Below are 56451 nucleotides of genomic sequence, written 5' to 3' on the forward strand. Positions count from 1 at the left end.
CGGGCGGCGGTCTCCAGCAGCTCGCCGACCTCGGTCGCACAGGACGGACAGTCGGCCAGGTGCCGGTCGAAGGCGGCCCGTTCGAGATCGTCGACGGCGTCCAGCACGTACGCCCCGACCAGGGTGTGGATGTCGCTCACCTCGTCACCTCCACCCCGAGTACGCCGAGACAGTCCCGCAACCGGATCAGTCCGTCCCGCATCCGGGTCTTCACCGTCGGCAGCGCCGCACCGAGCAACTCCGCGACCTCCCGATAGGTGTGCCCGGCGTAGTAGGCGAGGGTGATCGCCTCGCGTTGCAGCTCGGTCAGGTCACCGAGGCAGCGACGTACCTGCTGCTGCTCCAGCCGGCGGGCGGCCTGGTCCGGTACCTCGTCGTGCGGCGTCTCGGCCGGGCTCGTGGCGACCCTGACCTGACGCTCGGCACTGGCCTGCTCGGCCCGGACCCGGTCCACCGCCCGGCGGTGCGCGATGGTGCAGATCCAGCTCGTCGCGGAGCCGCGTGCCGGGTCGAACCGGGTCGCCGTCCGCCACACCTCGACCAGCACCTCCTGGGCGACCTCCTCGGCCTGTGCCGGATCCCGCAGCACCCGGCGGACCAGCCCGTAGACCCGGGCGGCCACCAGGTCGTAGAGCCGGCCGAACGCCGCCTCGTCGCCGAGGGCCACCGCCCGCAGCAGCCCGTCCGCCTCCGCCCGCCCCGCGTCCGCCTCCGCCCGTCCCGCGTTCGGCTCCGGCCGGGGCGAGGGTACCGGGGTGAGATGGTCCGGCCGGCGCCGCGCGCCGCTGGGATCCGTCATGGCACCAGCCTTCCTTCGGTGGTCCTCCCGGACCACGAGTGGTATTCGACACGACAACCCGGCGGATTGGTAGCCACGGATCTGCCGGAGTCCGGCCCCGTCGTCGCGCGGCGGCCGTCGGCGGTGGGTTCGTCGTCGGTCGACGGTGGGTTCATCGGTGGCCGGCGGTGGGTTCGTCGTCGGTCGACGGTGAGGTCGTCGGTGGCCGCTACACGGCGACGGTGCCCAGGGCACGGCCGGCGAGGACCAGCCCGACGACGAGCACCAGCCCGGCCGTGCCGAGCGGTGCGGCCGAGCCGAGCACGGCCAGCCGGCGCCACCGCCGGGTCACCCGGTCACGCCGCCGCCGCTGGTCCCACCGCTCGCGCAACCGGACCACCAGCAGGCCCGCGGCGGTCAGCGTGGCGGCCATGCCGACGCCGTAGCCGACCACGAGCAACACCCCGAATCCGGTACGCCCGAGGCCGATCGCGCCGAGCAGGATCACCAGGGCGGACGGGCTGGGTACCAGTCCCCCGGAGACGCCGAGCCCCAGGATGCCCAGCCGACTGGGTCCGTGGTGATGATGGTGGTGGTGCTGCCCCGCCCCGTGGCCGTGCTCGTGCCCGTGCTCCTGCCCGTGCGCGTGTTCGTGCCCGTGGCCGTGGTCATGGTCGTACCCGTGATCGCCGGCCTGGTCGTGCCCCTGATCGCGCGTGGCGCCGTGCCCCTGACCGCGCGGTCCGTCGTGCCCGTGATCGTGCGGGGCGCCATGGCCGGGAGGATGCGGGTGATCGTGGGCGTGACCAGGTGAGTGGGCGTGGTTGTGGTGGTGGCCGATTCCCGGGCGGGCGCGGCGGCGGAGATCGAGCAGCATGCTCGCGCCGACCACCGCGATCAGGCCACCGCTGACCACGCCGAGCCAGCCGAGCACGGTCTCGCCGACCAGTCCGGCCACCGTGGTCAGCAGCAGGCCGAGCACCAGTACCCCGCCGGTGTGCGTCAGCGTCACCGTCGCGCCGACCGCCACGGCGTCCCTCGGCCGCCCGGCCCGACCGGCGAGGTACGCGGCCATCACCGTCTTGCCGTGCCCGGGCAGTGCGGCGTGTGCCGCGCCGAGCACCAGGGCCAGCAGCACGGCCAGCACCCCGACCAGCGGCGTCAACTGCCGGCTGCCGACCAGGTCACGCAACCGCCGCTCGGCACCCGCCGTCCAGCCCGCGACAGCCGACGACGCCTCGCCGGAGGACGCCTCGCCGGAGCTGGACGCCTCGCCCGAACTGGACGCCGATCCGTCGTCGGCCGCCGAGGCACCCGCCACCGTGCCACCGTCGTCAGTCCCCGGCACCACCTTCAGCCGCGCGGAGCGTACATCCAGTGGGGAGCTGAGCAGGTCCTCCGGGTACGCCCGCAGCCCGTCGCTCACACTCGCCACCGGCAGCGGAGAGTCGACGATCCGCACCCCGGAGCCGACGGCGGTCAACTCGCGCCAGCCCACCCGGTCGACCCGGTACCGGTTGACGATCTCGACCGTCGTCGCCGAATCGAGTACGGCCTCGGCGGTCAGCCTGCACCGTAGCCGGCTGGTGGACAGGCCGGCGGCGCCGGAGGCGTACTCGAAGGCGGTGTCGCCGACCATCCAGCCCAGCCGGCGGCCGGCGACGGTGACCTCGAAGTCCCGGGCGAACCCGGCGCAGCCGACAGTGGCGTGGGCGGCGCGTTCCGGCCCGCTCGCGCTGTCGTCACCGTCCGAGTCGACCGTGCCGGACTCCTGCAACGTCGGCAGTTCGGCGAGGTCGACCTCGGCGGCCACCTCCACCCGGTCCGGGCGGAGTTCCACCGCCGCGAGTTGGTTGACCGAGAAGTTGCCCAGCGGGTGGGCGCTGGCCGGGCTCGCCGGAGCGGCCAGTGCGGCGGCCAGCCCGAGCGAGAGTCCGACGACCAGCAGCGCGATCCGTCTCATGCTGACCCCAGTCCGTCGAGGGCGCGGGCGGCGGCCGGCGCGTCCAGTGCCGAGAAGTGCGGGTTGACGTCGAGCGCCCGCCGCAGGTCGCGCCGGGCGGCATCCCGGTCGCCGAGGGCGAGTTCGATCATTCCGAGGTGGTAGGCGTACCGGGCGTTGCGGGCACCGAGCGCCTCGGCGCGGCGGGCATAGCCGAGCGCCTCGGCGTGCCGCCCGTTGGCGTGCAGCGCCCAGCCGAGCAGGTCGGCGACCTCGGCGAACTGCCGCCGCTGCCACTCCCGGCGGGCCAGGGTCAGCGCCTCGGCCGGGCGGGACCGGGCCAGCGCGAGCGCGACCCCGGTCAGGTCGTCGGCGCCGCCGTTGGCGGTGAAGAGCTGATGCGCGGCGTACGCCAGGTCTCGCTGCGCGGCGGCCTCGGCGGGCCGGCCGGCGGCGTCGAGCAGGTCGGCGTACTCGAGGAAGTAGCCGGGGGTCGGTGACCGGGCGGTGAGGTCGGCGTAGCCGGCGAGGGCCTGGTCGAGCCGGCCCTGGGCTGCGGCCACCTTCGCCCGGCCCTGGAGCAGCGGCAGGTAGCCGGGGTCGGCGGCGGCGCCGGCCGCGTACTCCCGCTCCGCGCCGGCCAGGTCGCCGGAGTTCCAGGCCAGCTCGCCGAGCTGGTAGCGGCAGAACGCGACGTCGGCGGGATCGAGGGCGGTGTCGAGGGCCTGCCGCAGCAGGGCGGTTGCCTCGGCGGTCCGGCCGCGCTGCTCCCGGTCGTAGGCGGCCCGGGTCAGCGCGGTCAGCCCGGGGCGCAGGTCGAGCAGGCGTTGCACCGCCTCGGTCGCCGCGTCGGCCCGGCCGAGTTGGGTCTCGGCGTCGGCGAGCACCGCGTACGCCTCCGCGCTGTAGGGGTTGATCCGCGACGCCTGCCGGGCGAGCCCGGCGGCACCGGCGAAGTCGTGTCGGGCGTTCGCCAGGGCGCCGAGCCCGGCCAGCGCCGAGTCGTTGCCGTCCGGGCGTACCGCCAGGGACCGGCGCAGTGCCCCCTCGGCCTTGCCGTAATACGTCGGGTCCGCCGTGATCCGGGACTTCTCCAGGTACGCCAGGCCGAGCGCCGCCCAGCTCCGGTGGTCGCCGGGTACCCGGCGGAGCTGCTCCTGTGCCCGCTCGATCGTCGCGGCGAGCCGGTCGACCCGTGGTACGACCTCGCCGGTGACCGCAACCGGCGTCGGCGCCGGCGCCGACGCACGGAGCCCCAGCACCCCGCCGACGCCGAGCAGTAGCACCGTGGCCAGTCCCAGCACCACCACCAGGGAACGGGCCCGGACTATCGGTAGCCGCCTCATGTCGTCTCTCCTCTTCCTCTCCCCCGGTTCCCCCGGTTCCTTCGGGCTCCGGTCTCTCCGGGCTCCGGTCTCTCCGGTCTCTCCGGGCTCGGGGCTTCCCGGGCTCGGGGGCATGGCCGGCGCGCGGCCCGCCAGGCCCCCCGGGGCCAGGGCTGCTACCGCGGTTGGGTGGGTTCGGAGTCGACCGGCGCGGGACGGCGGCGCCAGCGCAGCCAGCCGACCAGCAGCAGCGTGCCGAGCGCGGCGGCCACCCCGGCCAGTCCCCAGGCGACGGTGGTCGCGACCATCGTTCCCGGGGTGTCGCCGCCGTCCCGGCTGGCCAGCCCGGCGAGGCTGCCCGGGGTGACCGACGGGTCGGCGGACTGCGGCGATGCGGCAGCCTGGTCGCCGCCGTCCGGAGCCGTCCCGGCACCGGCCCCGGCCCCGGTACCGCCGCCCTTGTTGACCGCGCCGACGTTCGGCAGGGCCAGGTACGGGAAGGAGTCGCCGAACCGGTTGTCGTTCGCGTCCACCTTGTCTCCGGCGGCGAGCGCGTTGACCAGCTTGCCGCTCTGCGCCGCCCCCTCGACGGCCTGGATCGCGATGTCGACGGCATCGTCGGTCAGCCGCCGCCCGTTCGGGAAGCCCTGGAGGTCACCGCCGAGTACGCCCAGCCGGTTCGGTGTCGCGGCGACCGGCGTCGACAGGTTCAATCGGAGCATCTCGGAGGGCCGGAACCGGGCCGGCGAGACGTCCTGGTTGTTGAGCTGCGAGTTGAGGTCGACCTTGATCGGGCCGTCCGGTGTCTTCGTGGTGATCCCGGTCAGGAAGATCTCCACGAGGTCCTGCCGGGGCGTCGCCGGAGCCGGTACGCCGTAGATCGCCTCGATCAGCTTCGGCAGTTCGGGGTTGGTCACCCGGGCCACCACCTCGGGGATGCCCGCGTCCTTCTCCGGCGGCAGCGAGTTGAACGCGTCCTTCAGCTTCGCCGGCACCACCACCTCGTTGACCAGCGGGTTGCCCAGCCGGGAGACCTGCACTCGATCGCCGCTGCGGGGCACCTCGCCGACCTTGCCGGAGATCCGTACCCGGGACCGGTCGGTGGTGGCCCAGACGCCGATCACCGGGTTGCGCTTCGCGTCCCCGCGCAGCGCCACGTCCGAGAACGGCACCTGGAGGGCGATGCTGTTGACGTTGTAGCCGGCCAGGGTGTCCTGGCCGGTCTCGCTGAGGTCCCCGCCGTAGAGCAGGTCGAAGACCCGCAGGTCCAGGAAGAACGGGTCGTCGGCCTGGCCGGCGAAGACCTTCCAGCCGCCGGGCAGCGTGGTGGTGGCGTCCCGGCGCAGCTTGGCGTAGTCCGGCATGGAGGCGTTGCCGACCCGGGACGGCGCGACCATCCCGCCGCTGACCCGGGTCTTGAACGGCTCGCCGTCGAACGAAGACTCCAGCTTGTAGGTCTGCCGGAACAGCAGGTTCTCGTCGTCCAGTGAGGTGACCGGGCCGTTGTTGTAGAGGAACGTCGAGCCGCCCCGCCGGTCGACGTTCTGGAACGTCCACCGGAACGTCGCGTCCGGCTTGGCGTCGCCGTCGTTGTCGACCTTGATGTTGTACGCCGCGTCCGTCGCGAACGGGTAGAAGTTTGGCCCCCCGGTCGGCTCCTCGAACGGTATCCAGTTGGCGATGAACGTGAGATAGCCGGGGCGCTCGGGGCTGACGAAGGCGTACAGGTCGGTGTTGTCGATCGCCGGGTCCATGGCGACCAGGGGTGCCTCCCGGTGGCTGGACGCTCCGGCGGTGTTCGGCCCGAGGCCGGCCACTGCCCCGGCGAGTACGACGCAGGTCGCGGCGGCCAGCGCCGTGCTCACCCGTCGCGCGGGCCTCGGCCGTACGACCGGCCCAGGTGTGGTGCTCATCTTCCCTCCAAGGGTGCGGACGGTGGTGTCGTCTGCCGGCCATTCGGAGGGAAACCCGTCTTTGACGGGCCGTTGTGAGATTGCCGTCAGCCACCCATCCGCACCGGCCGGTGGCTCCGAATGGGCTCCTCGACCCACCGGCCCCACCCCGGCGCACACGCGATCGGGCTACAGGTCGACGGGGTCGGCTTCCGGGGGACCGAGTTCGTCCTGCTGCCCCCGAGGCAGCCGGCCAGGGCTGACCCGGTCAACTCCCGGCGGTCTCCGGTCAGTTCCCGGCGAGACCCGGCTCGACCACCGAGGCGTCGCACCGGTAGATCCAGGCCACCGCCTCGAACGACCAGCCGGTCCCGCCGCTGGCCATCCGGGCGTCCCGGTCCCGCTGCTCCGGCCCGCCGGGTAGGCGGAACCGGATCTTGTGGTCGGCCGACGGCGCCTGCATCCGGGCGGTCCGGGGAAGCCGGGGCCGCTCCTAGCGGGACAGTGCCGCCGTGCTCACCGTTACCCGCACCGTGGGCAGGTAACGTCGGCTGGGTCCGGTCGTCGTCCCCTCCGTCGGCGACAGCTTGCGGGGCGACTCGCCGCACATCGTCTTACTGGTGCCGTCCTTGATCCGATGTACAACCACCTGGCTCTTCCTCACAGTCAGTCCATGCCGGTGATCCGGCGCAGCTCTTCGTCCGTCGGGGTCGCCGATCGCATCAGGATCGCCACCGACGGCGGCACCCATCCCGGGTCGTGGACCTCCAGCCACGTCCCGGCGAGCTGGACCCGGCCGCAGTCCGGCAACCCGCACGGCCGGCAACCGTCCACCGTGCGGGGCCAATGCGCCAGCATCACCTGCCGGGCCACGACGGTCACGAACTGGCGCCGCTTCGGGTCCGGGCCCGCCAGTCGGTCCGTGACCACCACCCACAGCGCCCACTCGGCGGTCGGGCACCAGGTGCCCCGGCAGCCGGCGCAGTGGCCTGACTCGGCGTGGTTGGTGATCGTCGCCCAGGCCCAGTCGGCGGCCAGGCCGGGCGCGCTCTCCTGGCCGTTCACCGGACCCGCTCCAGCGCCGCCCGGACATCCCCGGCCGTCACCGCCGCCGGCAGCGCCCCGCCGAGCAGCACCCGTACGGCGTGCTCCCGGCGGTGGACCTCGATGGCCCAGGACCAGAGCGGGCAGCCGTCCGGCCCGCACCGGACACACTCCCGCAGCGCGTGGGCGCCGAGGACGAGGCGAGCGACACCGGACTCGACAGGCACCGGCCATTCCACGGTCAGCCAGCGTCGCACCATCCCGATCACCATCCCGTCACCCCGGTCCGGGCGGCGAGATCGGCGGCGAGATCGGCACGCGCCTGACGGCGGCGGATGACCCGAAGCATCCGCATACAACCACCCCTGGGCGCGCACTCCGCACACCGCTGGCCGGCGAGATGCTGGGCCACGATCTGCTCGTCGGTCTGCTGCTGGGCCACGATGCTGTCCACGCCCGTCCCTCCCGGTCCGTGGCGCCCCGGAGCCCTACGTCACGGCGCGCCACTCTCCACCTGATCCGGCGCCGGCCCGGGACGCCCGGGGGGACGGGGCCCCGGACCGGCCGGGACGCAGCCCTGTTTGCCCGGACGGCTACAGGTCGTGTCGATGCGTCCCGTAACGGACCGTACGGGTTCGGGTACGCGGCACTGCCACGCTGCGGGGGACTATCCCGCTGCGTGGCAGTCGTCGGGGCTGATCAGCCGATGCCCAGGCGCTCGGCGAGGGGACGCACGACCGGCCGGGTCGTCGGAGTCTCGCGCACCAGTAGTTCCCGCAGCACGGCCCGCATCATCACGTTCAGCCGCGACTCTTCGGGGATCTCCTGGTCAGCGCGTAGCAGCATGTGACCGGCCGCCAGGTCTTCCCGCCGAATCGCGTACGCCCGGGCAAGATGCAGAAAGTGCGTGTGGCGCCGCTCCAAACTGGGCGTCTGCTCGATGTCGACGCGCTCCGCGATCCGAAGGGCCTCCGTGGCGCGGGACACCTCCAACGCCACCGCCGACCTGTGTACCCCGACGTTCGTCGGTCCGAAGAACAGGTGATGGGTGGTCGTCTCGCCGGTCACGCCCGCCGTCCGCTCGGCGACGTCCAGCGAGTCCGCCGCCGCACCGTCGCGACGCAGCCGCGCGTCCTGGACCGCCAGCATCAGATGCAGGGCACCGAGCAGCGCATGCCGACCGGCCTCGGCCACCCCGGGAACGTCCTTCAGGTCGGCGATCGCGTCCCGACACAGCGCGGCGGACTCCTCGGTGTGGCCCGTCGCGCTCAGCACGTTCGCCATGTGCCAGGCCGCGCTGGCCCGGTACAGCGGATCGTCGGCGTCGTGCGCCGCGGCCAACGCCCGGTCGGCACCGAGGATCGAGATGTCGAAGGCGCCGAGCCGCTTGCCGTAGGCGCGCACGAGCAGGTACACCTCGGCCGCCAGCCGCAGCGCGTCGCGACGGTGCTCGCCGTCGACCGTGGCCAGCGTCGCCCGGGTGGTATGGATCAGTTCGGCGAGCAGCGGCCCGGTCCGGGTGTATCGCTCCCCGGATCCGTACCAGGTGTCCCAGCCCCACGCGATCGACCGGCTCAGCGCGCCGAGGTCCGGCTCCGCCCCGTCGAGAGACGGCGCGTAGGCGAGCAGGGCGGCCCGGATCGGTGCGACGCTCTCGTGTTCGCCCGGCTCGTCCGGTAGCTGCCCGACGGGCAGGCCGGTCAGCCGGTACAGGTCGCGGACCTTGAGGATCCGGGCGATGTCGATCCAGTCGCCGATGCTGTTGACGGAGCGTTCGCCCGACTCCCACTTTCGCCAGGCGCTGACGGTGCAGCCCTTGAGCTGGGCGGCTACTTCCTGGGTGATCCCGGCGCGCTTCCGGTACAGCTTGATCCGCTGGCCCGGGGTCGTGCCGGGCTCGATGACAGGCTCCATGGTGGCCACCTCCCGCACGAGGTCATCAACTCCGACCGTACGTGCTGTCGGTCACCGCTGCTACGCCGGCGCGCACTGGGGTCGGCCGGTACGCCGGCCCGGTCCGGCTGCCCAGCTCGACGAGGCAGGTGCTACGTCTCGGCGACCGCCGACAGGATGGTGCGGACCTGCGGAGCCCGGCGCTCCCGGCTACCAGTTCGGGGCCGGGCCGGCGATGGCCGGGATGCCCGGTAGTGACGGCGGCGTCCAGGCCGCACCCGCCGGACTGTCCGGACAGTGTGCGACCCGGAGGAACTCCTGCGCCGCGATGTCGATCGGGTGCGGCTCGGCGGCGTACAACTGGTAGTGGCTGAGGTTGCTGCCCAGCGACGCCTGCCGGCCACCGTCCCGGCTGTGCAGCGAGATGGTGAGCTGCCCGATCACCCCGCCGTCGTGGCCCCAGACCTCACCGCACGGCGTCGCCGTCCGGTAGATACCCAGGCCGTAACCGCCGAACTCCGGCGCCTCCGGGTCGAACGGGACGGTGCTGAGCATCTCGGCGAGGGTCGCCGCCGAGAGCAGCCGGCCGCCGAGCAGCGCCCGGAAGAACCGGTTCAGGTCGTCCATCGTGGCGATCAGCTCGCCGGCGGTCCAGGCCCAGGTCATCCCGTACTCGCCGAAGTTCCGCACCCCCAGCGGCGCGAAGTACGCCCCGGCGTGCGGCCCCCGGATCGTCCGGTCCCCGCCCGGGAAGTAGGTATCGGCCAGCCGCAGTGGCCAGATCACCCGCCGGGTCACCTCGTCGGTCGCCGGGTTTCCGGTCACCCGCTCGATGACCAGTCCGACCAGGATGTAGTTGGTGTTGGAATAGCCGAAGACCTCGCCCGGCTCCCCGGTGCGGGGCAGCCCGAGCCCGATCGAGACCAGCTCGGCCGGCGAGTACGGCGTGCTACCCACCCGCTCGACGGCGGAGAGCGAGTCGAGCAGTACGTCGGTGTAGTTGCCGATCCCGCTGGTGTGGTTGAGCAGCATCCGTACCGTCACCCGCTGCCCGAGTACGCCGGGGACCAGATCCGGCAGCCACCGCCCGACCTGGTCGTCGAGTCCGAGCGCACCCTCGTCGACGAGCCGCAGCAGGGTGGTCGAGACGAAGGTCTTGGTGATGCTGCCGACCCGGTGCCGGGACCACGGCCGGATCGGCCGGGCCTGCGCCAGGTCGGCGATCCCGGCGGCACCGATCCAGGACTGCCGGCCGGTCCGGGCGGCGGCCACCGCCCCGGGTACCCCGGCCGCCGGCACCGCGGCGAGCGCCCGGCGCAACGCCGACCGGTCCAGTTCGGGCGCGACCTCGATCCGGTACGCCCGCCCCGCCGCAGCGGTCGGGCCGACGATGACTGCGGTGGTCAGCAACAGGCTGGCCAGCATGATCCAGCGTGTCTGGGAAAAGCGCACCATACTGACCTACCGAGCGGCCGGGTGACGGGTGACGCCATCACCGCTGTCAGATGACAACGGCTGTTCCGGACCGTTCCCGAGAGTCCGTTTTGCCGCACTGTCCCCTGGGATAGCTGCGGCGTTTCCCTCCAGACAGCGGGGTCACTCGTCGGGTCGGTGGCCCCGGCGGATCGTGCGGCGTGGGAGACTGGCGGGGTGGTAAGCGTCCTTGAACGCGAGGTGTTCTCCGAGGCGGAAGCCGCGCGGTTACTGCGCGTGGCTCAGTCGACGCTGCACTACTGGCTGGAGGGGGGCGAGCGGCGGGGCCGCAGCTACAAGCCGGTGCTGCGGACCGAGGCGCGCGGCGCCCGGTCCGTGACGTGGGCGGAGTTCGTCGAGGCCGGCCTGTTGCGGGAGTACCGCCGCACGCACCGGGTGCCGATGGTGGAGCTTCGGGCCTTCATCGACCTACTCCGGGAAAGGTTCGGCGTACCCTACCCGCTGGCGGACCGGCGTCCCTACGTCGCCGGACGCAAGCTGGTGCTGGAGGCGCAGACCGCCGCCCGACTCGACCCCGACTACTGCCTGGTGGCCGTGGTGGGCGACCAACTCCTGCTCACCCCGCCGTCGGCGGCCTTCGTCGAGCGGGTCACCTGGGACGGTGACGTGGCAGCCGGATGGCGCCCAGACCCCAACCCGCAGTCGCCGGTTCGGATCCTGCCGGATGTCCGGTTCGGCCGCCCGTCGATCAAGGGGATCAGCACCGAGGCCATCTGGGAGCAGGACGAGGTCGGGCTGGACGTCGAGGAGATCGCCGAGATATACCAGCTCGACGTTCCCGACGTACGGTGGGCCTTGGCGTACGAGAACTCCCAGCGCGCGGCGTGAGCCGGACGAAACCCGCCGAGGTCCGGTTCTACGTCGACGCCGACCTACTCGGTCTCGCCCATGTCCTCGCCGGCCTGCGCCCCGACGTCACCTATCCCGGCGATCCGGGAGCGGTCATCCACAAGCGACAGCGCCCACCGTGCCCGATCGTCAGCCCCGCAGTGAAGGACCCGGAGTGGATTCCCGAGGTGGCCCGCCGCGGCTGGCTGATCATTACCCGCGACCGCCATATCCAGGAACACCATCTGGAGATCGGGGCGGTTCGGGATCACGGCGCGCGGATGGTCGCGCTGACCGGAGAGGACGCCCGTAGCGTCTTCGCCCAACTCGAAGTGGTCATGTGCCGCTGGCGCGACATCGAACGCTGTGCCTCCGAGCCACCGCCGTTCATCCACACGGCCACCCGCACCACCATGAGAAGACTCCCGCTCGGATAACCCGCCTCTCTGAGGCATCGCGGTGGCGACGCGGATCAGGTCACCATGTGCGGTGCCGGCGACCGCAAGGCGGAGGCGTAGACCTCGTCCACACCCCCGCCTTGGGCAGTACCGCTAGGGTCCGCCTCCGGTCAGCGGGCCCGGCAGGAGGCGAGTGCTCCGACCACGCCGACGCCCGGCTTGCGCAGCGGCAGTCTGGTCGACGCTCCCGGGCACCGGGGCACCGTCAGGTCGTAGACGCCCCGGCCGAAGGTGGCGGCGGTCAGTTGCCGGGTCGACTCGTGGTAGCGCAGGTACATCACGGCCGCCTGCGGCAGGTTCGTGCCCAACGCTGCCCACTCCCCGCCGTTCCAGGCCGAGAGGTAGACCCCGACGTCGGTACCGACCACGAGCAGTCCGTCGGAGGTCGGGATGACCGAGTTCACCGGCGCGTCCGGCAGGCCCCGGCCGATGTCCGTCCAGGTACGACCGCCGTCCTGGGTCAGCATGACGTGCGGGCGGTCGCTGCCGGAGCGGAACCCGGAGAAGGTCGCGTACGCGATGTTCTTGTCCTTCGGGTGCACCGCGACCCGGGTGACCCAGGTGCCGGGGAGTTCCGCCGGGTCGACCTGCTGCCAGTTCTGCCCGAGGTCGTCGGTCCACCAGAGCCGGCCGTCGTCGGTGCCGACGTAGAGCTTGCTGCCGTCGGTCGGCGCCGCCGCGATCGTGGTGATGGTGCCCCACGGGTACCCGTTCGGGTCGTTCGGGCCGCCGCCGGTCAGGTCCGGGCTGATCGCCGTCCAGGTACGACCGTTGTCGGTGGACCGGTTGACGATGTTGCCGGCGTAGTACATGACGTTGGGGTCGCTCGGGTCGAACTGGAGCGGCGTCTGCCAGTTGCGCCGCTGCGAGACGGTCTGGTTGGTGCCGATGGTCTGTCGTGGGGTGCCGCCGCTGTTCTCCGAGCGGTAGCAGGAGCCGTACTGGCTGCACCCGAAGACGATGTTCGACGCCTCGGGGTGGATGACCACCTGGAGCCCGTCGCCGCAGCCGATCGCGTCCCACGGGCCGCCCACCCCGTTGTAGCCCCGGTTGCAGCCGTTGTCCTGCGCCCCGGCCACCTTCAGCGCCGGATCGGTCTCGGCGACGTCGACCGTGTAGAACTGCGTGTACGGCTCGTACGTCGCCTTGGTCCAGCTGCCCACACCGTTGACGTCGGAGCGGTACATTCCGCCGTCGTTGCCGAGGTAGGCCCGGTCCGGGACCTTCGGATCCCAGCGCATCACGTGCTGGTCGGCGTGCACCCCGCTGACCGAGGCGAAGGTCTGCGCCCCGTCGGTCGAGCGCACCAGGTTCACTCCGGCCAGGAAGACGTGCTCGGCGTCCTCCGGGTCCACCCAGAGCTTGCCGAACCACCAACTGAAGGTGGACTGCGACGCCTGGTTGGCGGTGACCGGGGTCTGGGTCCAGGTGTCGCCGCCGTCGTCGGAGCGGTAGAACGCCCGGAACGGACCGAGCGCGGTGCCGACGTACGCGTAGAGCCGGTCCGGGTCGCTCGGCGCGAGCGCCAGGCCCCAGCGGCCCTGGTCGGCGTCGGTCGGCAGCCCGTTCGTCATCCGCTGCCAGGTGCGACCGCCGTTGTCGGAGCGCCACAGACTGGAGCCCGGCCCGCCGTACGTCCGCTGGTGCGGCTCCCGCAGGTGGTCCCAGAGGGCGGCGTAGACCCGGTTCGGGTTGGTCGGGTCGACGAGTACCTCGGTCGCCCCGGTGGTGTTGTTCGGCGGGGTGAGCACCCGGCGCCAACTGTCGCCGCCGTTCTCGGAGAGGTAGACGCCCCGCTCACCGCCCGGCCTGAACAGGTTGCCGGCGGCGGCGGCGAAGATCCGCCGCTCGTTGCGCGGGTCGATGGCGAACCGGGCGATGGCGTGGCTGTCCTTCAGCCCCACCCGCTGCCACGTCCTGCCCCGGTTGGCCGACCGGTAGACCCCGTCGCCGCCGAAGGTGATCGAGCCACCGCCCGGCTGTGCCTCACCGGTGCCGGCGAAGAGTACTCCGCTGCGGGTCATCGCGACCGCGCCCATGCTCTGCACCCAGTTCCCGGGCCAGACGGACTCGTAGGTCATCCCGGCGTCGCTGGACCTCCAGATCCCGCCGGAGGCGGCGGCGACGAAGATCTGGTCGTCGACCTTCGGGTCTATCGCGATGTCGACGACCCGGCCGCCGATGTTGGTCGGGCCGAAGAAGCCCCACCTCTGCCGGGCCAGATCCTGGTAGGCGCCCCGGCTGCGCGCGGCGATCCCGTCCGCCTCGCCCCGGGCCTTGACGTACTTGGCGGCGGAGAGTTCCCGGCTGCCGTCGCTGAGCCGCTGCGAGGTCATCCACTCGGCGGGCAGCTCCATCGGGCCGGTCGGCATGCTTGTCGCCAGCGAGCGCTGGTCGGCGGGGTGCGGGGCCAGCGAGGCCGTCGACGACGAGGAGGCGAGGGCGCCGGCGGCGAGCAGTACCAGGGTGGCTGTCAATGCGGTGCCGCGGCGAGGGAGGCGGGGTGTGGCCTTCATGCGGTCTCTCTCCTGTCCACACGGGAGTGCGATCCGAATCCGGTCGGTGTGCGGCCAGGCTAGATTGATCACCCGATCAAGGTCAATGCGGCGCTGTCCCAATTCGACCTCCGGGTCAACCCGCGGCCCAGGTGCTATCCGCCGCCACCGCTGCGGAACCCCGGCAGGCCCGCGTCGTCGGAGTCGGGACCGACCACGGCGGTCAGCGCGGTACCGTCGGCGCAGAGCGCGGTGGCCCGCAGGTACGTCCGGCGGTCCTGGGCCCGGAGCAGCACCTCTGACTCGAAGACCTCGTCCTCGACGCTGAGCAGCTCGATGTCCGTCCGCTGCTGGTAGTGCGCGCGTACGTCCAGCGGCGTCAGCCGGATCGTCGCCTCCACAGTGGTCAACACCCCCTGCACGGCCGTACTCGTCACCCGGGCGCCCGGTGGCAGCACCAGACCGGCGACCTCGGCGAGGACCTCGGTGCCCTCGTCCATCGGCACCCGGTCACAGCTCGGCAGGTTTGCCAGCAGCGCCTGGTTCCGGTCCTGGGCCGCCGGCTCGCCCGCACCGCCACTGCCGCCACCCCCACAGCCGGCGAGCCCCGCTCCGGCGAGCCCGAGTACGGCGACGGCGACCGCGAGCACCCGGGATCTCATCGGTGCAGGATGCCACGATCAGCGCAGCACCCGCCAGCGTCGTACCGCGAGCAACTGCACGGTGATGACGGCCGCGCTGATCACCATCAGGACGATCGTCAGCAGGGCACCGTAGGCGAACCCGGAGAACTCGAAGGCGTGGTCGAAGATGTAGACCGGCAGGTACTGGGTGGCGTTCGCCGGTCGCCCGTCGGTGAGCACGTACGCCGGCACGAAGTTGACCTGGAGGGTGAGGATGGTGTCCCGGACCGCCAGCAGCACCAGTACCGGGGCGAGCAGCGGCAGGGTGAGCCGGCGCAGTTGGCCGAACGGGCCGCAGCCCTCCAGGGCCGCCGCCTCGTAGAGCCGACCGTCGAGCAGGCGGCGGGCGGCGAGGACGACGAGGAAGCCCTCCCCGATCGGGAAGAGCAGCATCAGCACCACCCCGACCCGGGCGGTGGTCGGCTCGGCCAGCCAGGTGTAGCCGGGGTGCCCGACCAGGCCGAGCAGCTGGTTGAGCGGCCCGTAGAGCGGGTTGAGCACCCAGAGGAAGAGCACCGCCAGCGCCACGTCGGGGATCACCGTCGGCAGGTAGACGGCGACCCGGAACCACCGGCCGCCCGGCCGGGGCGCGGCGAGCAGCAGGCCGAGCCCGACCGCCGCGAGCAGCCGCAGCGGCACCGAGACCGCCACGTGGAACAGCGACGCCTCCAGGCTGTCCAGGAAGAAGTCGTCGGCGACGAGCCGGCGCAGGTTGGCCAGCCCGGTGAACCGGGGGTCGCGGGTCAGCCCGGTGTGGTCGGTGAAGGCGTACCCGAGGTTGAGCAACGCCGGCAGCGCGATCAGCAGCAGCACGGCGACGCCGTACGGGGCGAGGAACATCCACGGCGTGAGCGGGCGCCGGGAGCGACTACTCATCGACGCGACCTGCCCGTCGGGGACGCCTACTCATCGACGCCCTCGGCTCGCCGCCGCCGCTGGCCGGTCTCGGTGTCGAAGCGGTGCAGCCGGTGCGGGTCGGGGCGCAGCCGCAGTCCGGCACCGGCCCGCAGCCCGTGCCGGGGGCCGGTCCGGACCGCCAGCCGGGTGCCGTCCGGGCAGCGGGTGAGCAGGATCGCCTCGCTGCCCAGCGCCTCCACCGCCTCGACCGTCGCCTCGATCGGTCCGTCGGGGTCGAGGGCGAGGTCTTCCGGGCGTACCCCGAGGGTCAGCCCGGGGGCCTCGCCGAGCACCCCGCCGCCGGGCACCAGGTTCATCGGCGGGCTGCCGAGGAACCCGGCCACCACCAGGTCGGCCGGCTCGTCGTAGACCTGCTGCGGCGGGCCGACCTGGCGGACCCGGCCGGCGTCCAGCACCGCCAGCCGGTCGCCGAGGGTCATCGCCTCGGCCTGGTCGTGCGTGACGTGCACCATCGTGGTACCGAGATCGCGGTGCACGGCGAGCAGGTCGGCCCGGGTGGCGAACCGGAGCTGCGCGTCCAGGCTGGCCAGCGGCTCGTCCAGCAGATAGACGGTCGGCTCCCGAACCAGGGCGCGGGCCAACGCCACCCGCTGGCGCTGCCCGCCGGACATCTGGTCCGGATACCGGTCCAGCAGGTCGGCGATGCCGAGCCGCTCGGCGGCGGCCCGGGCCCGCCGGTCCGCCTCGGCCCTCGGCACCCGGCGGACCCGCAACCCGAAGAGCAGATTCCCGCGTACGGTCAGGTGCGGATAGAGCGCGTAGTCCTGGAAGACCATCGCGACCGCCCGCCGGTGCGGGGGCACCTGCGCCACGTCGGTGCCGTCGACGAGGATCCGACCGGAGTCCGGCCGGTCCAGCCCGGCGACCAGTCGCAGGATCGTCGACTTGCCCGAGCCGGAGGGCCCGACCAGGGTCAGCAGCTCGCCGGCCCGTACCTCCAGGTCGACGTCGTGCAGCGCGGTCACCGACCCGTACGCCTTGGTCAGCGTCTCCAGCCGGATCGCGCCCGGGTGGGCACTCACCGGGGCGGGTCCCGGAACAGCGGCCGGATCTTCTCCTCCAGTTGGCGCAGCCCCTGCTCGCGGCCGACCCGGCCGTAGAACACCTCCTCCAGCAGGGCATCCGTCTCGCGCTCCACCCGCGACCAGCTCGCGGTGCGCGGGGTGGCCCGCAGGTGCGGCTCGGCGTCGAGATAGACCTGCGACGAGCGCGGCGGCAGGTTCGGCTTGAGGAACTCGTCGGAGCGGGCGACGTCGAGCCGGGACGGCACCGTACGCCCCGACGCGGCCAGGATCCGCTGCCCCTCGACACCCATCGCGAACTCGATGAACCGCCACGCACCACGATGGTCGGGCCGCCCCGCGCTCATGCAGTACGCGTCGCTGTGCAGGATCGACGCCGGTACGCCGCCCGGCGCGACCGGCAGCGCCGCCACGTCCCACTCGAAGTCCTTGACGGTACGCAGCGTCGGGACCGCGACCCGGCTGTTCAGGTACATGCCGAGGGTGCCGCGCAGGAACCGCGCCTCGCTCGACTCGCTCTGCTCCTCGGCGTCCGGCGGCACCACGTGGTGCACCAGTTGCAGGTCGAGGAACCAGTCGACGGCCTTCCGGGTGTTCGGCGAACCGGTCAGGGTGAGCGTGCTGGGCCGGTTCGGGTCGTCGACCAGGTCACCGCCGTTGGACCAGACGAACGGCGCCAGCCGGGGCACGCTCGGCTCGACGCCCACGCCGTACCGGCCGTCCCGGGTGAGCGCCTTCGCGCTGGCGAGGAAGTCGTCCCAGGTCCAGCCGGCCTTTGGCGGTGTCAGGCCGGACGCGCGGAACAGGTCGGCGTTGTAGTAGACGACCAGCGAGGAGAGGTTCTGCGGCAGGCAGGTCAGGGTGCTGCCGTCGAACCGGAAGGCGTCCAGCGCCCGCTTGCTGAAGTCACCCTCGTCCAGCGCCTCGCTTGAGTCCAGATAGGACTGGGCGGGCTCGATCGCGCCCTGCGCGGCGAACTGTCCGTACCGGCGGTAGTTCAGCAGGAAGACGTCGGGCGGGGCGCCGCCGGCGAACGCCGTGGTCAGCCGGGCCATCAGCTCGTCCTGGGTGGCCACCGGGGAGAGCGTGACGTCCACGTCCGGGCTGGCCTTCTCGAACGCCTCGACCATCGTCCGGTAGCCGGCGATCTCCTCGGCGTCCCCGAAGAGCACGACGGTGATCCCCGCGCTCTCCTCGGGGTCGTCCGCGCCGCAGCCGGCGAGCAGGCCGGCGACGAGCAGGCCGGCGGTCCAGCGCCGCCAGGACCGGGTCGAGCGCCGCCAGGACCGGGTCATCTGCGTCCTCCAGATCTCAGTGCCGCCAACGGATCATCGTTCAGCAGGATCCGCTGGGCCAGCAGGAAGACCAGTACGCACGGCAGGGCCGCGACGACACAGCCGGCCATCAGCAGCGGCCAGTCGGTCGGGTTCAGCAGGCGCAGGAACTGCAACCCGAGCGCGTACGTGTAGCGGTCACCGCTGTGCAGGTAGAGCAGCGGATCGATGAAGTTGGCCCAGTGGTAGGTGAAGGCGAGTACCGCCACCGCCAGGGTGGTCGGGCGTACCTGGGGCAGCGCCACCCGACGCCACACCGAGAGCCAGCGGGCGCCCTCCAGCCGGGCCGCCTCCAACTGGCTCTCCGGTACGCCGCCGAAGCTCCACGCGTAGAGCAGCACCAGGAACGGGCTGACCGCGAGCAGGGCCGGCGCCAGCAGCGGTAGGTAGGTGTCGACCACCCCGAGCAGCCGGAACAGCTCGAACCGGGTCGCCCAGACGGCGGTGACCGGGACGAGCAGCACCACCAGCAGGCCGAGTACCACCCGGCGTCGGGCGACCGGGCCGAGCAGCCGGATCCCGAACCCGGTCAGCGAGGCGGCCAGCACCGTCACCGGTACGGCGAGCGCCACGACCAGCGCCGAGTTCGCCAGATAGCGGAACAGCGGGATCAACTCGGGCAGCCGGGCGTACGCATCCAGCGTCGGCTCGGGCGGCAGGACCTCGAGGCTACGCGGCGGTGGGAGGCCGGCGGGGCGGAGCGAGCCGACCACCATGAACCACAGTGGAGCGGCGAAGAGCGCCGCGACCAGGGTCGGCACCACATACCGGCCGATCGCCCGGGTCGCCCGGCCGGAAGTCGGGCGGCGTCGGGAACTCGACGCTGTTCCAGGAGAAGTTCCCTGCCCCGGAGAAGTGCCCGTTCCGGGAGAAGTGCCCGGCACGCCGCGAACCGTCATACCGACCCGCGACCCGCCTCTCAGCACGCTTCGATGACCGATCCCGCCGCTCGGCGCCCATCCTACGCTGATGATCGATATCGTCGTACAGCCTCGGTTTCGCCTGCCCGGCGACCAGCCCCGCCGGCGTGGACAGCGGCGGCCCCGGTGCCGGAGCGGACTGCGAGGATGCCGGTGGGCGTCGGCGGCCGTTCCGGTCCCGACCGGACGACGGCAGCGCGTCGGCCCGCCAGGCCGGCACCCGCCCGGCTGGTACCGCCTGACCCGGTGGTGCGGGGCGGTGGTCAGCGCCGACGGCGGACCCGGTTCTCCTGCTCGTGCAGTTCCTCGACCACCTGGCAGGCGTTCTGCATCGGGTCGAGCCGGTCCGCGTGGATCGCCACGCGTTGCAGGAGTTCCTTGAAGGCCGACTCGTCCCGGCCGAGTACCCGGAGGATCTCGGCTTCGGCGCTGGCCAGGGCGGCCTGCCGGTCCTGCCAGAGCGCCTGCCCGGCCTCGGTGGCGACCACCCGTCGGCTGCGCCGGTCGGCCGGGTCGGGTTGCCGGGAGACCAGACCGGCGGCCTCCAGGTCGTCGATCAGGTAGGTGAGGACGGTCCGGTCGATGCCGAGCTGGGCGGCCATCGCGCCCTGGTTGGTCGCCAGGTTCTGGCTCGCCGAGGCGACGACCTGGTAGCCGCGAGGGCCGCCCGGCACGTCCTTGACGATCTCCTCCGCCGCGCGGAGGTAGCGCCGCATGATCACCCCGAGCGCCCAGCCGAAGTCGTCCTTGAGCAACTCCGCCGCGCTCCGCCCGCCACCGTCCTCTGGACGGGCGGCGGATGGCGCGGGAGCAGCGGTGTCGGACACGTGGCCAGCATACCCGTCTAGAAGATCATCGCCCTCGAGATGTTCTGTAACACCAAAGTATCAACTTCAAGATAATCTAAATCACAGTCCTGCTGTGAAGTCGCCGATCTGCGGCTAATTTGGTCGCCGTTGCAGAACTTTCTCGGAGGTAAGAAGTGAGCCTGTTCCGACTCGACGCCAGCATCCGTGGCGAGCAGTCCGTCAGCCGTGCCGTCGCCGACACCGCCGAGGCGGCGTGGGTCCGTACCCACCCGTCCGGGCTGGTCGTCCGGCGCGACCTGGCCGCCTCGCCGGTACCGGTCGACGCCTGGCCCGCTGCGGTCAGCGCCGGATTCGTCCCGGCCGACCAGCACACCGAGGCGCAGGTGCAGGCCGCCGCCCTCGCCGCGACCTACGCCGACGAACTGGTCGCGGCCGAGGCGTACCTGTTCGCCGTGCCGCTCTACAACTACGGCGTGTCGCAGCACGTCAAGTCCTGGTCCGACCTGCTGCTCACCGACCGGCGGCTGGCGCCGGGCCAGGAGTCGCCGCTGCGCGGCCGGCCGGCGGCGCTGATCGTCACCCGGGGCGGCGGCTACGGTCCGGGTACGCCCCGGGATGGCTGGGACCATGCCACGCCGTACTACCGCCGCTTCTTCGGGGACATGCTCGGGCTGGACCTGCACGTCAGCGAGGTCGAGCTGACCCTGGCCGAGATCACCCCGGCAATGGAGCCACTCCGGGACCTGGCCCGGCAGAGCCTCGAAGCCGGCCACACCTCGGCCGGCAAGCACGGCGAGCTGCTGGCCCAGCACGCCCTCGGCAAGGCGGCCTGACCGGGCGCTCCGACCGGTACGCGTCCGGGGCGGCCCGCCGGCACGCCCCGTACGCGTCCGCCGGCCCGCTGCGTAGGCTTGCTGGTCGTGCTGATCCTGCTGCCTCCGTCGGAGGGGAAGACCCCACCCCGCTCCGGCCGGCCGGTGAACCCGGACGCGCTGACCCAGGGGGCGCTGAACCCCGGGCGGGAACGCGTGCTCGACGCGCTCGTCGCGCTCTGCGCCGACCCGGACCGGGATCGGGCCCGGGAGGTGCTCGGGCTCAGCCCGGGGCAGGACGAGGAGCTGGACCGCAACGCCCGGCTGCGTACCGCCCCGGCGCAGCCGGCGGCCAAGATCTACACCGGAGTGCTCTACGACGCCCTCGACCTCGGTAACCTGCCCGGTCCGGCACGCGCCCGGGCCCGCCGCTCCGTACTCGTCTTCTCCGGGCTCTGGGGAGCGATCCGGATGGACGACCGGATCCCGGCGTACCGCTGTGCGATCGGGGTGAACCTGCCCGGGGTGGGCGGGCTGGCGGCGTACTGGCGCGGGCTGCTCGACCCGGTGCTCACCGAGACGGCCGGCGGCGGGCCCGTGCTCGACCTCCGCTCCAGCGGGTACGCGGCGATGTGGCGGCCCACCGGGCGGCTGGCCGAGCGCACCGTGACGGTCCGGGTGCTGCACGAGCAGGTGGTCGACGGGGAGGTCCGGCGATCCGTGGTGAGCCACTTCAACAAGGCCAGCAAGGGTCGACTGGTCCGCGACCTGCTGCTGGCCGGCGCGGCGCCCCGGTCGGCCGGCAAGCTGGTCGAGGCGTTGCGCGACCTGAAGTACACCGTCGAGGAGCAGCCGGTGGTCGCCGGCCGCCCCCGTCAGCTCGACCTGGTGGTCATCGAGCTGTGACGTCGGCCGGGACCGCCCGGCCGGAACGCCCGGAACGCCGCCAGCACGTCGTCGAGCGGCGGGGCGTCGAGCGGGCCCAGTTCGTCGGTGAGCCGGTCGCGCAGCCGGGTGAGCCGGCGACGCAGGCGTACCGGATTACGGGGTGTCGGCGACGCGCGGGGCGTCGGGGGGCGCTGGGCGTACGCCATGGTCTCGACGACGCCGACCCCGCACGAACCGTGCCGGGTCGGCGCCGTCGGGCCCGTTCCCCGTCCCCGAACCGTCGGGCCGGGTCATCGGACCTGCTCCTCTCGGGTCGGCCGGAGCAGGGCCGGATGCAGCAGGGTGGCGTCGCCGGCCCGGTAGAGCCGGGCCCGTGGCCCGCCCCGCTCGCCGCCCCGGCTGGTCGTCCCGCCGGTACTCTCCACGAAGCCGGGCACCGACAGCACCTTGCGGTGGAAGTTGCCGGGATGGAGCTGCTCGCCCCAGACGGCGGCGTAGACGGCGCGCAGCTCCCCGATGGTGAACTCCGGCCCGAGGAACGCCCTGCCCAGCGGGGTGTACTCCAGCTTGGCCCGGGCGCGTTCCAGGCCGTCGGCGAGCACGATGTCGTGGTCGAAGGCCAGCTCCAGGACGTCGTCGACCGGGACCCAGGCGACGGTGGCGGCGTCACCACCGGCCCGGGGGTCCGGCAGGCTCGGCGCGAACCCGAGGTATGCCACGGACATCACCCGCATCCGTGGGTCCCGCCCCGGGTCGCCGTAGGTGCGTAACTGTTCGAGGTGGACCCGGGCCAGGGCCGCCTCGCCCGGGCGCAGCCCGGTCTCCTCGGCCAACTCGCGGCGGGCCGCCTCGGCCAGCGTCTCGTCCTGGACGAAACCGCCCGGCAGGGCCAGCCGGCCCCGGTACGGATGTTCGGCCCGCTCGATCAGCAGCACGTGCAGCGCACCGTCCCGGATGGTCAGTACCACGATGTCGACGGTGACCGCGACCGGCGGAAACGCGGTCGGGTCGTACGCGGCCAGGAACGTGGACTCCGCGCGCATCAGGCCCGCCCTCCGTTGTTCTCAACTTGAGTAATACTCACTTCGAGAAGAAGTTACCGCGCGGCGGTGACCCGCTCAACCCCCGCGCCGTGCAGTACCGGGCGGAATCGCGCGCCGCCAACCGACTCGGGGCAGGGTCAGCCCGAGCGGGATCCGCCCCGGTCAGCTCCGGTGCGGCGCGAGGTCGGCCAGTATCTCCAGCATCGCGGTCACCGCCGGAGCCCGGAACTCCGGTCTGGCCGTCACCGCGTAGAGCCGGCGGGTCGGCAGCACCGGCGCGGTCGGGCGCAGCACCACGTCACGGCGCACCGCGACGGCGGCCAGGGTCGGCATCAACATCACGCCGACACCGGCCGCCACCAGAGCCTGCTTGCCGCTCCAGTCGTCGCACCAGAACCCGATCCGGGGTGCGGCACCGAGCGCCTGGGCCAGCGGGGCGACCGGCCCGAGACAGTCGGGATGCGCCCCGTCGATCCAGGTCTCGCCGCCCAGGTCGGCCAGGCGGATCCGGCGACGCCGGGCCAGCCGGTGCTGGGCCGGCAGGACGACCTGGAGTTCCTCGTCGAGCAGGGGCACCAGGTCGACACCGTCGACACTCGTCCGGGGCGGGTCGACACCGATCGGGGCGGCCCGGGCCGCCTGCGGTTCGTCGTACAGGTGCCAGTCGGTCACCAGGGCCAGGTCGATCCGCCCGTCCCGTACCGACGGCAGCAGCGCCGCCTGGTCGAGCTGCCGGAGGCTGAGCGTCACGCCCGGATGGAGCCGACCGAACCGGCGTACCGCCTCGGGCACGAAGTGCGTGTTGACGCTCGGAAAGGCCGCCAGCCGGAGTTCGCCCGACTCCAGCTCGGCGAAGGAGGCCAGCCGGGCCTCCAGGTCCCGCAGCCGGGCGAGGCTGTCCCGGGCGAGTTCGATCGCGACCGCACCGGCCGGGGTCGGCCGGACACCACGGGCGTCCCGGCTGAACAGCCGTACGCCGAGCCGCCGCTCCAGGCCGGCGATCTGGCGCGAGACGGCCGGCTGGGTCAGCGAGAGCGCGGTGGCAGCCGCCGAGAACGAACCGCGCTCGCCGACCGCGACGAGCACCTGCAACGACCAGGGATCGAGCATGCGTCGAGCTTATGGCAGACCCAACCAATCCGCAGTTGTCCGCATGGGACACCTGACCGACGCTTGACCGGTGAGTCCAATCAGCACAGTCCGGGCGTACGGCCCGGATGCCGGTACCGGCGACGTCACCGCCGCCCGGATCGCCGACCAGTTGGCCTTCCTGTCCGGATGGCTGCCCCCGGCGCCGGCCCGGATCCTCGACGCCGGCTGCGGGCGGGGCGACCTCGCCCGCGCCCTCGGCCAGGCCGGTTACGCCGTCCTGGGCGTGGACGTCGATCCGGTGGCCGTCAGCGTGGCCGCCGCACAGGGTGTCGCGGCGCTCGTGGCCGACCTGGCCGACTACCGGGACGAGTACCCCTTCGACGTGGTGCTCTGTTCGCTCTCCCTGCACCACATGGCGGACCTCGCCGGTGCGGTCCGGCGGGCCCGGTCGCTGCTGCGGCCGGGCGGGATGCTGGTGGTCGACGAGTTCGCCTGGGAGCGGGCGGACGCCGCCACCGCCGGCTGGTACCACGATTTCGCGGCAGTGCTCGGTGCCGCCGGACGATTCGGGCCGGAGCCCGGAGCCGGGCCGGTCACGGCGCCCCACCGGCACTGGGTCGAGCGGCACCGCGACGATCACCGCCTGCACCCGGGAGAGGCCATCAGCGGGGAGATCGGCACGCTCTTCGACATCCGCGAGACCGTGCGGGTGCCGTACCTGCACCGCTATCTCGCCGAGCGGCTCGGCGACGACGCCGACGGGCTGGCGGTGTTCACCACACTCCGACACATCGAGCGCCTGCGGGTGGCCGACGAGGGCCTCGCCGCGGTCGGCCTGCGGTTGCTCGCCCAGGCCCGTCCGGAAGGGAACTGAGATGCACATCGTCAACACCGCCCAGGCCGCAGCGTGGAACGGGCCGGAGGGCGCCAACTGGGCCGCGCAGAGCGAGCGGGACGACCCGGTGAACGGCGCGCTCACCGAGGCGCTGCTCAGCGCCGCCGCGATCGGGCCCGAGGACCGGGTACTCGACATCGGCTGCGGTACCGGCGAGACGACCCGGCTCGCCGCCCGGCTGGCCGTCCGGGGCCGGGTGCTCGGGGTCGACCTCTCCGCGCTGATGCTCGACCACGCCCGGGCCGCCGCGACCTCGGCCGGCCTGCGCAACGTCGAGTTCACGGCGGGCGACGTGCAGGTACACCCGTTTCCGGGCGACGAGTTCGACGTGGCGATCAGCCAGTTCGGCATCATGTTCTTCGCCGACCCGGTGGCGGCGTTCGGCAACGTCCGCCACGCGCTCCGGCCGGGCGGCCGGCTCGCCTTCGTCTGCCCCCGCGGGATGGCCGACAACGCCTGGTACGTGGCGCCGATGTCCGCGCTGCACGGCGAGCGGGACCCCGCCCGACTGCCTGACTCGGCGATGTTCTCGCTGGCCGACCCGGCGCGGCTGACCGAGGTGCTGGGCCGGGCCGGTTTCACCGACGTACGGCCCCGGCCGGTCGACGTCCCGATGGCGTTCGGGGCGGACATGGCCGAGGCGGCCGAGGGGTTCCTCGGCTCGGGGCCGGTCCTGGCGGTGCTGCAACAGGAGTGTGGGCCGAGCGTCGAGGCGGCCCGGGAGATCCTGGTCGAGGCGCTGCGCCGCTACGAGGGCCCGGACGGGGTACGCATCCCCGGGGCGCACTGGCTGGTCACCGCCCGCCGACCGTAACCGGGGTCCGGCCGCCGACCGTACCGGAACCCAGCCGCCGACCGGACCCGTGGACCGGCCCTGACCGTAGCCGGGACCGGTGCACGCGCACCGGTCGGCGGCTCGGGCTGTGCCGGTCCACGGGTCCGGGCCGAGCGCCGGCGCGGGACCGGACCGGTGCCGGGTATTCCGCTCCGGCCCGGGATGCCACATCCTGGATCCATGGGCGAGGTGCGACCGATACCGAGCGTTGGGGATCTGTTCATCGACAGCCGTGGCGGCGACCGGACGATGCGGGTCAGCTATCACGGCGACCGGGGCACCGTGGTGGTGTCGCTGTGGATCGGCACGGTGTGCCGGGGATCGTTCCGGATGGCGACCGACGACGTGAGCAGGTTGATCGCGACGCTCAACGAGATCAACCTCTCCGCCGCCCCGACCGTGCGGATCGAGACGGCCTCGCCCGGCTCGCCGCCGGACGCCACCGGCACGGCGACCGTCGGCACGGCGGCCAGCGGGACCGCCGGGGTGGACGGTCCGCCCGTCGACCAGACCGGCGACATCTCCGGCCTCGCCCGGATCGTCGCGCCGCCCACCCTCCGGGTCGCCTGAGTCCGACCGTACTTTTGGCCGGTTCGGCAGCCGCGCCGGACTCTCGTAGCCTGACCAGCGTGAACATTCGGAACCCGGTGGCCGGCCGGGGCCGGTTCGTCGCCGACGCCGGGCTCGGCATCCTGTTCGTCGCGACCCTCGTGGTCACGGCGACCGCGCTCGCCACCAGTTGGGGTGGCCGCTACTGGCTGTTCGACGGTGCCGCCGGAGCGGTGGCCGGCGGCATCGCCCTGGCGCGTCGGCGGCACCGGCTCTGGGCGGCGGTCGCCGGCCTCACCGTCGCGGCCGTCGCCATCCTGGTCGCCCGGTCCGCCGGACTGCCCGCCGAGCCCGGCCCCACCACGGCCCTCGCCCTCTCCGTGCTGGTGGGTTCCGCGGTCCGGACCCTGCCGTCACGCCCGGCCGGCGCGATCGCGGTCGGCGGGCTGGCGATCGTGCTCGGCGCCCAGTTCGCCTTCCCACCCTCCGGCACCGTTGTCGGCGGCGTCGCCGGGCTGAACGTGGTGGGCTGGCTCGCCGCGTTGACGGTGGGGCTGGGCCTGCGGCTGCTGGCCGCCCGCCGCCGGGCCGTGGCCGAGCAGGTACGCCGGGACGAGCGCCTGGAACTGGCCAGGGAGCTGCACGACGTCGTCGCCCACCACATCACCGGCATCGTGGTGCAGGCCCAGGCGGCCCAGATCGTCGCCCGGCGGTACCCGGAGCGGGCCGGTGCCGCGCTGGCCGGCATCGAGTCGGCCGGCTCGGACGCGCTGGCCGCGATGCGCCGGGTGGTGGGACTGCTGCGCGACGCCGACGACGCGGCCCCGACCAGCGCCAACCCCGAACAGCTCGGCGATCTGGTCAGGCGCTTCGAGGGCCACGGGCCGGCGGTACGGCTGCGGTTGCCGGACGGCGAGGACACCACGGCGTGGCCGCCGGAGGTGACCAGTACGGTGCACCGGGTGGTACGGGAGTCGCTGACCAACATCGCCCGGCACGCCCCGCAGGCCCGGTCGGTCACGGTGACCGTCGCCCGGGACCGGGAAGCGGTCACCGTCGAGGTGGTCGACGACGCCCCGCCGGCCGCGCCGCGCTATTCGCACCGGAGCGGCTACGGGCTGATCGGGATGCGGGAACGCCTCGAAGCGCTCGGCGGCACCCTCCGGGCCGGACCGTGTCCCGGCGCCGGCTGGGCGGTACGCGCCAGTGTGCCCGTACCGGCCGGGAGCCGCCGATGACCATCCGGGTACTGCTCGCCGACGACCAGGCGATGGTACGCAGCGGTCTGCGGCTCATCCTGGAGGACCAGCCCGACATCGACGTGGTCGCCGAGGCCGCCGACGGGGGTCAGGCGGTCGCGCTCGCCCGACGGCTGCGCCCGGACGTCTGCCTGGTGGACATCCGGATGCCCCGGCTCGACGGGATCGAGGTGACCCGCGCGCTGGCCGGACCCGACGTCCCGGATCCGCTCCGGGTGGTCGTGGTCACCACCTTCGACCTCGATGAGTACGTCTACGGCGCACTGCGCGGCGGAGCGGTCGGCTTCGTACTCAAGGACGCCGGCCCGGCGCTGCTGGTCGAGGCGGTCCGGGCCGCGCACGCCGGGGACGCCCTGGTCTCGCCCTCGGTCACCGTGCGACTGCTGCGCCACCTGCGGAGCGTCGGGGCACCCGGCAGCGGGCGCCCCGCCCGAGCGCTCTCCGAACGGGAGACCGAGGTGGTCCGGGCCATCGCCCGGGGGCGTACCAACCAGGAGATCGCGGCCGAGCTGTTCATCTCGTTGAGCACGGTCAAGAGCCACCTCTCCGGCATCCAGACCAAGCTGGGGCTACGCAACCGGGTCGAGGTGGCGGCCTGGGCCTGGGCGAACCACGTCGTCGGACTCGGGTAGCCAGCCCTCGAGAGCGCGGCCGAGCGGCTCGGCCCGGGCCGACCTCGGCTCGGGGTCACACCGCCGGCCCCGCCACCAGGGTCTCCACTCGCAGCCCAGGCGGTTGGTGGCGGTCAGCGGGGTGGTGCGGCGTACAGCGTTGCCAGGCCGGACACGGTGGCTGCCAGCCGCTGCCGCAGCGACTCCGGCTCCAGCACCTCGACCTCGGCGCCGAGCCGCAGGAACTGCCGCTCGGCGTGGCTGTCCGACTCGATCGGCACCCGGGCGAGGACCCAGCCGTCGGGCTGCCGTTCGCCCTCGGCCACCGCGTCCGCCACCGCGCTCCCCGACAGGTGCGGCAGTTGGTCGAGCACGCCCGGCGCGAACCGGGCCAGTGCCTCCGCCCGGTGCAGTCGGGTGCGGAACTCCAGGATCTGCGCCCGCCAGTACGCCGCCAGGTCGAACTCCGCCGGCCGGTCGAACCGCTCGGCGAGTACGGACAGCTGGCGGATGTGGTTGACCCGGAAGGTCCGCAGGTCCCGGTCGGCCCGGGCCACCAGATACCACTTGCCCGCCTTCAGCACCAGCCCGTACGGCTCCAGCCGGCGGTCCACGACCCGGGTCCAGTTCTCGTACCGCACCGTGACGACCCGTTGCCGCCACACGGCGTCGGCGACGGCGGCGAGATGGTCGGCGCTGTCCCCGTCGTGGTACCAGCCCGGGGCGTCGAGGTGGAAGACCTGGCGCATCCGGTCGGCCCGCTCCCGCAGCGCCGCCGGCAGCGCGGCGGCGAGCTTCAGTTGCGCGGCGGCCACCGCCTCGGCCAGCCCCAGGTCGGCCGCCGCCCCCGGCAACCCGGTCAGCGCCAGTCCCTGGGCCTCGTCGGCGGTGAGCCCGGTCAACTGGGTCTGGTAGCCGTCGACCAGCTGGTAACCGTTGGCGTCGCCGTAGACCGGGATGCCGGCGGTGCCGAGGGCCAGCACGTCCCGGTAGATCGTCCGCACCGACACCTCCAGCTCGCCCGCGAGCTGCCGGGCGGTCAGCCGGCCCCGGCTCTGCAACAGCAGGGCGATGGAGAGCAGACGGTCGGCGCGCACGGTGCCGAAGTCTGCCAGCGGGGACTGACAGAACGTGTCAGGGGTACGGCCCTAGCGTTCCCGGCATGAGGAACACGGATTTCGACTTCCTGGCCGGGCACTGGACCAGCCGGCAGCGCCGACTCGTCAAGGTGCTCTCCGGCGTCGACGAGTGGTACGAGTTCGACGCGACCCTGGACTGCCAGGTACTGCTGGACGGCTCCGGCGTCTTCGATGTGCTCAGGGCGCCGGAGCGGGACATCGAGGGGATCACCCTGCGGTTGTTCAACCCGGAGGAACGGGTGTGGCGGATCTGGTGGGCCGCGAAGACCAGCGGCGGCCAGTTGGACGTACCGGTCGTCGGGCGGTTCACCGACGGGGTCGGCGTGTTCGAGTGCGACGACACCTGGGAGGGCAGGCCGATCCGGGTTCGGTACACCTGGTCCGGGGCCGACACCGGGCAGCCCCGGTGGGAGCAGGCGTTCTCGCCGGACGGCGGGCGGACCTGGGAGGTCAACTGGGTGGCGACCTTCCGGCGCGACTAGCCCCGGTCACCGAGACCGGACCACCACCGACCCCGGAGTCGTCAATGGACGGTCCGCCCCTGCCGAGACGCGAGTGGCCGGAACTACTCAGTCCGTTCGCCCCACCATTGACTAAAGGCATATCAGATCGATGAAATTCGAGCTACCTGAATTCAGTCAACGCGCTGTCACTTAATGTGCCTGAGCCACATTCACCTCGCTCCATACTCCGTCTGGCGCGGCATCGGTCGTACCCCCGTTTCCGCGCCCCGACGGAGGAGGAGTCAATGAAACGTGCAAGGTCGGCCTGGGCCGGCACCACGGGTGTCGCGGTGACGGCGCTGGCACTCGTTCTCGCGACCGGGGTCCCGGCGCGAGCCGTCGACGACAACCTGCCGGGTGGCACCAGCATCTCGGTCACCATCGACACCCCGGCCAACGGGGCGGTGCTGCCACCCGGCCCGGTGACCGTGACCGGCACGGCGTCGGTCGGCACCGGGCAGCCGGTGGCGAACACCGCGGTCATCTACGTGCTGGACGTCTCCGGCAGCACCGACGCGGGCGGCAACAGTTGCGGACGGATCATCGAGTGTGAGATCGCCGCCGCCCGCAACCTCAACGACAAGATCGTGACGGATCCCGCCGTCGCCGGCACCGTCGGCGGCGTCGGGGCGGTGGTCTTCGGGTCGACGGCGGTGGCCGCCGACGTCGTGCCGGGCGGCACGCCCGACGACCTCATCACCGGACCGGACAGCGACCTCGGCGGTACCGGACCGGACGCGGGTGACCGGGACATCGAGGAGGTGCTCAGCTCGGCCTTCTCCAACGCCGCCGGCAACGGCGGGGTCAACGACTTCACCCACCGGGAAGTCGAGGGCGCGACCGACTTCGCCGACGCGGTGACCCGGGCCAGGGCGGTGGCCGCGGCTGCGCAGGAGGAGCGCAAGATCGTGGTCTTCCTCTCCGACGGCGTCGCCACCGACGGCGCGGTCGGCGGCGTACAGGCGGCGCTGGCGGGTACCCCGGAGGAGGTCGACATCTACACCTTCGCGGTCGGCTCCGGCTCCTCCTGCTCGAACACCGGCGGGGGGCGCGGGAGCCTGCAACAGATCACCGCCGCCACCGTGCCAGGCGGGCAGTGCGTCGAGGTACCCACCGAGGCGCTGCCGGACTTCCTGCCCGGCGTCATCACCTCCGAACTCAGCTCGCTGGCGCTGAGCACCACCGGGCCCGGTGGCCCCTACACCCCGATCGGCAACGCCGACATCCAGCCCGACCTGCCGCAGGCACCCGGCCCGAAGAACGTCACCTACAGCACCGGCACCCCGGCGCTGGCCGCCGGTACGCACCAGATCTGCGTACGGGCCTTCGGCAGTGACGGCGGCGGCGCCGGCTTCGTCACCGACTGCCGTACGGTCGTGATCAACGCCCCACCCGTGGTCGAGGCGGGCGGACCCTACTCCGGACAGGAGGGTACTCCGGTCGGCATCGCCGGCGACGTGACCGATCCGGACGGCCCGCCGGCAAGCCTGGACTGGGACGTCAGCGGTGGCGGCGAGCCGGGCGCGACCTGCGCGTTCGGCAACCAGGCCGCCCTGACCACGACGGTGACCTGCACCGACAACGGGACCTACACGCTCACCCTGACCGCCGACGACGGGGTCAACCCGCCGGTGGCGGCCACCGCCACGCTGACCCTGAGCAACGTCGCCCCGGTGGTCAGCATCTCCGCCCCGGCCAACGGGGCGCTCTTCACCCGGGGCACCCCGGTCAGCTTCACCGCACCGTTCACCGACATCGGCACCAACGACACGCACACCTGCTCGGTCGACTTCGACGACGGCAGCCCGCTCGCCGCCGGCACGGTCAACGAGTCCGCCGGGGCCGGCACCTGCGCGATCAGCCACGCGTTCACCGCGCTCGGTCCGCACAACGTGCTGGTGCGGGTGACCGACGACGACGGCGGTTCGGCCACCGCCGTGGTACGGGTGGTCGTCTACCTGCGCGGCGGTGCCTTCGCGCTCCAGGCGACCGGTCTGCTGTTGACCGTCCCGCGGACCCCCGACGTGACCTGCCCACCCGATGAGGCGCGCACCTCGGTGGCGGTCAACGCGCCGCCGCTGTTGACCACCGGGGTACTCAACGCCAGGTGCACGCTCGACCCCGACACCGGTACGACCACGGCCCGGGCGACCGTCGCCGGCGCCAACCTGCTCGGTGGTCTGGTCAACCTCTCCACCATCGAAAGCACCAGCGTGGCCGGGCCGGCCGGTATCACCCGGACCTCCCGGGTGGTCGGCACGATCAACGGCGCCGCCGTCGGCACCAGTAGCCCGGTGACGATCGGGATACCCGGGGTGGCCGTCGTCTACCTCAACGAGTCCACCACCAACCCCAACGGGCAGCTCGTGCAGACCGCCGTCCGGGTCCAGGTGCTCGGACTGCTCGGCCTGCCGAGTGAGGAGATCGTCCTGAGCCGGAGCTATCTGGGCTGACCGGCACGGCGTCGGGGTACCGGAGTGGTCGCTCCGGTACCCCGCGTCGTCCTCTCCCGGTGCGCGGGCCCTGATATTGCGGAGTTCCGCAACGGATTCGAGAACTGATCATCGTCTCGTCGGAAAACCGATATCCTCGGTGACCGCGACCCTGTACTTGGTACGTCAGGCTGCGTATTTCCGATTGCCGGCCGTTGTGTCAGCCTGTCGGAGACGCGGGGGCGGAGAGGACGATGACCAACGGGGTGGAATTTGGGCTACTCGGGCCCATCGACGTACGGGTGGCCGGCCGGTCGGTACCGGTCCGGTCGCCGAAGTGCCGGGTGCTGCTGGCGACACTGCTGCTGGAGCCGGGCCGGCTCGTCTCGGTCGGGCGACTGACCGAGGCGATCTGGGATGCCCGCCAGCCGGACAACCCACGCCGGGCGGCGCAGTTGAACGTCACCCGGCTGCGCGCGCTGCTCGACGAGGCGGGCGCGCCACCGCTGATCGCCACCGGCTCCGACGGCTACCTGATCGAGGTCGGCACCGATCTGGTGGACCTCGGGCGGTTCCGGCAATGGCTGGTGGCGGCCGACCGGGCGGCCCGGCGATCCGACCTGGACGGCGAGTCGACCGCGCTACGGGCGGCGCTGCGGCAGTGGCGCGGCGACCCGCTCAGCGACGTACCGTCCGAGCTGCTGCACCGGGAGAGCGTGCCCGGCCTGCGGGAAGAGCGAGTTCGTACGCTGGAGCGGCGGATCGACGTGGATCTGCGGCTCGGCCGGCACGCCGAACTCGTCGAGGAGCTGCGCGGGTTGACCGCCCGGGACCGGCTGCGGGAGCGGCTCTGGCTGCAACTGGTCACCGCACTGCACCGCGCCGGGCGCCGGGCGGAGGCGCTGGACGCCTACCACGAGGGCTGCCGGCACCTGGCCGAGGAACTCGGGCTCGATCCGGGCGAGGAGCTACAACGGCTGCACGCGCAGGTGCTCGGCGGCACCCCGACGGCACCCGCCGAGGCGGTGAGCCTGCCGCCGGTACCCCGGCAACTGCCGCCGGAGGTCTCCGGCTTCGCCGGCCGGGCCGCCGAGGTGGAGAGGCTGCACAGCCTGCTGGGCAGCCTGCTGGACAGCCGCGACCTCCGCCCGGCTGGCACGCCGGGCGTGCTGGTCCTGAGCGGTACGGCCGGGGTCGGCAAGACCGCGCTGGCGCTGCACTGGTCCCGGCGGGTCGCGGAGCACTTCCCCGACGGTCAGCTCTGGGTGAACCTGCGCGGCTACGACGGCCGGGCGACGGTGACCCCGGAGCACGCGCTGACGCTGTTCCTCCGCGCGCTCGGGCTGCCCGCCACGCAGATCCCCGCCGACCTCGACGGGCAGACCGGGCTGTACCGGTCCCTGATGGACGGTCGCCGGATGCTGGTCGTACTGGACAACGCGGGCGACGCCGAACAGGTCCGGCCACTGCTGCCCGGCGGGACCGGGTGCTTCGTACTGGTCACCAGTCGCAGCGAGTTGTCCGCGCTGGTGGTGACCGAGGGAGCCCGGGCGGTTCGGCTGGATCCGTTCACCGCGCCCCAGGCCCGGCAGATGCTCGGCTCGCGGCTCGGGCAGCGGCGGATCGACGCCGAGCCCGAGGCGGTGGGCCGGATCGTCGACGCGTGCGGCCGACTGCCGCTGGCACTGGCCATCGTCGCCGCCCGGGCCGCCGCCCGCCCCGCCTTCCCCCTGGCAGCGCTGGACCGGCAACTCGCCGACGCCGGGGGCGGGCTGGACAGGTTCGCCAGCCCGGACGCGGCCGTCGACGTACGCGCGGTCTTCTCGTGGTCGTACCGGACCCTCAGCGCGCCGGCCGCCCGGCTGTTCCGCCGGCTCGGCCTGCACCCCACCCCGGAGCTGTCCGCCCCGGCCGCGGCGACCCTGGTCCGGGCCGACCCGCCGCGGATCCGGGTCCTGCTCGACGAACTCGCCGCCGCGCACCTGGTCAGCGAGTACACCCCGGACCGGTTCGTGGTGCACGACCTGCTGCACGCGTACGCCGCCGAACTCACCGCCGAGCAGGACACGCCACGGCTGCGCAGCGCCAGCCAACGCCGGCTGGTCGACTGGTTGACCCGCAGCGCCCTGCGCGCCCGACCGCTGCTCCAGCCGAGCGAGTCCGAGGTGACGGTGCCGGGACCTCCCCGGGACGTCACGCCGCTGGCCTTCTCCGGCGATCGGCAGGCCCGGGAGTGGTACGAGACCGAGCGGCACAACCTGATCGCCGCCGTGGAACTGGCGCAGTCCCGCAACTTCGACAGCCTCTGCTGGCGCCTCGCCTACGCCACCTGGGTCCACCTGCACCTGACCCGCGCCTGGGGTGACCTGATCCGGACCCACCGGGCCGGACTCTGCGCGGCCGAGCGGACCGGCGACCGGGTCGGCCAGGCGCACATGCTCAGCGGGATCGGCACCGCCTACCGGTCGACCCGGCAGACCGCGCTGGCGGTGCAGACGCACCAGCAGGCGCTGGAGATCTTCCGGGAGGTGGACGACCCGGCGGGCATCGCGACGGTGCTGAGCAACCTCGGCGCCGCGTACCGGGACGCCGGTGAGCACTACCGCTCGCTGCGGTGCAGCCGGCAGGCGTACGCGCTGGAACGGGCGCACGGCGAGGCCGGGAACATGTCGATCTCGCTTTACCAGATCGCGCTGACCCTGACCGTCGCCGGCCGGCCCGCCGAGGCGCTACCGGTGATCACGGAATCCCTGGAGATCCTCCGGTCGCTCGGGCACCGCCGGGGCGAGGCCCGCGCCTTGCAGGCCGCCGCGACCGCGCACGGCCAACTGGGTCGGCACGGCGCGGCGATCGACCACTACCGGCAGGCCGCCGAGATCTACCGGGACCTCGACGACCGCTGGTACCAGGCGGGCACCCTGCACCGGCTCGGCGACGCGCTGCGGACGGCCGGGCGCCACCAGGACGGCCAGGCGGTCTGGCGGCAGGCGCTCGCGGTCTACGAGGAACTCGGCGCACCGGACGCGGCGGCCCTGCGCGCCAAGCTCCGGGAGTGACCGCACCGCCGAGGGCCTGGCGCCGAGCCGACGGCCGACGGGTGGACCGGGCCGGAGAACTGGGCCGACCCACCCGCCGACCGTCCTGATCGGACGGACGTTACGCCGCTCCGGCGGGCTTGTTCTCGCCGCCCGCCGGCTCGGCGGTGCCAGCCGCCCCCGGCGCGCCGCTGGTGGTCGACTCCGGCACCGGGCTGGTGGTCGGCTCCGGCTCGGGACTGGCAACCGGCTCAGGCTGACTGCTGGCGGCGGGCTCAGGCTCGGGGCTCGTCGCCGGCTCAGGCTGGATGCTAGAGGCCGGCTCAGGCTCGGGAGCGGCAACCGGCTCAGGCTGGGTGCTGGTGGGCGCCGGGCTGGCGGAAGCGCTCGGCTCCTCGGCGGGCTCCGCCGACTCCGTCGCCTTCGCCGGCTCGTCGCCCTGCTCTGGCTCGGGGGCCGCCGCCTCGGTAACCGTTGCCGCGATCGGGCTCGGCTCGGCGGCCTCCTCGTCCTCCTCCTCTTCGTCTTCCTCTACGTCTTCCTCTTCGTCGTCTTCCTCTTCGTCGTCTTCTTCGTCTTCTTCTTCGTCGTCCTCGTCGGCGCCGACGGGGGCGTTCGGGTCGATCCAGGAGAACTCGATCTCGACGGAGATCTCCGCGCCGTCGCGCTCGATCTCCAGTTCACATTCGACCTGCTCGGGAATGGCGACCGCGCCGGCCGCGCCGTAGAAGACCTTTCCCTCCGAATCGAGCTGGTGGGCCAACTGGCGCAGCCAGCCCGCCAGGTCCGCCCGCGACACCGACCGCTCGTCCTCGTAGATTTCCATGGCCGCCATGCTCGCACTCCACAGAGGATCAAACGCGGCTGGGTTCGGCAGGGCGGACGGCTACGGTGCGGGTTCGAGGCGGAGAAACGACATCCCGGGCATCGGCAGCGGGAAGTCGACGGTGCAGCCCCCGTCAACGACGGGTACGACCTGCTCCGGCCGGTACTCGTCCAGGGTGTCCCGGGCGCGCAGCAGCTCCCACTGTTCACCGGTCGGCCAGTCCCCGCCGTCGAGGTCCTGCCAGACCCGGCGGATGTTGGAGTGCTCCCGGTCGACCCGCCAGTGGCGTACCCGATAACTGCCGGCGGCCAGCCCACGCAGCTCGACCCGGACGTCGCGGTCCAACCGCCGGTCCCCGCCGGCCTTGGACTGGTCGAGGGTGCCGTTCCAGACCAGCACCGTCACCGTGCCGTCGTCACCCCGGGCCGCCCACGCCTCGACCAGGCTCTCCGCCCCGTCCCCGGTCAGCGTGGCCGGCAACTCGTGCTCGCCGAGCCGGTCGGCCAGGGACAGCGCCCAGAACCGGGGCTTGCGCAGGTTGCCGACGGTCAGCAGGCCGAAGCCGCCGTGGAAGAGCCGGGGCGGGCGGCCCAGTTCCTCGAAGTGGTCGGAGGCGACCCAGTAGGCGAGCGCGTCCACCCGGTTGGCGGCCGAGCGCATGCCGCGCAGCAGGAAGGTGGCGGCGAAGACGTCGTCACTGACCGGGTTGAAGTGGGTCGGCGTGACCCCCCACTCGGTCCACAGGATGCCCAGGTCCGGGCGGCCGTGCCGGGTGCAGAGCGGGCGGAAGTCCAGCGGCGGGGCGCCGTAGGTGTGCGTGGAGACGAAGTCGATCGGCGCACCGGAGGCGTCGACGTGGTCGAGCAGCTCACCCACCCAGCCGGCGGCGGCCGAGGCCGGGCCGCCGACCGTGAGCCCGGGGTCGACGTCCCGGACCGCCCGGACGGTCACCTCGTACAGCCGCAGGAACTCGGCGCGGGTACCGGACCAGAAGACCTCCAGGTTCGCCTCGTTCCACACCTCGAACGGCCAGTGCCGCACCTCGTCCCGGCCGTACCGGTCGATCAGGTGCCGGACCAGGGCGCGGATCAGGTCGGCCCAGCGCTGCCAGTCCCGGGGCGGCGAGATGATCGCCCCGTACGCGAAGACGGTCTTCGTCGGGTCGCTGGCCAGGTCCCGGGGCATAAACGACAACTCGACCACCGGACGCAGGCCGAGGCTCAGCAGCCGGTCGTAGACCTCGTCCACCCGGCTGAAGTCGTGTACCGGCGCACCGTCGACCTCCCGGTAGACGCCGAGATCGTCGCAGAGGATGGCGTGCGCCCGTACGCTGCCGACCCCCAGCTCGGTACGCATGATCCGCAGCGCCTCGGCGAGTTCCGCGCCGATCGGCCGCCCGCCGGTGGTCTCCTCGCTCAGCAGGTGACTCAGGTGCTCGGAGCCGACCATCGGGCGCCACGGCCGGTGCATCGGCCGGGTCGGGCCGGACGCCTCGACCATCACCCGTACCAGCGGATCCGCTCCGGTCCCGGCCGGGCGCTCCCCACCCGCGCGGCGAGCCGTCCCGTCGAGTGCCGCCACCCGGACCGACCCGGAGAGCGGCCCGGGCTGGTCGACGTCGCGCAGCGCCGCCACGGCGTACTCGTAGGGGTGGCCGGGCTCGCCGGTGGTGTCCGCGTACGGCGGGTGGGGCACCGCCAGCACGTCGCCGCCGTGGTGGTCCAGCGGCGCCAGCGGCGCGTCCCCGGCCGACCGGTACACCTGGTATCCGATGGCGTCCGGTACCGGCTTCCAGTCGAGGGTGACCTGTCCCCGGCCCGGCGTCGCCACCAGGGCGGTCGGAGCGTCGAGGGTGAGTGGCTCGTCGTCGGCGCCACCGGTCCGGCGCCGCCCGATCCGCCCCTGCCAGTCAGCCCGGGCCCGCTGCGCGTTCTCGGTGTTCGTCGTCTGTTCGCTCATCCTCGCGTGATCCTCCGACCTGGCTCTCTCCGCCGACCTGGCTGTTCTGCCTTCTGTCCACCGTCTCCGGCCCAGGGCCCTCCGGTGGCCGGCCGGCCACCGGAGGCCCGGTTCGGTCCGGGCTACTGCCGGGCCGGTACGGAGAACTCCTCCATCCGCATCACCGGCCGCAGCAGCCGCTCCGCCCCGCCCGGGGTGAACTGCCGGCGGAGCAGGTCGTCGCCGAGCAGGTTGCCCAGCGCGCCCAGCACCATGCCCTGGTCGAGTGCGAGATACCGCTTGGCGACGGTGCCGCTGCGCACCGCCACCGAGTCGTAGAAGCCGCCCGGACCGTAGATGTCGAAGTCCCGGCGCAGCTTCGCCAACTCGGTCTGCGCCTCGGCCGGCGCGTACTGGAGGGCCAGGAAGACCGCGTGCGGGGTGACCACCCCGTCGCCGTACGCCGCCGGTTCCGGCTGGGCGGGGCGGTCGGGGCAGCCCTCGAACCCGTAGTCGACGCTGGTCCGCTCCTGGTCACTGGTGTAACCGGGGGTGTCCAGCCCCATCGCGTCCACGCCGTACTCGCGATAGCCACCGGCCGGGTCGGAGGCGGGCGAGAAGCCCCAGTGGCCGTACTTCGCGTCGTCCAGGCCGTGCGCGATCTGGCCGCGTACGTAGACCGGGTGGTTGCGGGCCCAACTGTTCGGCCCCCAGCGGGTCTCCGGCACGAACATGTCCGGCATGAACGCCTCGAACATGTCCCCGCCCCAGGACGGTACGAACTGGAGGCCCCGGTAGCGGTAGGCGCCCTCGAAGACCCGGACCCCGGCGTACTCCCGGTATCCGCCGACCGGCTTCATCTCCTGCCAGGACCAGTCGCAGGTGTCGGGGAAGGTCCGCCACGGGCCGAAGTAGTGTGCCGGGGGCACCTGGCCGCGCGCGATCGCGACATAGCTGATCATGCGGGTCTCGCTGTTGAAGGCGCCGTAGGTGTGGCAGGTGTAGTGCACGTCCGGCCCCCGGTCGCGGTAGTTGCCGGGCAGCGAGCAGCCGGGCGGCGGCTCGACCCAGAAGCCGCCGCGCATCAGCCCGACCGGCACGTCGGCGCCGAGCGCCTGCGGGTCGTAGTAGAAACCGAAGTCCATCGCGTTCAGCAGCGGGTCGGCCTTGCCACGCAGTTGCGGCAGCGCGTTGTGCACGATCATCAGCGCGGCGGCCAGCCAGGCGTTGTCCACACTGGACGCGAACGGGTACACCGGGTTGCCGTCGACCGGCCAGGTGCGCAGCAGCTCCAGGGTGGCCGGGTCGTACCAGTTGTAGAACATGCCGGAGTCGGCGTGCCGGTCGAGTCGGGCCAGCGAGGACAGGGCGGCGTCGACCCGCCCGACCAGCTCCCGCTCCCCGATCAGCTTCAGCTCGCGGGCCACCAGCGCGGACCAGATGTACGAGCCGATGTTGGTCGGCGAGGTGTACTTCGCCCGGCTGCCGGTGGCCAGGTCGCCGTCGATGTTGTCGGCGGGCAGTCCGGTACCGGGGTCGGTCATCGCCACCATGGAGCGCCAGGTGTCGGCCGCCCAGCGCAGCGCGGTGGCCCGGTCGACGGCCCCGGCCGGGGAACCGGCCGCCAGGGCCGGTGCGACCGATGCCGCCGGTGCGGCCGTGGCGGCGCCGGCCGGCAGGGTCAGGGCGAGGGTGAGGGTCGCCGCCAGGGCGACTCGGACAGGACGGATCATGAGGTTACCTCCGGGGGTACGTCACTTCAGTCCGGTGGTCGCGATGCCGCGCACGAAGTGCCGCTGCAACACGATGAAGACGATCACCACCGGCAGCACCACCACGACCGAGCCGGCGAGCAGCAGCCCGAACTTGATCTGGTTCTGCCCGACGCTGTAGAGCGCCAGCGCGACCGGCAGGGTGTACTTGTCCTCGGTGGTGGCCACCACCAGCGGCCAGATGAAGCTGTTCCAGTGGGCGAGGAAGGTGAGGATGCCGAGCGCGGCCAGCGCCGGCCGGCAGAGCGGCAGCACGATCCGGACGAAGATCCGCAGCTCGCTCGCGCCGTCGACCCGGGCGGACTCGACCAGCTCGTCGGGGATGGAGAACATGAACTGGCGCATCAGGAACGCGCCGAGGGCCCCGGCCAGGAACGGCAGCACCAGCGCGGCGTAGGTGTTGGTCAGCCCGAGGTTGGCGATCAGCACGAAGAGCGGTACGAAGGTCACCATGCTGGGCACCATCACCGAGCCGAGTACCAGCCCGAACAGTGCCCGGCGCCCCGGAAAGCGCAGCTTGGTCAGCGCATAGCCGACGGCCGAGCAGAAGACCAGGTTGCCGAGGGTGACCAGGGTGGCCACCAGGGCCGAGTTGAAGAAGTAGGTCGGGAAGTCGAGCCGGCCGAACAGCTCCCGGTAGTTCGCCAACGTGAACTGCTCCGGCCACCAGGTCGCCGGGACGAGCCGGATCTCGGCCTCCGACTTGAACGACGACAGCAGCATCCAGAGGAACGGGCCGACCATGGCGAGCAGGCCCGCCACCAGCAGCACGTGCAGGACGACCGTGGCCACCCGGTCCCGACGACGGCGTACCGGCCGTCGGGCGGGACCGCCGGGCGAGCCCGGCGGCTTGGCCACCGGTGGGCGGGCCTTCGTCGCCGGGGTGGTCACCGCGACACCTCCTCGGAGGAGCGGAGCAGCCGGAACCAGAGGATCGACAGCAGCACGATCGCCACGAACAGCAGGTAGCTCATCGCCGAGGCGTAGCCGTAGTTGCCGAAGCCGAACTGGTTGTAGATGTGGTAGGAGACCGAGAGCGTCGAGTTGAGCGGACCGCCCCGGGTCATCACCAGCGGCTCCTCGAAGAACTGGAGATAGCCGATGGTCGCGATCACCCCGACGAAGAGCAGCGTGGGCCGTAGCGACGGCAGCGTCACGTACCGGAACTGCTGCCATCCGCTGGCCCCGTCGAGCCGGGCCGCCTCGTAGAGGTGCTGTGGGATCGCCTGCAACCCGGCGAGGAAGATCACCATCTGGTAGCCGAGATTGCGCCAGGCGGCCATCACGATCAGCGACGGTAGGGCCAGGTCGCTCCGGCCCAGCCAGTTCGGCCCGTCCAGCCCGACCAGCCGGAGCAGGCTCTCGACCAGCCCGGAGTCCGGCTGGAGCAGGAAACGCCAGACCACGGCGACCGCCACGATGCTGGTCACCACCGGCAGGTAGTAACCGACCCGGAACACCGTACGCAGCCGGGTCAGCCCCGAGTTGAGCCCGAGCGCCGCCGCCAGCCCGGCCACCATCGTCAGCGGTACGCCGAGCAGTACGAAGATCGCGGTGTTCACCGCGGCCTTCACGAAAAGCTCGTCCTCGAAGAGCCGCACGTAGTTCCGCAGCCCGACGATGTTGACGGCGAACGGGTTGCGGACGTCGGCGCTGCGCAGGTCGGTGAAGCTCATCAGCAGCGAGGCGAGCACCGGGCCGGCCAGGAAGACGACGAACAGCGCGGTGAACGGCAGGGCGAAACCCCAGCCGACCGCCGCCCGGCGCAGCCGCGGACCGCTGCGTCCGCGCCGGGTGCGCGCGCCGGGGGCGACGGCAGTCATCTCAGGCCCCGGTGCCGATCGAGGTCGCCCGCTGTTGCATCGCCTTGGCCGCGTCCTCCGGCTTCGCCCCGGCCTTGGTCATCTTCTCCACCTCGCCGTCGATCGCCGCGGCGATCTGCTCCCAGGTGGGGATCGCCGGCGGCGACTTGGCGTCCTCCAACTGCTTGCCGAAGGCGGAGAGCAGCGGGTCGCCGCTCAGCGCCGGGTCGTCCCAGCCCTTCTTGACCGCCGGCAGATCGCTGATCGTCTGGTACCACTTGGTCTGCACGTCCGGCCGGCTCAGGTAGGCGACGAACTTCCACGCACCGTCGCGGTTCTTCGCGTCCTTGAAGACCGCCAGGTCACCGCCGCCGACGAAGGAGGTGGCCGACTGCCGGCCCGGCATCTGCCACAACTGGAACTTGTCCGCGCCGCCCTGCTCCTTGAGTACCCCGATGTGCCAGGGGCCGGAGGGGAACGCCCCGATCTCGCCCTTGAGGAACGCCGGTTCGAGCGTGGCCTGGGCGAGGTCCTTCGGCGCGAGCCCCTCGTCGAAGAACGACTTGTAGAACGCGTACGCCTCGACGGCCTGCGGGCTGTCGAGGGTGAACCCGCCGCCCGTGGCCACGTCGCCGCCGTTGGACCAGACGAACGGCATGATGCTCTGCCAGGAGCCGATGGCGGAACCCGGCGGTAGCAGGTTGACGCCCCACTTGGCCCCGCCCTTGGTCTTGAGCGCGACGATCGCGGACTTGAACTCCTCCCAGGTCTTCGGCGGGGCGGTGATCCCGGCCCGGGCGGCGACGGCCGAGTTCACGTAGAAGAGCCGGGTCTCGACATACCAGGGCACGCCGTAGGAGGTGCCGTCGACGACCGTGGTGTTCCAGGCGCCCTCGAAGAAGTCCTCTTTCTTGATCAGGTCGGCCGGTGTCGGGTCCAGCCCGCCGGTCTTGGCGAACTCGCCCATCCAGGTGGTGCCGATCAGGCTGACGTCCGGGGTCTGCTTTCCGGCGATGGCGGTGGCGAGCTTGTCGTGCGCGCCGTCCCACGGAACCGGAGTCACCGTCACCTTCGCGTCCGGGTTCTCCCGCATGAAGTCGTCGGCGAGCACGGAGAGCTTCTCCCCCTCGGTGCCCATCGCCCAGACCGTGATGTCACCGGTCGCCTTCCCCTCCGCGACCGGCGCGGACGCCTCCTCGCCGGCACCGTCGTCCCGGCCGCAGCCGGTCATCGCGAGCATCGCCGCGAGCACCACGACAGCACCCGCCCGTCTCCATGTCTTCATCTCAGACCTCCGTTTCGGCGCTATGTGGACCGCAGCTCGACCGCACGACGAGCCGGGTCGGGAGTACCTCTCGACGTACCGCGTCCTGGCTGCCGGCCATCCGGTCGTGCAGCCACCGCGCCGCGGTCGCGCCCAACTTCCGCATCGGCTGGTGCACCGTGGTGAGCCCGGCGTAACGCGCGGCCATCACGTCGTCCCAGCCGGTGATCGCCACGTCCGTGGGGACGGTCAGCCCCAGCTCGGCGGCTGCCGCCAGTGCCCCGAGCGCGACCTCGTCGTTCGCGCAGACCAGCGCCTGCGGACGGGACGGTCCCGCGAGTACCCGCCGGGCGGCCCGATGCCCGGCGTCCACGTCGAACGCGCAGCGCACCGGTGCCCGGGGCGGTGTGTGCCCGGCATCGGCGAGCGCCGCCCGGAACGCCCCGTACCGGTCGGTCACGTCGGGCGAGGTGTCCGGGTCCCCCAGGTAGGCGAACCTCCGGTAGCCGTGCCCGAGCAGGTGCTCGACCAGCCGTCGGGCGCCACTGTCGTTGTCGGCGGTGATGGTGTCCAGGGCGCCGACCGCCGCCCTGGCCAGCAGCACCGTCGGTACGCCGGTCTCGGCCACCTGCGCGACGATCCCGTCGGCGACCGTCCGGCCCATCACGACCATCCCGTCCACCCGGCGGGCCAGTTCGAGCACCTTGCGAGCCGGGTCCGGCCGACCGTGCGTGGCCAGGATCAGCACGCTGTTGCCCAGTTCGGCGGCGACCTCCTCGTAGCCGAGCACCACCTCCGAGTAGTACGGGCCGGACAGGTCGGGGAAGACGATGCCGTTCGCCGCGTGCCGCCCCTCGGCCAGGGACTGCCCCAGCCGGCTGGGCCGGAACTGCAACTCCTCCACCGCCGCCAGGACCCGGCGGCGGGTCTCCGGTGCGACGTAGTCGGTGCCGCGCAGCGCACGCGACACGGTGGCGATCGAGACGCCGACCCGCTGGGCGACCTCGTAGATGGTCGCCTGTCGCCGATCCTGCACCGCCATGCCAACTCCATCAGTTCTGGTCAAATCAGTCCGGAAGCGCTTACAGACCCCGGAGCGGTGGACCGTTCCGGAAGCGCTTACAGTGGCCCCACTCTGGCCCCACCGGGCATCGCTGTCAAGGCGAGCGGGGCAGCGGCTTTACCACGATCCCGTTACGACGGTGGTGCCGACGCCGTGACAAGCCGGAAAACTCGCCCAGCAGGTCGGCCTGGCCTCGACGCGCCCCGGGGACCCGGGGCGGTCCGGGCTGGTCGAGCATGTTCGTGGTAGGCAGTGGCCGGGACCGCGATCGGATCGTTCACCGCCCGAGGGCCGGTGGCGTGGCGCCAGGCAGGAGACGAGACAGCGCATGACGGGTCAGCGGATCGGTTTGGTGGTGCACGAGGGCCGGGCGGCGGCGGTGGCGGCGGCCGAGGCCGTCCGGCGCTGGGCGGCCGACCACTCGATCGGGGTCAGCGACATCGACGTCTGGGAGCCGTCCTTGGGGCACCAGCGACGCCGCAACGCGGGCGACGAGGCCGAGGCCGCCGGCCATCCGGCGCTGGTGGTGACGATCGGCGGGGACGGGACGTTCCTGCGGGGTGCCCGGATCGCCGCCAAGGACGGCGTACCGGTGCTCGGCGTCAACGTCGGCCGGGTGGGCTTCCTGACCGAGATCGAGCCCACCGAGATCGACACCGCGCTGGACGCGTTCTTCTCCGGCCGGGTACAGCTCGACGAGCGGCTGATGCTGACGCTCTGCGCCTCCCGGCCGCTGGAGATCCCCGGCGGGATGGAGGCGCTGCTGCGCTACGGGCGCGGGCCGCTGCTGCCGCCACCTCCGCCACTGCCCCGGACCGCCGAACCGGTCGACCGTCCGGGCGTGGCACTGGACGTCACCGCGCTGAACGACATCGTCTTCGAGAAGCTGGCCCGCGACCGGCAGGCCAGCCTCGGGGTGTACCTGGACGAGACGCTCTTCGCGTCCTACTCGGCCGACGCCCTCGTGGTGGCCAGCCCGACCGGCTCCACCGCCTACAACTTCGCGGCCGGTGGCCCGATCCTCTCCCCCCGGCTCGGCGCGCTGGTCTTCACCCCGGTCGCCCCGCACATGGTTTTCAACCGCAGCCTGGTGATGGCCGCCGACGAGGCGGTGACGGTACGCGTCCTCGAGCAGTCCGGGCAGGTGGCGGTCAGCGTGGACGGGCAGCTTCGCGGCGTACTCGATCCCGGGGACTGGGTGACGGTGCTGCCGGCGCGGGAGCCGGCCCACCTGGTCCGGCTGCGCCCGTCCGAGTTCTACTCACGGTTACGGGAACGCTTCTCCCTCGCCGACGCGCCCGCGGCGGTGGCCGACAGCCGGCGGCCCGACCAGGCCGACGGCTGAGCGCCCGGCCGGACAGCGCGCCGACTAGTAGCGGCTGGGGTCGCCGCCGTTCGGGGTGTAGACGGGCGGCTGCGAGTGCCCGTGTTGCGGCTGGTGCGCGGGCTGCTGCGGCTCGAACATGTTCACGGAGGGCTCGGCGGGCTGTTGTTCGACCGGCTCGAACATGCTCACGACCCGCTCCGGCTGGTCGACCGGCTCGCGCCGCTCCGGTTGCTCGGGCCGCTGCTCGGGCCGCTGCTCGGGCCGCTGCTCGGGCCGCTGCTCGGGCCGCTGCTCGGGCCGCTGCTCGGGCTGCTGCTCAGGCTGCTCGACCGGTTCGGCCAGCACCTCGGCCGGGCCGCCCCGGTTGGCCTCCTGGCGCACCGCCACCATCTGGTATTCGCCGGTCTCGCCGGTGATCGCGGCGGCGGCCATCACCGCGGCGGCGGCCCGGTCGGCGAGCCGCTTCGCCTCGCGCTGCGTCCGGGCCCGCACCTCGGCCGCCTGCCGTTCGGCCTGCTCCGCCGCCCGGCGGGCCTCGTCCAGCCGGTTGAGGTCGGTGGTCAGATCCTGGCGGACCTCGCCGAGCCGCTGCTGCAACTGGGCGAACTCCTGCTCCGCCGTGACACCCTCCTGGCGGGACTGCGCCAGCCGCTGCTGCGCGGTCTCCTGCGCGGCCTGCAACTTGCCGAGCGACTGCTGCCGCGTCTCGATCTCTTCCTGGAGCGCGGCGAGCTGCTGCTGGTGCGCTGTGGCCTGCTCGTCCACCCGCCGCCGCAGTTCGGAGGCGTACTGCTGGGCCTCCGCCCGGAGGTTCGCGTTCTCCTCCTCGGCCTGCTTCTGCTGACGGGTCAACTCCGCCTCGGTGGTGTTGCGCAGCTCGGTCAGCTCCCGCTCCACGTTGGCCTGCCACTGGCCCAGCTCCTGCTGGGTACGCGCCCGGGCGGCCTCGATCTCCTGCTGGATCTGGTTGCGTGCCGTCTCGAGCATCGACTCGGCCTGGGCCTGGGCCCGCTCGGCCTGCTGGGCGCTCCGCTCGCTGACCCGCTGCGCCTCCTGCTCGGCGCGCTCCCGGCCGGCCTCACCCTCGGCCACCAACTTCTCGGCCTGCTCGCGGGCGTCGGCGAGGGCCCGCTCCGCCTCGTTCTGGTGCTCGGTCGCCCGCTGGGCGGCGGCGTCGACGATCACGCCGGCCTGCTTCTCGGCCAGCGCCATGATCTGGTCGACCATCGGGCCCAGGTCGCGGAACGACGCCCGGTCCACCTGCGGCGGCCGGTCCCGCAACTCGGTCAACTCGGCCTGCACCTGCTGGAGATGGACGGTCAGCCCCTGGATGTGGCTGAACGCCTGCTCCCGTTCGGACACCAGTTTCGAGAGTTCGTTGGCGGTCTGCGCCACGTACTGCTCCACCTGCCGCTTGTCGTAACCGCGCAGGTGGGTCTCGAAGCTGGGCCGCGAAGTCTTGTCCTCGTGCAGGTCGAACAGCTCCTGGCCTTGGGACATGCGCCATCCTCCATATGGTCGCGAGCCCGGTGCCGGCGTCCGGGGCACACGCCGCAGGGGTAGGGCTCAACCGGCGGAGCATACACCTGCCGGCCACCGGGCGGGGTGACCTGGCCGATCCGTACCCGGCGACCCCGGCCCGGCACCGTCCGAGCCAGACGGCGACGGCCGGCGGGCCACCGGCACCGTCCGACCCGGACAGCGAGGGTCACCGGGCCACCGGGGGGCTCTCCGGCGCCCCGCCGGCCGACCGGGGACGGCCGGCGGGGCGTACGGTCACAGTCCGGCGGCGTGCGCGGCGCGGGTACCGCCGACGATCGGCAGTACGATCCGGCTGTTCTTCAGCGCCAGGTCGATGGTGGCCCGGTTCGGGTCGGCCTGGCTGGAGTACTGCGGGTAGCTGCCGACGATGATCACGCCGATCCGGTGACCCGGCTGGAAGACGTAGTCCTCCGGCAGCAGCGGGAAGTCGAAGTCGTAGAGCTTGCCGGGGACCAACGGGGACGCCGTGCGGATCGACTTCCGGTTCTGTGCGTCCAGGATGCCCTTGGTGACCAGTTCGAGGTCGGCGGTGGCCACCCGCTTCTGGGTCTGCTTGTAGCAGCCGTTGTCGGTCGGGCTGTTCTCGCCCCAGCAGTCCTCGGTCGCCAGGGTGATGATGCCCTCCCCGGAGGCCCGGTGCGCCACCCGTTCGGCGGTGCCGTAGTCGACCAGGATCGCCCCGAAGTTGGTGTCGGTCTTGTCGGCGGCGGCCCGCAGTTCCACCACCGGCGTACCGGAGATGTGCAGCGGGGCGCGCAGCGGCTCCGACAGGTACGCCAGTCGGTTCGGCTGGACGGTGTCCGGGTTGTTGATCATCGCGTCCTGGCGCTGCGCCGGGTCGTCGGCGAAGGTCTCGGTGCTCGCCTCCCGCACCGGCGCCAGGTCGAGGCCGCCCGCGCCGCCGGTGCCCGGCTGGAGGAAGACCTCGGTCTCGCGGGTACCCGGAATCGGCCAGTCGGCGTGCGTCTCCCAGACGTCGGCGGAGCGCTCCAGGTCGACCCGGGGCTCGTCCATGATCCCGTTGCGCACCTGGTGCAGCCAGAAGTCGAACCAGCGGTGCAGGGTGTCCACCCAGACCGTCCGGCGCGAGTCGAACGGGTCGACGTGCCCCTCCTGGGAGAGCCAGAGCTTGCGCGGCACCTTGTGCTCGGCCAGCGCGTACCAGAACTTGCTGAAGTGGTCCGGCCGGACGTTGTCGTCGTTGAGCCCGTGGTAGAGCAGTACGCTGGACTTGATCTTGTCGACGTTCTTGACGTAGCTGCGCTCGGACCAGAAGGCCGAGTAGTCGCCGGTCTCGTCACCGTCGGCGGCGCCCAGCGCGTCCCGGACCGGCTTGCAGTAGTCCCGGCGGGCCGGGTTGGTCACCGTGTTGGCCAGCGACGACACGTAGCTGTTGCCTCGGGTGATCACCCCGTTGCTGCGGGTGTAGTCGTAGTATTCGGCCGGGCCACTGATCGGCACGATGGTGGTCAGGCCCTTGACCCCGGTCACCGCCGTCGCCATCGCCAGCGAGCCGTCGTACGACTTGCCGATCATCCCGGTACGGCCGTTGTGCCAGTCGGCCCTGACGACCTGTCCGGCCGCGTTCCGCGCGACGTTCCGGCCGTTCAGCCAGTCGATCGCCTGCTTGGCGCTCAGGTTGTCCGGGGTGCCGTTGGTGGTCGGGCAGCCGGTGGAGTTGTTGGTGCCGACCATGTCCAGCAGGATCACCGCGTAGCCGCGCGGCACGAAGTAGTTGTCGTAGAAGAGCGGCCACCGGTCGAGCAGGCCGTCACCGTCCAGGTCCGCCTTGCACTCCGACTCGTTGCCGCGGCAGACGGTCGAGTAGTACGGGCTGGCGTCCATGATGACCGGCACCTTGAGCCCGTCGGCGGTCGCCTTGGGCCGCATCACGTCGAAGGCGATGATGTCGCGCTGGCCGTCGCTGTCGCTGTCGAACGTCGAGGTGACGAAGAGCCGTTCCCGGATCGCATCCGCGTACCCGAACACCGGCTGGGTCACGCCGTCGCGTACCACGATCGACGGTCCCCGCTGGGCGGACGCCGGTGGCGCGGCGCCGAGTACGGCCACCGCCGCCATCGGAAGCACCGCGAGTCCGACCCGCCAGATCCTACTGATCCGACCCATACACACTCCTCTTTCGCCGGTCAGGGGCGTGGGTAGGCTACGGGCGGGGACGGTGATCGAACAACGTACATCTGTCGGAACATGATCCATCCGGCTTCGACGGCACACGGAACAAGACGGCACCCGGAACAACCTGCGGTCGCCGGGCCGTCGCCGTGCTAGCGTCCGCCGACAGCGGGTCGACGGGATGGCGGTCGTGGTGCGGCAGAGCGGATCGGAGCCTCCGGCGGGCTTCCGAATCGTGCCGGGCGCCGCCGACAGCGAGGTGATCCTGCACGTCCCGCACGCCGGTCGGCTGGTCCCGCCGGAGGTACGCGAAGGGCTGCTGCTCGACGACGCCGCCCTGGCGGCCGAACTGGCCCGGATGACCGACGCGCACACCGACCTGATCGCGGCCCGGGCCGCCACGTCCGCCCGGCGTACTCCGTGGACGTTCGTGAACCTGCTCTCCCGGCTGGTCGTCGACCCGGAGCGCTTCCCGGACGAGCGGGAGTCGATGCGGGCGGTCGGGATGGCCGCCGTCTACACCCGGACCAGCGACGGCTCCCGACTGCGCACCGACGACCCGGTCGCCGAGGAGGAGTTGCTCGACCGGTGGTACCGCCCCTACGCCCGCGCGGTCACCGACCTGGTGGACGCCCGGCTGGCCGTACGGGGCCGGGTGACGATCCTCGACGTGCACTCCTATCCGAGCCGGCGGCTGCCGTACGAGATCGGTGGCGCCGACCGGCCGGCGGTCTGCCTCGGCACCGATCCGACGCACACCCCGGACTGGCTGCTGGCGGCCGGCCAAGCGGCCTTCTCCGGCTACGGCGGCATCGGCGTGGACACCCCGTTCGCGGGCTGCTACGTGCCGCTGCGGCACTACGGCCGGGACCGTCGGGTGACCGCCCTGATGGTGGAGATCCGGCGGGACGGCTACCTGGTCGAACCCGGCGGGCCACCGACCGACGGCCTGGCCACCCTGGCCGGGGCCCTGGCCGCGCTGGTCGACGCGGTGCACGCCCACCCCGACCGCCGCACCGGCTGACCCGGCCACCTCGACCTGGAACCCCCGGCGTCCAGCACGGTCGTGACCGGCTCGAACCCCGGCGTCCGGAACAGTCGTGACCGGAGCCGGCTTGTCCGGGCCGGCCGGCCCGGGCCGGCCAGTGCGGTCGGCCCGGGCCGGATCGTGCCGCGGCCTACCGGGTCGGGGAGAGTCCGTCCGCCGCCACGGGTTCGGGGTCCGGGGCCGGTGGTGCCGGCGGTGCCGTCTCCGGACGGATCACGACCGCCGCGACCACGGCGGCGGCGATGCCACCGACCACCCCGACGATCGCGGTACTGGACATCGCCTCGACGAAGGCGTCCCGGGCCAGCCGGGCCAGGTTGTCGTCGCCGGTGGCGGTGGCGATCCGCAGGGCGTCCCCGATGGACTCCCGGGCCGCCCCGGTGACCTCGGCCGGCACCGCCGCCCGGTACGTGGCGGTCAGTACGCTGCCCAACACCGCGACGCTGAGAGCCGCACCGATCTGCTGCACGGTGTCGTTGACCGCCGAGCCGACGCCGGCCCGTTCCGGCGGCAGGGCGGCGAGCAGGGTGCCGACCGCCGGCGGTCCGGTGACGCCGCTGCCCGCCCCGATCAGGACCAGCGCGACGGCCAGCGTCGGATAGCCGTCGGCGGGCCCGATCGAGGCGAGTACGCCGAAACCGGCGGCCATCAGCGACAGCCCGGTGGCGATCGCGACCCGGGCACCGAACCGCCTGTCGACCAGTACCCCGAGGCCGTTGCAGGCCATCACGGCGACCAGCATCGGTACGAACGCCAGCCCGGCCCGCATTGGCCCGTACCCGAGGACGAACTGGAGGTACTGGGTCAGCGCGAGCAGTACGCCGCCGGCGGAGAGCGAGAGCAGCACGATGGAGAGGCTGGCCCCGCCGAAGTTGCGGTCCCGGAACAGCGCCATCGGCAGCATCGGCTCGGCGACCCGGCGCTCCCACAGCGCGAACGCGGTGAGCAGCACGGCCGCGCCGACCAGGCCGACGACGGTCGGCGGGGACGACCAGCCGTCCTTGACCGACGAGATGACCGCCCAGACCAGCGCCGTCATCCCGACCGTGGAGAGCAGCGCACCGACCACGTCGGGCCGGCTGGCCGGACCGCGTGACTCGGGGATGATCACGAGCGCGGCGACGATGCCGAGGACCGCGATCGGGACGTTGATCAGGAAGATCGAGCCCCACCAGAAGTGCTGCAACAGCAGGCCGCCGACGGTCGGGCCGCCCAGGGCGCCGAGCACCAGCACCGAACTCCAGATCGCGATGGCCTTCTTCCGCTCGGACTCGTCGAAGACCGTGGTGAGGATGGAGAGCGTGCCGGGCATCAGGAAGGCGGCGCCCGCCCCCATCAGGGCCCGGGCCGCGACCAGTTGACCGGGGGTCTGGCAGAACGTGGCCAGCACGGACGCGCCGCCGAAGACGATCAGGCCGATCACCAGGCCGCGTCGCCGGCCGTGCCGGTCGGAGAGGCTGCCGGCGGTGAGCAGCAGGCCGGCGAAGACCAGGATGTACGAGTCGAGGATCCACTGGATGTCCGAGGCGCTCGCCCCGAGGTCGCGGATCAGCGACGGGATCGCGATGTTGAGCACCATGTTGTCGATGACGGCCACCAGCAGGCTCAGACAGAGCACACCGAGGATCCACCAGCGACGCGGGTGGGGGGTGGACATGCGGACCTCCGCTCGTACAGCGTTCGAGAATTCTCGAACACCGTACCAGTAATCTCGAACAGCGTACGACGGTCGGTAGACTGACGGGGTCGAAAGGACTCCTGGATGCCGCAGAAATCGGACCCGTTCACCAGCTCGGTGTGGCTGCGCCCGCCCCGGACCCGGGGCCAACAGCCGACGCTGGGCCGCGAGCAGATCGTCCGTACCGCGATCGAACTGCTGGACGCGGAGGGAGCGGCCGGGCTGAGCATGCGCCGGCTCGGCACCCGGCTGGGTTCGGGCGCCACCTCGGTGTACTGGTACGTGACGAACAAGGACGAACTGCTCGAACTCGCGGTCGACGAGGTGATGGGCGAGGTCTACGTACCCGAGGCCGGCGACACGAGCTGGCGGGTCGGCGCGTCGGTGCTGACCACCGGTACCCGGGCGATGCTGCTCCGCCACCCGTGGGTGATCGGCCTGCTCGGGGTACGCCCGAACCTCGGGCCGAACGCGATGCGTATCGGCGAGCGCACCGTGGCGCTGCTCTCCGAGGCAGGCTTCGCCGGACTGCAACTCTCGCACGCGAGTTCGCTGCTGACCTCCTACGCGATCGGCTCGGCGACGACCATCTCGGCGATGGTCACCAGCATGCGGCAGTCCGGCATGTCGATGAGCGAGATCGCGGAGAAACTGGAGTCCCGCCTCGGGCAGATCGCCGGCGACCATCCGCACTACGACAAATGGCGGCAGGAGACCGGGACAGCCGCGTACTCCCCGGAACGGATCTGGGACGAGAGCTTCATGTTCGGGCTGGACCGGTTGCTCGACGGGCTGGAGCTGTGGCTGAACCGACCGGATCGGTGACCGCCCCCGGCCGAGGTCGGTGACCGCTCCCGGCCGAGGGCCGGGACGGTGACTCCCGCACCGGACGCCGGGCCGCCGGGCCGGTCCCGGCGGCATGCTTCGGAGCCGGCAACTCGGGAATAACCGCCCGATGCTCGGCTTTCTCCCCGCCACGCCCTGGCCGCTCGGTGTGAGCGTCGGCGTCTTCGCCGTCGCCGGCCTGGTCACGATCCTCGGCAGCATCCGGCTCGTGGCCCTGGGCGACGCCCTGGCGGACCGGACCGGCTGGGGCGAGGCCGTCTTCGGCGTGGTCTTCTTCGGCGTCGCGACCGGGCTCTCCGGAATCGTGATGACCGCGGTCACCGCGGCCGGCGGCCATCCACAGCTCGGCTACAGCAACGCGGTCGGCGGGATCGCCGCCCAGACCACCGCGGTCGCGGTCGCCGACGCCTTCCACCGCCGGGTCAATCTCGAACACGCCGCCGCCTCGCCGTCGAACCTGCTCTTCGGCTGCCTACTGATCGCCCTGCTCGCCCTCGCGCTGCTGGGCAGTTACAGCCCGAACGTCACCATCGGCGGCATCCACCCGGTGTCGGTCGCGATCGTCGCCTGCTATCTCGGCGGGCTCCGACTCATCCGCACCGCCGGCACCAGACCGATGTGGCAGGCCGTCGGCACCACCGAGACGCAACCCGACGTACCGCAGGACCACGGCGCCCTCGACAACCAGAGCATGCGCAGCCTGTGGGGGCGGTTCGCCCTGGTCGGCGTCCTCGTCGCGGCCAGCGGCTGGGCGGTGTCGCTGGCGGCCGAGAGCGTCGTCGAGACCACCGACCTGAGCGCCGGGTTCACCGGCGGAGTCCTGCTCGGCATCGTCAACGGGCTGCCGGAGACGGTCACCGCGATCGCCGCCGTACGCCGGGGTGCGGTCACCCTCGCCGTCGCCGCCGTACTCGGTGGGAACATCCTCGACGTGATCACCCTGGTGGTCGGGGACGTCGCGTACCGGCAGGGCTCGATCTACCACGCCGCCGGCAACGAGGACCTGTTCATCACCACCAGCGGGCTGTTCATGACCGCGATCCTGCTCGGCGGGCTGCTCGTCCGGCAGACCTGCGGCTGGGGACGACTCGGCTTCGAGGGCGTACTGCTGCTGGCCACGTATCTCGGGATGACCATCGTGCTGGCCACCTGAGTCCGTACCCGATCGGCGGCCGGCGCCGGCCCGCGGGCCGCGACCACCGACGACCGGCTACGTTTGGTGGCCACACCAAGCGCGACGAGGAGGCCGGACGTTCGGTGGACGGCTACGGGTTACAGCTGGCACTGGTTCTGTTCCTGGTACTGGTCAACGCGGCGTTCTCCGGCAGCGAGATGGCGCTGGTGTCGCTGCGGGATAGCCAGATCCAACGGCTGGAGCGGCAGTCGCGCGGCGGGCGGGTACTGGCGAAGCTGGCCCGGGACCCGAACCGGTTCCTGGCCACCATCCAGATCTTCATCACCCTGGCGAACTTCCTCGCCTCGGCCGCCGCCGCCGTCTCGCTGGCCGCTCCCCTGGTGCCACTGCTCGGCTTCCTCGGCTCGGCCGCGGAACCCGCCTCCGTCATCCTGGTGACGCTCCTGCTCACCTTCGTCAGCCTGGTCCTCGGCGAACTGGTGCCGAAGCGGATCGCGATGCAGCGGGCCGAGGGCTGGTCGCTGGTGGTGGCCCGGCCGCTCGACCTGCTCTCCGGGTTCTCCCGGCCGGCGGTCTGGCTGCTCAGCAAGTCCACCAACGCGGTCGTCCGGCTCGCCGGTGCCGACCCGGAAGGCGGCCCGGAGGAGGTCAGCCCCGAGGAGTTGCGGGAGATGGTCACCGCCCAGCGCGGGCTCTCCGCCGAGCACCGCACCATCATCAGCGGTGCGTTCGAGATCGCCGACCGGATCCTGCGGGAGATCCTGGTACCGCGCGGCCAGGTCGTCACCCTGCACGCCGAACTGCCCACCGGGGCGGCGCGGCGGCTGCTCGCCGAGTCCGGGCACAGTCGCGCCCCGGTCGTCAGCCGGGGCGGCCTCGACGACGTGATCGGCGTCGTGCACCTGCGGGACCTGCTCGACGACGACGCCGGTACGGTCGCCGAGCACGTCGCCCCGGCGCTGTTCCTGCCGGAGACCCTCGGGGTGACCGACGCCCTGCGCCAGATGCGCCAGCAGCGTCAGCAGTTCGCCGTGGTGGTGGACGAGCGCGGGGCCAACGACGGCATCGTGACGATGGAGGACCTCATCGAGGAGATCGTCGGCGAGATCTACGACGAGACGGACCGCGATGTCCAGGCCGTGGTCCGGCATCCCGACGGGACGCTCCTGGTCGCCGGCACGTTTCCGATCCACGACCTGCCCGACATCGGGCTCCGACTCGACGAGCCCGACGACGGCGACTACACCACCGTCGCCGGTCTGGTCCTCGCCCGCCTCGGGCACATCCCGACCGCGCCCGGCGAGACCGTCGAACTGCCGGCCTTCGCCGCGCAGGTCGAAGAGATCGACCGGCACGCCATCACCAAGGTACGGCTCCGCCCCCGGCCGACCGGGACGACCGGCGGCGAGCCGGAGGGCGACCCGGCCGGCGCCGTCGCCGAACGCCGCTGAGGACCCGGAGGGTGTGTACCGGAGATCCACGATCTACCGTGGAGCGATCGCGTTCGCTACGGGAATCCTGAGGATGGCCAAGTGACGAAGGAAGCGCTGCCGCCAGACCGTGTACGGCCGGACGGGCTCGACACCGGCGTGCCGCACTCCGCGCGGATCTGGAACTACTGGATGGGGGGCAAGGACAACTTCGCCGCCGACCGAGAGGCCGGTGAGGCATACCGGAGCCAGTTCCCCGGCATCGTCCCGCTGGCCAAGCAGTCCCGGCGCTTCCTGATCCGGGCCGTGCACCACCTCGCGGCCGAGGCGGGCATCCGCAACTTCCTCGACATCGGCACCGGCCTGCCGACCCTGGAGAACACCCACCAGGTGGCCCAGCGGGCCGCCCCGGAGTCCCGGATCGTCTACGTCGACAACGACCCGCTGGTGCTGACGCACGCCCGCGCGCTGCTCAGCAACACCACCCCGGAGGGCGTCACCGACTACGTCGACGCGGACTTCCACGATCCCGACCGGATCATCGCCGACGCCCGGAACATCCTGAACTTCAACCAGCCGATCGCGGTCATGTTCATGGGGGTACTCGGGCACGTCGCCGACCACGAGGAGTCCCGGTCCATTGTGGCCCGGGTGATGGCGGCCGTGCCCAGCGGCAGCTACCTGGTCCTCTGGGACAGCACCAACACCACCGAGGGATTCGACGAGGCCCAGCAGGGCTACGACGACACCGGCGCGGTCCCGTACGTCCTGCGCAGCCCGGAGCAGGTCGAACGCTGCTTCGACGGTCTCACCCTGCTGGAGCCGGGCATCGTCTCCATCTCGCGGTGGCGCCCGGAGAGCGCCGACGCGGAGCCGGTCGACGGGCACGGCGGCATCGGGTTCAAAGCCTGACCTCCGGCACCGGCCGCTTCCTGAATGCGGTCAGTCAGGAAGCGGCCTGCGGCCCGAACCACCCGGTCAGGAAGCGGCCTGCGATCAGGAAGCGGCCTGCGGCCCGAACGCAGTCAGGAAGCGGTCCCGGAAGGCGTCCATCCGCCAGACCGGCGCCTGCTGGCCCGGCCTCAGGCCGTCCTGCCAGCCCCATCGGGAGATCCGGTCCAGCACCGCCGGGTCGTGCGCCACGATGGTGATCGGCACGTCCCGGTTGGCATCGGTACCGGTGACCATCGGGGAGGGCTGGTGGTCACCGAGGAAGACGACCACGGTGTCGTCGTCGCCGTACTTCTCGACGTAGGAGACCAGGCTGTTCAGCGAGTACTCGATGGACCGCCCGTACTCGGCACGCATCTTGGCCGGGTCGGCCCAGAGTACTCGCTTCGGCTCACCCTCCTTCGCCATCGGCGCGAAGACCGATCCGTCGCCGAGGTCGGCCCAGTCCACGAGCCGGGGAAGGGGCGTCCAGGGCGCGTGACTCGACACCAGGGTTATCCCCGCCATCAGCGGGGCCGGGTTCGGCGTCCCGTGTTCGTACCGCTCGAACGCGGCCAGGACGTACTGGTCGGGCATGGTGGCCCAACTGAACTTCGGGCCGTGGTAGCCGAGCTGCCTCGAGTCGTAGACCTTCTCGTAGTCGTACAGCTCTCCCTCGGGCCAGGCCCGGGTGACGCCCGGCATGATGCCGACGGTCCGCCAGCTCGCCCGCCGGAAGGCGCCGGAGAGGGTCAGCCGGTCGGTCGCGACGATGTTGCGGTACCGCTG

The 56451-nt window shown here is 72.5% G+C and carries 52 protein-coding genes (2 of these 52 running past the window's edge); 18 read left to right on the forward strand and 34 right to left on the reverse strand.

What is annotated here, in order from left to right:
• The 12 genes from Pma05_RS03855 to Pma05_RS03910 form a co-directional block, all read right to left on the reverse strand.
• Positions 1-140: the 5' portion of an anti-sigma factor gene (locus Pma05_RS03855; protein ID WP_203855877.1), read on the reverse strand. The gene continues 601 nt to the left of window position 1, outside the view; only the first 140 of its 741 coding nucleotides appear in the window; the start codon lies at positions 138-140; its stop codon lies beyond the left edge, outside the window.
• Entirely contained in the window at positions 137-799 is a 663-nt protein-coding gene (gene sigK, locus Pma05_RS03860; protein ID WP_203855878.1) for an ECF RNA polymerase sigma factor SigK, read from the reverse strand. The genes Pma05_RS03855 and sigK overlap by 4 nt, the downstream gene beginning before the upstream one ends.
• A 208-nt stretch (positions 800-1007) precedes the next feature.
• Positions 1008-2741 carry a sulfite exporter TauE/SafE family protein gene (locus Pma05_RS03865; RefSeq protein ID WP_203855879.1) on the reverse strand — a complete coding sequence of 578 codons (1734 nt, stop codon included), beginning with the start codon at positions 2739-2741 and terminating at the stop codon, positions 1008-1010.
• Positions 2738-4066, reverse strand: a complete 1329-nt coding sequence (locus Pma05_RS03870; RefSeq protein WP_203855880.1) for a tetratricopeptide repeat protein — start codon at positions 4064-4066, stop codon at positions 2738-2740. Before Pma05_RS03870 ends, Pma05_RS03865 begins: the two co-directional genes overlap by 4 nt.
• A gap of 155 nt (positions 4067-4221) precedes the next feature.
• Complete coding sequence (locus tag Pma05_RS03875; protein WP_203855881.1) at positions 4222-5958, reverse strand: DUF4331 domain-containing protein; 1737 nt, start codon at positions 5956-5958, stop codon at positions 4222-4224.
• A 268-nt stretch (positions 5959-6226) separates the two neighbouring features.
• Positions 6227-6400, reverse strand: coding sequence for a hypothetical protein (locus tag Pma05_RS03880; protein ID WP_203855882.1), 174 nt, complete (start codon positions 6398-6400; stop codon positions 6227-6229).
• Between the two features lie 30 nt (positions 6401-6430).
• Complete coding sequence (locus tag Pma05_RS03885; RefSeq protein ID WP_203855883.1) at positions 6431-6586, reverse strand: hypothetical protein; 156 nt, start codon at positions 6584-6586, stop codon at positions 6431-6433.
• Positions 6587-6603: 17 nt separating this feature from the next.
• Positions 6604-7002, reverse strand: coding sequence for a hypothetical protein (locus Pma05_RS03890; protein ID WP_203855884.1), 399 nt, complete (start codon positions 7000-7002; stop codon positions 6604-6606).
• Positions 6999-7253 carry a hypothetical protein gene (locus Pma05_RS03895; protein WP_203855885.1) on the reverse strand — a complete coding sequence of 85 codons (255 nt, stop codon included), beginning with the start codon at positions 7251-7253 and terminating at the stop codon, positions 6999-7001. Before Pma05_RS03895 ends, Pma05_RS03890 begins: the two co-directional genes overlap by 4 nt.
• Positions 7247-7435 carry a hypothetical protein gene (locus Pma05_RS03900; protein WP_203855886.1) on the reverse strand — a complete coding sequence of 63 codons (189 nt, stop codon included), beginning with the start codon at positions 7433-7435 and terminating at the stop codon, positions 7247-7249. The genes Pma05_RS03895 and Pma05_RS03900 overlap by 7 nt, the downstream gene beginning before the upstream one ends.
• Positions 7436-7680: 245 nt before the next feature.
• The gene (locus Pma05_RS03905; protein ID WP_203855887.1) at positions 7681-8895 is read right to left on the reverse strand and encodes a helix-turn-helix domain-containing protein; all 1215 of its coding nucleotides are present in this window, start codon (positions 8893-8895) and stop codon (positions 7681-7683) included.
• Between the two features lie 189 nt (positions 8896-9084).
• Positions 9085-10299: a serine hydrolase domain-containing protein gene (locus Pma05_RS03910; protein ID WP_203856130.1), complete on the reverse strand. Its 1215-nt coding sequence runs from the start codon at positions 10297-10299 to the stop codon at positions 9085-9087.
• Positions 10300-10524: 225 nt separating this feature from the next.
• On the opposite strand from Pma05_RS03910, the gene Pma05_RS03915 reads away from it, so the two are divergent.
• Both Pma05_RS03915 and Pma05_RS03920 read left to right on the forward strand, forming a co-directional pair.
• Positions 10525-11196 (forward strand): DUF433 domain-containing protein, encoded by a 672-nt coding sequence (locus Pma05_RS03915; protein WP_203855888.1) that lies wholly within the window; start codon positions 10525-10527, stop codon positions 11194-11196.
• Positions 11193-11633, forward strand: coding sequence for a PIN-like domain-containing protein (locus Pma05_RS03920; protein ID WP_203855889.1), 441 nt, complete (start codon positions 11193-11195; stop codon positions 11631-11633). The genes Pma05_RS03915 and Pma05_RS03920 overlap by 4 nt, the downstream gene beginning before the upstream one ends.
• Positions 11634-11764: 131 nt before the next feature.
• On the opposite strand, the gene Pma05_RS03925 is transcribed toward Pma05_RS03920, so the two are convergent.
• The 7 genes from Pma05_RS03925 to Pma05_RS03955 all read right to left on the reverse strand — a co-directional run bounded on the left by Pma05_RS03925 (position 11765) and on the right by Pma05_RS03955 (position 19853).
• The gene (locus tag Pma05_RS03925) at positions 11765-14170 is read right to left on the reverse strand and encodes a WD40/YVTN/BNR-like repeat-containing protein (protein ID WP_203855890.1); all 2406 of its coding nucleotides are present in this window, start codon (positions 14168-14170) and stop codon (positions 11765-11767) included.
• Positions 14171-14304: 134 nt separating this feature from the next.
• Positions 14305-14811 (reverse strand): hypothetical protein, encoded by a 507-nt coding sequence (locus tag Pma05_RS03930; RefSeq protein ID WP_203855891.1) that lies wholly within the window; start codon positions 14809-14811, stop codon positions 14305-14307.
• An 18-nt stretch (positions 14812-14829) separates the two neighbouring features.
• Positions 14830-15708, reverse strand: a complete 879-nt coding sequence (locus Pma05_RS03935; protein WP_203855892.1) for a carbohydrate ABC transporter permease — start codon at positions 15706-15708, stop codon at positions 14830-14832.
• A gap of 26 nt (positions 15709-15734) precedes the next feature.
• Entirely contained in the window at positions 15735-16772 is a 1038-nt protein-coding gene (locus Pma05_RS03940) for an ABC transporter ATP-binding protein (RefSeq protein WP_203855893.1), read from the reverse strand.
• Positions 16769-18067, reverse strand: a complete 1299-nt coding sequence (locus Pma05_RS03945) for an ABC transporter substrate-binding protein (protein ID WP_203855894.1) — start codon at positions 18065-18067, stop codon at positions 16769-16771. The genes Pma05_RS03940 and Pma05_RS03945 overlap by 4 nt, the downstream gene beginning before the upstream one ends.
• Entirely contained in the window at positions 18064-18867 is an 804-nt protein-coding gene (locus Pma05_RS03950) for a carbohydrate ABC transporter permease (RefSeq protein ID WP_203855895.1), read from the reverse strand. The genes Pma05_RS03945 and Pma05_RS03950 overlap by 4 nt, the downstream gene beginning before the upstream one ends.
• 422 nt (positions 18868-19289) lie before the next feature.
• Positions 19290-19853 carry a MarR family winged helix-turn-helix transcriptional regulator gene (locus tag Pma05_RS03955; RefSeq protein ID WP_239311632.1) on the reverse strand — a complete coding sequence of 188 codons (564 nt, stop codon included), beginning with the start codon at positions 19851-19853 and terminating at the stop codon, positions 19290-19292.
• A gap of 155 nt (positions 19854-20008) precedes the next feature.
• Between Pma05_RS03955 and Pma05_RS03960 the strand changes: the two genes are divergently transcribed.
• Positions 20009-20668: an FMN-dependent NADH-azoreductase gene (locus Pma05_RS03960; protein WP_203855896.1), complete on the forward strand. Its 660-nt coding sequence runs from the start codon at positions 20009-20011 to the stop codon at positions 20666-20668.
• Between the two features lie 87 nt (positions 20669-20755).
• Entirely contained in the window at positions 20756-21553 is a 798-nt protein-coding gene (gene yaaA / locus Pma05_RS03965; protein ID WP_203855897.1) for a peroxide stress protein YaaA, read from the forward strand.
• Here yaaA and Pma05_RS03970 read toward each other — a convergent pair.
• From Pma05_RS03970 to Pma05_RS03980, 3 genes are all read right to left on the reverse strand, one after another.
• Positions 21523-21741, reverse strand: coding sequence for a hypothetical protein (locus Pma05_RS03970; RefSeq protein WP_203855898.1), 219 nt, complete (start codon positions 21739-21741; stop codon positions 21523-21525). The genes yaaA and Pma05_RS03970 overlap by 31 nt on opposite strands.
• An 84-nt stretch (positions 21742-21825) precedes the next feature.
• Positions 21826-22578 carry an NUDIX hydrolase gene (locus Pma05_RS03975; RefSeq protein ID WP_203855899.1) on the reverse strand — a complete coding sequence of 251 codons (753 nt, stop codon included), beginning with the start codon at positions 22576-22578 and terminating at the stop codon, positions 21826-21828.
• Between the two features lie 162 nt (positions 22579-22740).
• Entirely contained in the window at positions 22741-23688 is a 948-nt protein-coding gene (locus tag Pma05_RS03980) for a LysR family transcriptional regulator (RefSeq protein ID WP_203855900.1), read from the reverse strand.
• Between the two features lie 70 nt (positions 23689-23758).
• Between Pma05_RS03980 and Pma05_RS03985 the strand changes: the two genes are divergently transcribed.
• The 5 genes from Pma05_RS03985 (at position 23759) to Pma05_RS04005 (ending at position 27840) form a co-directional block, all read left to right on the forward strand.
• Complete coding sequence (locus Pma05_RS03985; RefSeq protein ID WP_203855901.1) at positions 23759-24544, forward strand: class I SAM-dependent methyltransferase; 786 nt, start codon at positions 23759-23761, stop codon at positions 24542-24544.
• Between the two features lies 1 nt (position 24545).
• A complete protein-coding gene (locus Pma05_RS03990; protein WP_203855902.1) occupies positions 24546-25379 on the forward strand; it encodes a class I SAM-dependent methyltransferase in 834 nt (277 codons plus the stop codon).
• Between the two features lie 201 nt (positions 25380-25580).
• Positions 25581-25970, forward strand: a complete 390-nt coding sequence (locus Pma05_RS03995; RefSeq protein WP_203855903.1) for a hypothetical protein — start codon at positions 25581-25583, stop codon at positions 25968-25970.
• A 59-nt stretch (positions 25971-26029) separates the two neighbouring features.
• Positions 26030-27187, forward strand: a complete 1158-nt coding sequence (locus tag Pma05_RS04000) for a sensor histidine kinase (RefSeq protein WP_239311634.1) — start codon at positions 26030-26032, stop codon at positions 27185-27187.
• Positions 27184-27840, forward strand: coding sequence for a response regulator (locus Pma05_RS04005; protein ID WP_203855904.1), 657 nt, complete (start codon positions 27184-27186; stop codon positions 27838-27840). Before Pma05_RS04000 ends, Pma05_RS04005 begins: the two co-directional genes overlap by 4 nt.
• Positions 27841-27953: 113 nt before the next feature.
• Here Pma05_RS04005 and Pma05_RS04010 read toward each other — a convergent pair whose 3' ends face one another.
• Positions 27954-28916: a helix-turn-helix transcriptional regulator gene (locus Pma05_RS04010; RefSeq protein ID WP_203855905.1), complete on the reverse strand. Its 963-nt coding sequence runs from the start codon at positions 28914-28916 to the stop codon at positions 27954-27956.
• A 65-nt stretch (positions 28917-28981) separates the two neighbouring features.
• Between Pma05_RS04010 and Pma05_RS04015 the strand changes: the two genes are divergently transcribed.
• The 3 genes from Pma05_RS04015 to Pma05_RS04025 all read left to right on the forward strand — a co-directional run bounded on the left by Pma05_RS04015 (position 28982) and on the right by Pma05_RS04025 (position 34949).
• A complete protein-coding gene (locus Pma05_RS04015) occupies positions 28982-29440 on the forward strand; it encodes a hypothetical protein (protein WP_203855906.1) in 459 nt (152 codons plus the stop codon).
• Positions 29441-29706: 266 nt separating this feature from the next.
• A complete protein-coding gene (locus Pma05_RS04020; protein WP_203855907.1) occupies positions 29707-31914 on the forward strand; it encodes a PKD domain-containing protein in 2208 nt (735 codons plus the stop codon).
• A gap of 233 nt (positions 31915-32147) precedes the next feature.
• On the forward strand, positions 32148-34949 hold the full coding sequence (locus Pma05_RS04025; protein ID WP_203855908.1) for an AfsR/SARP family transcriptional regulator: 2802 nt from the start codon (positions 32148-32150) through the stop codon (positions 34947-34949).
• 100 nt (positions 34950-35049) lie between these two features.
• On the opposite strand, the gene Pma05_RS04030 is transcribed toward Pma05_RS04025, so the two are convergent.
• From Pma05_RS04030 to Pma05_RS04060, 7 genes are all read right to left on the reverse strand, one after another.
• Positions 35050-35754 carry an amphi-Trp domain-containing protein gene (locus tag Pma05_RS04030; RefSeq protein ID WP_203855909.1) on the reverse strand — a complete coding sequence of 235 codons (705 nt, stop codon included), beginning with the start codon at positions 35752-35754 and terminating at the stop codon, positions 35050-35052.
• A gap of 60 nt (positions 35755-35814) precedes the next feature.
• Positions 35815-37713 (reverse strand): GH39 family glycosyl hydrolase, encoded by a 1899-nt coding sequence (locus Pma05_RS04035; RefSeq protein ID WP_203855910.1) that lies wholly within the window; start codon positions 37711-37713, stop codon positions 35815-35817.
• 122 nt (positions 37714-37835) lie between these two features.
• On the reverse strand, positions 37836-39425 hold the full coding sequence (locus tag Pma05_RS04040; RefSeq protein ID WP_203855911.1) for a glucoamylase family protein: 1590 nt from the start codon (positions 39423-39425) through the stop codon (positions 37836-37838).
• Between the two features lie 21 nt (positions 39426-39446).
• The gene (locus Pma05_RS04045; RefSeq protein ID WP_239311636.1) at positions 39447-40355 is read right to left on the reverse strand and encodes a carbohydrate ABC transporter permease; all 909 of its coding nucleotides are present in this window, start codon (positions 40353-40355) and stop codon (positions 39447-39449) included.
• On the reverse strand, positions 40352-41287 hold the full coding sequence (locus tag Pma05_RS04050; protein WP_203855912.1) for a carbohydrate ABC transporter permease: 936 nt from the start codon (positions 41285-41287) through the stop codon (positions 40352-40354). Before Pma05_RS04050 ends, Pma05_RS04045 begins: the two co-directional genes overlap by 4 nt.
• Before the next feature lies 1 nt (position 41288).
• Entirely contained in the window at positions 41289-42551 is a 1263-nt protein-coding gene (locus Pma05_RS04055) for a sugar ABC transporter substrate-binding protein (RefSeq protein WP_203855913.1), read from the reverse strand.
• Position 42552: 1 nt separating this feature from the next.
• Positions 42553-43572 carry a LacI family DNA-binding transcriptional regulator gene (locus Pma05_RS04060; protein WP_203855914.1) on the reverse strand — a complete coding sequence of 340 codons (1020 nt, stop codon included), beginning with the start codon at positions 43570-43572 and terminating at the stop codon, positions 42553-42555.
• A gap of 349 nt (positions 43573-43921) precedes the next feature.
• Here Pma05_RS04060 and Pma05_RS04065 point away from each other — a divergent pair, with 349 nt between their 5' ends.
• The gene (locus tag Pma05_RS04065; RefSeq protein ID WP_203855915.1) at positions 43922-44938 is read left to right on the forward strand and encodes an NAD(+)/NADH kinase; all 1017 of its coding nucleotides are present in this window, start codon (positions 43922-43924) and stop codon (positions 44936-44938) included.
• Positions 44939-44962: 24 nt separating this feature from the next.
• On the opposite strand, the gene Pma05_RS04070 is transcribed toward Pma05_RS04065, so the two are convergent.
• On the reverse strand, positions 44963-46420 hold the full coding sequence (locus tag Pma05_RS04070; protein WP_203855916.1) for a coiled-coil domain-containing protein: 1458 nt from the start codon (positions 46418-46420) through the stop codon (positions 44963-44965).
• 276 nt (positions 46421-46696) lie between these two features.
• Positions 46697-48589: a CocE/NonD family hydrolase gene (locus Pma05_RS04075; RefSeq protein ID WP_239311638.1), complete on the reverse strand. Its 1893-nt coding sequence runs from the start codon at positions 48587-48589 to the stop codon at positions 46697-46699.
• A 187-nt stretch (positions 48590-48776) separates the two neighbouring features.
• Here Pma05_RS04075 and Pma05_RS04080 point away from each other — a divergent pair, with 187 nt between their 5' ends.
• Complete coding sequence (locus tag Pma05_RS04080) at positions 48777-49619, forward strand: N-formylglutamate amidohydrolase (protein ID WP_203855917.1); 843 nt, start codon at positions 48777-48779, stop codon at positions 49617-49619.
• A gap of 154 nt (positions 49620-49773) precedes the next feature.
• Here Pma05_RS04080 and Pma05_RS04085 read toward each other — a convergent pair whose 3' ends face one another.
• A complete protein-coding gene (locus Pma05_RS04085) occupies positions 49774-51300 on the reverse strand; it encodes an MFS transporter (RefSeq protein WP_203855918.1) in 1527 nt (508 codons plus the stop codon).
• Between the two features lie 105 nt (positions 51301-51405).
• On the opposite strand from Pma05_RS04085, the gene Pma05_RS04090 reads away from it, so the two are divergent.
• From Pma05_RS04090 to Pma05_RS04105, 4 genes are all read left to right on the forward strand, one after another.
• Complete coding sequence (locus Pma05_RS04090; RefSeq protein WP_203855919.1) at positions 51406-52146, forward strand: TetR/AcrR family transcriptional regulator; 741 nt, start codon at positions 51406-51408, stop codon at positions 52144-52146.
• A 130-nt stretch (positions 52147-52276) separates the two neighbouring features.
• Positions 52277-53320 (forward strand): sodium:calcium antiporter, encoded by a 1044-nt coding sequence (locus Pma05_RS04095; protein ID WP_203855920.1) that lies wholly within the window; start codon positions 52277-52279, stop codon positions 53318-53320.
• Positions 53321-53424: 104 nt separating this feature from the next.
• Positions 53425-54753: a hemolysin family protein gene (locus tag Pma05_RS04100; RefSeq protein ID WP_203855921.1), complete on the forward strand. Its 1329-nt coding sequence runs from the start codon at positions 53425-53427 to the stop codon at positions 54751-54753.
• An 81-nt stretch (positions 54754-54834) separates the two neighbouring features.
• On the forward strand, positions 54835-55644 hold the full coding sequence (locus tag Pma05_RS04105; protein ID WP_239311640.1) for an SAM-dependent methyltransferase: 810 nt from the start codon (positions 54835-54837) through the stop codon (positions 55642-55644).
• Between the two features lie 84 nt (positions 55645-55728).
• Here Pma05_RS04105 and Pma05_RS04110 read toward each other — a convergent pair whose 3' ends face one another.
• A protein-coding gene (locus tag Pma05_RS04110; RefSeq protein ID WP_239311642.1) for an alkaline phosphatase family protein crosses the window boundary here: on the reverse strand, positions 55729-56451 show its end. Its footprint extends 1155 nt past the window's final position; 723 of the gene's 1878 nt are visible here — the last part of the coding sequence; its start codon lies off the right edge, out of view; the stop codon is at positions 55729-55731.

Origin of the sequence: Plantactinospora mayteni, from assembly GCF_016862935.1 — a bacterium.
In the GTDB taxonomy this organism is placed as follows: domain Bacteria; phylum Actinomycetota; class Actinomycetes; order Mycobacteriales; family Micromonosporaceae; genus Plantactinospora; species Plantactinospora mayteni.

What these genes read in the sequence shown, in the direction of transcription:
- sigK (WP_203855878.1), bottom strand. Translation starts at nt 799, where the DNA reads ATGACGGATCCCAGCGGCGCGCGGCGCCGGCCGGACCATCTCACCCCG.
- Pma05_RS03865 (WP_203855879.1), bottom strand. Translation starts at nt 2,741, where the DNA reads ATGAGACGGATCGCGCTGCTGGTCGTCGGACTCTCGCTCGGGCTGGCC.
- Pma05_RS03870 (WP_203855880.1), bottom strand. Translation starts at nt 4,066, where the DNA reads ATGAGGCGGCTACCGATAGTCCGGGCCCGTTCCCTGGTGGTGGTGCTG.
- Pma05_RS03875 (WP_203855881.1), bottom strand. Translation starts at nt 5,958, where the DNA reads ATGAGCACCACACCTGGGCCGGTCGTACGGCCGAGGCCCGCGCGACGG.
- Pma05_RS03880 (WP_203855882.1), bottom strand. Translation starts at nt 6,400, where the DNA reads ATGCAGGCGCCGTCGGCCGACCACAAGATCCGGTTCCGCCTACCCGGC.
- Pma05_RS03895 (WP_203855885.1), bottom strand. Translation starts at nt 7,253, where the DNA reads ATGGTGATCGGGATGGTGCGACGCTGGCTGACCGTGGAATGGCCGGTG.
- Pma05_RS03905 (WP_203855887.1), bottom strand. Translation starts at nt 8,895, where the DNA reads ATGGAGCCTGTCATCGAGCCCGGCACGACCCCGGGCCAGCGGATCAAG.
- Pma05_RS03910 (WP_203856130.1), bottom strand. Translation starts at nt 10,299, where the DNA reads ATGCTGGCCAGCCTGTTGCTGACCACCGCAGTCATCGTCGGCCCGACC.
- Pma05_RS03925 (WP_203855890.1), bottom strand. Translation starts at nt 14,170, where the DNA reads ATGAAGGCCACACCCCGCCTCCCTCGCCGCGGCACCGCATTGACAGCC.
- Pma05_RS03930 (WP_203855891.1), bottom strand. Translation starts at nt 14,811, where the DNA reads ATGAGATCCCGGGTGCTCGCGGTCGCCGTCGCCGTACTCGGGCTCGCC.
- Pma05_RS03935 (WP_203855892.1), bottom strand. Translation starts at nt 15,708, where the DNA reads ATGAGTAGTCGCTCCCGGCGCCCGCTCACGCCGTGGATGTTCCTCGCC.
- Pma05_RS03945 (WP_203855894.1), bottom strand. Translation starts at nt 18,067, where the DNA reads ATGACCCGGTCCTGGCGGCGCTCGACCCGGTCCTGGCGGCGCTGGACC.
- Pma05_RS03970 (WP_203855898.1), bottom strand. Translation starts at nt 21,741, where the DNA reads ATGGCGTACGCCCAGCGCCCCCCGACGCCCCGCGCGTCGCCGACACCC.
- Pma05_RS03975 (WP_203855899.1), bottom strand. Translation starts at nt 22,578, where the DNA reads ATGCGCGCGGAGTCCACGTTCCTGGCCGCGTACGACCCGACCGCGTTT.
- Pma05_RS03980 (WP_203855900.1), bottom strand. Translation starts at nt 23,688, where the DNA reads ATGCTCGATCCCTGGTCGTTGCAGGTGCTCGTCGCGGTCGGCGAGCGC.
- Pma05_RS03990 (WP_203855902.1), top strand. Translation starts at nt 24,546, where the DNA reads ATGCACATCGTCAACACCGCCCAGGCCGCAGCGTGGAACGGGCCGGAG.
- Pma05_RS03995 (WP_203855903.1), top strand. Translation starts at nt 25,581, where the DNA reads ATGGGCGAGGTGCGACCGATACCGAGCGTTGGGGATCTGTTCATCGAC.
- Pma05_RS04005 (WP_203855904.1), top strand. Translation starts at nt 27,184, where the DNA reads ATGACCATCCGGGTACTGCTCGCCGACGACCAGGCGATGGTACGCAGC.
- Pma05_RS04015 (WP_203855906.1), top strand. Translation starts at nt 28,982, where the DNA reads ATGAGGAACACGGATTTCGACTTCCTGGCCGGGCACTGGACCAGCCGG.
- Pma05_RS04020 (WP_203855907.1), top strand. Translation starts at nt 29,707, where the DNA reads ATGAAACGTGCAAGGTCGGCCTGGGCCGGCACCACGGGTGTCGCGGTG.
- Pma05_RS04025 (WP_203855908.1), top strand. Translation starts at nt 32,148, where the DNA reads ATGACCAACGGGGTGGAATTTGGGCTACTCGGGCCCATCGACGTACGG.
- Pma05_RS04030 (WP_203855909.1), bottom strand. Translation starts at nt 35,754, where the DNA reads ATGGAAATCTACGAGGACGAGCGGTCGGTGTCGCGGGCGGACCTGGCG.
- Pma05_RS04035 (WP_203855910.1), bottom strand. Translation starts at nt 37,713, where the DNA reads ATGAGCGAACAGACGACGAACACCGAGAACGCGCAGCGGGCCCGGGCT.
- Pma05_RS04040 (WP_203855911.1), bottom strand. Translation starts at nt 39,425, where the DNA reads ATGATCCGTCCTGTCCGAGTCGCCCTGGCGGCGACCCTCACCCTCGCC.
- Pma05_RS04050 (WP_203855912.1), bottom strand. Translation starts at nt 41,287, where the DNA reads ATGACTGCCGTCGCCCCCGGCGCGCGCACCCGGCGCGGACGCAGCGGT.
- Pma05_RS04055 (WP_203855913.1), bottom strand. Translation starts at nt 42,551, where the DNA reads ATGAAGACATGGAGACGGGCGGGTGCTGTCGTGGTGCTCGCGGCGATG.
- Pma05_RS04060 (WP_203855914.1), bottom strand. Translation starts at nt 43,572, where the DNA reads ATGGCGGTGCAGGATCGGCGACAGGCGACCATCTACGAGGTCGCCCAG.
- Pma05_RS04065 (WP_203855915.1), top strand. Translation starts at nt 43,922, where the DNA reads ATGACGGGTCAGCGGATCGGTTTGGTGGTGCACGAGGGCCGGGCGGCG.
- Pma05_RS04070 (WP_203855916.1), bottom strand. Translation starts at nt 46,420, where the DNA reads ATGTCCCAAGGCCAGGAGCTGTTCGACCTGCACGAGGACAAGACTTCG.
- Pma05_RS04075 (WP_239311638.1), bottom strand. Translation starts at nt 48,589, where the DNA reads ATGGGTCGGATCAGTAGGATCTGGCGGGTCGGACTCGCGGTGCTTCCG.
- Pma05_RS04080 (WP_203855917.1), top strand. Translation starts at nt 48,777, where the DNA reads ATGGCGGTCGTGGTGCGGCAGAGCGGATCGGAGCCTCCGGCGGGCTTC.
- Pma05_RS04085 (WP_203855918.1), bottom strand. Translation starts at nt 51,300, where the DNA reads ATGTCCACCCCCCACCCGCGTCGCTGGTGGATCCTCGGTGTGCTCTGT.
- Pma05_RS04090 (WP_203855919.1), top strand. Translation starts at nt 51,406, where the DNA reads ATGCCGCAGAAATCGGACCCGTTCACCAGCTCGGTGTGGCTGCGCCCG.
- Pma05_RS04095 (WP_203855920.1), top strand. Translation starts at nt 52,277, where the DNA reads ATGCTCGGCTTTCTCCCCGCCACGCCCTGGCCGCTCGGTGTGAGCGTC.